The sequence below is a fragment of the Streptomyces sp. NPDC046379 genome, assembly GCF_055587785.1.
Window position 1 is genome coordinate 43,425 of sequence record NZ_JBVJFP010000009.1, and the last position, 55,674, is coordinate 99,098.

Annotated in this window: 49 protein-coding genes and 1 pseudogene (1 of these 50 cut by a window edge); 29 read left to right on the forward strand and 21 right to left on the reverse strand. The window is 73.7% G+C overall.

Annotated elements, in window-relative coordinates; translation table 11 throughout:
- The first annotated feature begins 237 nt into the window (after nucleotides 1–237).
- Nucleotides 238–1,428 carry an acyl-CoA dehydrogenase family protein gene (locus ACZ6KF_RS17245; protein ID WP_469239101.1) on the forward strand — a complete coding sequence of 397 codons (1,191 nt, stop codon included), beginning with the start codon at nucleotides 238–240 and terminating at the stop codon, nucleotides 1,426–1,428.
- An 11-nt stretch (nucleotides 1,429–1,439) separates the two neighbouring features.
- Here ACZ6KF_RS17245 and ACZ6KF_RS17250 read toward each other — a convergent pair whose 3' ends face one another.
- Nucleotides 1,440–1,877, reverse strand: a complete 438-nt coding sequence (locus tag ACZ6KF_RS17250) for a cell division protein SepF (protein ID WP_356626885.1) — start codon at nucleotides 1,875–1,877, stop codon at nucleotides 1,440–1,442.
- Between the two features lie 330 nt (nucleotides 1,878–2,207).
- On the opposite strand from ACZ6KF_RS17250, the gene ACZ6KF_RS17255 reads away from it, so the two are divergent.
- The 5 genes from ACZ6KF_RS17255 (at nucleotide 2,208) to ACZ6KF_RS17275 (ending at nucleotide 11,131) form a co-directional block, all read left to right on the forward strand.
- A complete protein-coding gene (locus ACZ6KF_RS17255; RefSeq protein ID WP_469239103.1) occupies nucleotides 2,208–3,446 on the forward strand; it encodes a DUF5685 family protein in 1,239 nt (412 codons plus the stop codon).
- 351 nt (nucleotides 3,447–3,797) lie between these two features.
- Nucleotides 3,798–4,703, forward strand: a complete 906-nt coding sequence (locus ACZ6KF_RS17260; protein ID WP_356626889.1) for a S1 family peptidase — start codon at nucleotides 3,798–3,800, stop codon at nucleotides 4,701–4,703.
- 401 nt (nucleotides 4,704–5,104) lie between these two features.
- Entirely contained in the window at nucleotides 5,105–6,187 is a 1,083-nt protein-coding gene (locus ACZ6KF_RS17265; protein WP_469239105.1) for a S1 family peptidase, read from the forward strand.
- Nucleotides 6,188–6,566: 379 nt separating this feature from the next.
- Nucleotides 6,567–10,160, forward strand: a complete 3,594-nt coding sequence (locus tag ACZ6KF_RS17270; RefSeq protein ID WP_469239107.1) for a DNA polymerase III subunit alpha — start codon at nucleotides 6,567–6,569, stop codon at nucleotides 10,158–10,160.
- The gene (locus ACZ6KF_RS17275; protein WP_356626895.1) at nucleotides 10,157–11,131 is read left to right on the forward strand and encodes a DNA polymerase Y family protein; all 975 of its coding nucleotides are present in this window, start codon (nucleotides 10,157–10,159) and stop codon (nucleotides 11,129–11,131) included. Before ACZ6KF_RS17270 ends, ACZ6KF_RS17275 begins: the two co-directional genes overlap by 4 nt.
- 51 nt (nucleotides 11,132–11,182) lie before the next feature.
- On the opposite strand, the gene ACZ6KF_RS17280 is transcribed toward ACZ6KF_RS17275, so the two are convergent.
- Entirely contained in the window at nucleotides 11,183–11,557 is a 375-nt protein-coding gene (locus tag ACZ6KF_RS17280) for a cupin domain-containing protein (RefSeq protein ID WP_356626897.1), read from the reverse strand.
- Nucleotides 11,558–11,658: 101 nt separating this feature from the next.
- Between ACZ6KF_RS17280 and ACZ6KF_RS17285 the strand changes: the two genes are divergently transcribed.
- Entirely contained in the window at nucleotides 11,659–12,105 is a 447-nt protein-coding gene (locus tag ACZ6KF_RS17285) for a MarR family winged helix-turn-helix transcriptional regulator (protein WP_356626899.1), read from the forward strand.
- A gap of 72 nt (nucleotides 12,106–12,177) precedes the next feature.
- Here ACZ6KF_RS17285 and ACZ6KF_RS17290 read toward each other — a convergent pair whose 3' ends face one another.
- From ACZ6KF_RS17290 to ACZ6KF_RS17305, 4 genes are all read right to left on the reverse strand, one after another.
- Nucleotides 12,178–13,194: a lytic polysaccharide monooxygenase auxiliary activity family 9 protein gene (locus tag ACZ6KF_RS17290; protein ID WP_469176540.1), complete on the reverse strand. Its 1,017-nt coding sequence runs from the start codon at nucleotides 13,192–13,194 to the stop codon at nucleotides 12,178–12,180.
- Nucleotides 13,195–13,361: 167 nt separating this feature from the next.
- Complete coding sequence (locus ACZ6KF_RS17295) at nucleotides 13,362–13,496, reverse strand: hypothetical protein (protein ID WP_356626903.1); 135 nt, start codon at nucleotides 13,494–13,496, stop codon at nucleotides 13,362–13,364.
- A 268-nt stretch (nucleotides 13,497–13,764) separates the two neighbouring features.
- Nucleotides 13,765–14,265, reverse strand: a complete 501-nt coding sequence (locus tag ACZ6KF_RS17300; protein ID WP_356626905.1) for a ribonuclease FAU-1 family protein — start codon at nucleotides 14,263–14,265, stop codon at nucleotides 13,765–13,767.
- Nucleotides 14,234–15,175, reverse strand: a complete 942-nt coding sequence (locus ACZ6KF_RS17305) for a GNAT family N-acetyltransferase (RefSeq protein WP_356626906.1) — start codon at nucleotides 15,173–15,175, stop codon at nucleotides 14,234–14,236. The genes ACZ6KF_RS17300 and ACZ6KF_RS17305 overlap by 32 nt, the downstream gene beginning before the upstream one ends.
- 70 nt (nucleotides 15,176–15,245) lie before the next feature.
- On the opposite strand from ACZ6KF_RS17305, the gene ACZ6KF_RS17310 reads away from it, so the two are divergent.
- On the forward strand, nucleotides 15,246–15,620 hold the full coding sequence (locus tag ACZ6KF_RS17310) for a GntR family transcriptional regulator (RefSeq protein WP_356626907.1): 375 nt from the start codon (nucleotides 15,246–15,248) through the stop codon (nucleotides 15,618–15,620).
- 245 nt (nucleotides 15,621–15,865) lie between these two features.
- Here the strand turns inward: ACZ6KF_RS17310 and ACZ6KF_RS17315 are convergent, their stop codons facing one another.
- From ACZ6KF_RS17315 to ACZ6KF_RS17325, 3 genes are all read right to left on the reverse strand, one after another.
- Nucleotides 15,866–16,639: a DUF72 domain-containing protein gene (locus ACZ6KF_RS17315; RefSeq protein WP_469239109.1), complete on the reverse strand. Its 774-nt coding sequence runs from the start codon at nucleotides 16,637–16,639 to the stop codon at nucleotides 15,866–15,868.
- Between the two features lie 104 nt (nucleotides 16,640–16,743).
- Complete coding sequence (locus ACZ6KF_RS17320; RefSeq protein ID WP_469159087.1) at nucleotides 16,744–17,838, reverse strand: DUF5925 domain-containing protein; 1,095 nt, start codon at nucleotides 17,836–17,838, stop codon at nucleotides 16,744–16,746.
- A 182-nt stretch (nucleotides 17,839–18,020) separates the two neighbouring features.
- The gene (locus ACZ6KF_RS17325) at nucleotides 18,021–19,226 is read right to left on the reverse strand and encodes a S8 family peptidase (RefSeq protein ID WP_356626910.1); all 1,206 of its coding nucleotides are present in this window, start codon (nucleotides 19,224–19,226) and stop codon (nucleotides 18,021–18,023) included.
- Between the two features lie 328 nt (nucleotides 19,227–19,554).
- On the opposite strand from ACZ6KF_RS17325, the gene ACZ6KF_RS17330 reads away from it, so the two are divergent.
- Nucleotides 19,555–20,358: an SGNH/GDSL hydrolase family protein gene (locus ACZ6KF_RS17330; RefSeq protein WP_356626911.1), complete on the forward strand. Its 804-nt coding sequence runs from the start codon at nucleotides 19,555–19,557 to the stop codon at nucleotides 20,356–20,358.
- A 28-nt stretch (nucleotides 20,359–20,386) separates the two neighbouring features.
- On the opposite strand, the gene ACZ6KF_RS17335 is transcribed toward ACZ6KF_RS17330, so the two are convergent.
- Nucleotides 20,387–22,009 carry a serine/threonine-protein kinase gene (locus tag ACZ6KF_RS17335; RefSeq protein WP_356626912.1) on the reverse strand — a complete coding sequence of 541 codons (1,623 nt, stop codon included), beginning with the start codon at nucleotides 22,007–22,009 and terminating at the stop codon, nucleotides 20,387–20,389.
- A 220-nt stretch (nucleotides 22,010–22,229) separates the two neighbouring features.
- On the opposite strand from ACZ6KF_RS17335, the pseudogene ACZ6KF_RS17340 reads away from it, so the two are divergent.
- Both ACZ6KF_RS17340 and ACZ6KF_RS17345 read left to right on the forward strand, forming a co-directional pair.
- Nucleotides 22,230–22,672, forward strand: a pseudogene (locus ACZ6KF_RS17340) (anti-sigma factor domain-containing protein); the annotation flags it as partial.
- Between the two features lie 126 nt (nucleotides 22,673–22,798).
- The gene (locus ACZ6KF_RS17345) at nucleotides 22,799–23,068 is read left to right on the forward strand and encodes a hypothetical protein (RefSeq protein ID WP_356626913.1); all 270 of its coding nucleotides are present in this window, start codon (nucleotides 22,799–22,801) and stop codon (nucleotides 23,066–23,068) included.
- 42 nt (nucleotides 23,069–23,110) lie between these two features.
- Here ACZ6KF_RS17345 and ACZ6KF_RS17350 read toward each other — a convergent pair whose 3' ends face one another.
- From ACZ6KF_RS17350 to hmgA, 4 genes are all read right to left on the reverse strand, one after another.
- The gene (locus tag ACZ6KF_RS17350) at nucleotides 23,111–24,307 is read right to left on the reverse strand and encodes a CaiB/BaiF CoA transferase family protein (RefSeq protein ID WP_469159089.1); all 1,197 of its coding nucleotides are present in this window, start codon (nucleotides 24,305–24,307) and stop codon (nucleotides 23,111–23,113) included.
- A gap of 24 nt (nucleotides 24,308–24,331) precedes the next feature.
- Entirely contained in the window at nucleotides 24,332–25,477 is a 1,146-nt protein-coding gene (locus ACZ6KF_RS17355; RefSeq protein WP_356626915.1) for a type ISP restriction/modification enzyme, read from the reverse strand.
- 138 nt (nucleotides 25,478–25,615) lie between these two features.
- Nucleotides 25,616–26,362, reverse strand: a complete 747-nt coding sequence (locus ACZ6KF_RS17360) for a GntR family transcriptional regulator (RefSeq protein ID WP_356626916.1) — start codon at nucleotides 26,360–26,362, stop codon at nucleotides 25,616–25,618.
- A 28-nt stretch (nucleotides 26,363–26,390) separates the two neighbouring features.
- Entirely contained in the window at nucleotides 26,391–27,707 is a 1,317-nt protein-coding gene (gene hmgA / locus ACZ6KF_RS17365; RefSeq protein ID WP_356626917.1) for a homogentisate 1,2-dioxygenase, read from the reverse strand.
- 282 nt (nucleotides 27,708–27,989) lie between these two features.
- On the opposite strand from hmgA, the gene ACZ6KF_RS17370 reads away from it, so the two are divergent.
- The 10 genes from ACZ6KF_RS17370 (at nucleotide 27,990) to ACZ6KF_RS17415 (ending at nucleotide 40,562) form a co-directional block, all read left to right on the forward strand.
- Nucleotides 27,990–28,508 carry a hypothetical protein gene (locus tag ACZ6KF_RS17370; protein ID WP_356626918.1) on the forward strand — a complete coding sequence of 173 codons (519 nt, stop codon included), beginning with the start codon at nucleotides 27,990–27,992 and terminating at the stop codon, nucleotides 28,506–28,508.
- 63 nt (nucleotides 28,509–28,571) lie between these two features.
- Nucleotides 28,572–29,186, forward strand: a complete 615-nt coding sequence (locus ACZ6KF_RS17375) for a TetR/AcrR family transcriptional regulator (RefSeq protein ID WP_356626919.1) — start codon at nucleotides 28,572–28,574, stop codon at nucleotides 29,184–29,186.
- Nucleotides 29,187–29,445: 259 nt separating this feature from the next.
- On the forward strand, nucleotides 29,446–31,698 hold the full coding sequence (locus ACZ6KF_RS17380; protein ID WP_469239110.1) for a molybdopterin oxidoreductase family protein: 2,253 nt from the start codon (nucleotides 29,446–29,448) through the stop codon (nucleotides 31,696–31,698).
- A gap of 134 nt (nucleotides 31,699–31,832) precedes the next feature.
- Entirely contained in the window at nucleotides 31,833–33,212 is a 1,380-nt protein-coding gene (locus ACZ6KF_RS17385; protein WP_469239111.1) for a CitMHS family transporter, read from the forward strand.
- 204 nt (nucleotides 33,213–33,416) lie between these two features.
- Nucleotides 33,417–34,709 carry an MFS transporter gene (locus ACZ6KF_RS17390; protein ID WP_469239112.1) on the forward strand — a complete coding sequence of 431 codons (1,293 nt, stop codon included), beginning with the start codon at nucleotides 33,417–33,419 and terminating at the stop codon, nucleotides 34,707–34,709.
- 107 nt (nucleotides 34,710–34,816) lie between these two features.
- The gene (locus tag ACZ6KF_RS17395; protein ID WP_356626922.1) at nucleotides 34,817–35,389 is read left to right on the forward strand and encodes a hypothetical protein; all 573 of its coding nucleotides are present in this window, start codon (nucleotides 34,817–34,819) and stop codon (nucleotides 35,387–35,389) included.
- A complete protein-coding gene (locus ACZ6KF_RS17400) occupies nucleotides 35,373–36,455 on the forward strand; it encodes a class F sortase (protein WP_469239114.1) in 1,083 nt (360 codons plus the stop codon). The genes ACZ6KF_RS17395 and ACZ6KF_RS17400 overlap by 17 nt, the downstream gene beginning before the upstream one ends.
- Nucleotides 36,456–36,628: 173 nt before the next feature.
- On the forward strand, nucleotides 36,629–37,963 hold the full coding sequence (locus ACZ6KF_RS17405; protein ID WP_469159092.1) for an ABC transporter ATP-binding protein: 1,335 nt from the start codon (nucleotides 36,629–36,631) through the stop codon (nucleotides 37,961–37,963).
- A 110-nt stretch (nucleotides 37,964–38,073) separates the two neighbouring features.
- Nucleotides 38,074–39,462 (forward strand): aldehyde dehydrogenase family protein, encoded by a 1,389-nt coding sequence (locus ACZ6KF_RS17410; RefSeq protein ID WP_469239115.1) that lies wholly within the window; start codon nucleotides 38,074–38,076, stop codon nucleotides 39,460–39,462.
- A 14-nt stretch (nucleotides 39,463–39,476) separates the two neighbouring features.
- Nucleotides 39,477–40,562: a Zn-dependent alcohol dehydrogenase gene (locus tag ACZ6KF_RS17415; RefSeq protein WP_469239117.1), complete on the forward strand. Its 1,086-nt coding sequence runs from the start codon at nucleotides 39,477–39,479 to the stop codon at nucleotides 40,560–40,562.
- Between the two features lie 24 nt (nucleotides 40,563–40,586).
- Here ACZ6KF_RS17415 and ACZ6KF_RS17420 read toward each other — a convergent pair whose 3' ends face one another.
- Nucleotides 40,587–41,234 (reverse strand): TetR/AcrR family transcriptional regulator, encoded by a 648-nt coding sequence (locus ACZ6KF_RS17420; protein WP_356626927.1) that lies wholly within the window; start codon nucleotides 41,232–41,234, stop codon nucleotides 40,587–40,589.
- Nucleotides 41,235–41,315: 81 nt separating this feature from the next.
- Between ACZ6KF_RS17420 and ACZ6KF_RS17425 the strand changes: the two genes are divergently transcribed.
- The 3 genes from ACZ6KF_RS17425 to ACZ6KF_RS17435 all read left to right on the forward strand — a co-directional run bounded on the left by ACZ6KF_RS17425 (nucleotide 41,316) and on the right by ACZ6KF_RS17435 (nucleotide 43,529).
- Nucleotides 41,316–42,467, forward strand: coding sequence for an acyl-CoA dehydrogenase family protein (locus ACZ6KF_RS17425; protein ID WP_469159094.1), 1,152 nt, complete (start codon nucleotides 41,316–41,318; stop codon nucleotides 42,465–42,467).
- Nucleotides 42,468–42,553: 86 nt separating this feature from the next.
- Nucleotides 42,554–42,781, forward strand: coding sequence for a YiaA/YiaB family inner membrane protein (locus ACZ6KF_RS17430; RefSeq protein ID WP_356626929.1), 228 nt, complete (start codon nucleotides 42,554–42,556; stop codon nucleotides 42,779–42,781).
- Between the two features lie 97 nt (nucleotides 42,782–42,878).
- A complete protein-coding gene (locus ACZ6KF_RS17435) occupies nucleotides 42,879–43,529 on the forward strand; it encodes a TetR/AcrR family transcriptional regulator (RefSeq protein ID WP_356626930.1) in 651 nt (216 codons plus the stop codon).
- 60 nt (nucleotides 43,530–43,589) lie between these two features.
- Here ACZ6KF_RS17435 and ACZ6KF_RS17440 read toward each other — a convergent pair whose 3' ends face one another.
- The gene (locus ACZ6KF_RS17440; protein WP_469159095.1) at nucleotides 43,590–44,051 is read right to left on the reverse strand and encodes a MaoC family dehydratase; all 462 of its coding nucleotides are present in this window, start codon (nucleotides 44,049–44,051) and stop codon (nucleotides 43,590–43,592) included.
- 112 nt (nucleotides 44,052–44,163) lie between these two features.
- On the opposite strand from ACZ6KF_RS17440, the gene soxR reads away from it, so the two are divergent.
- On the forward strand, nucleotides 44,164–44,655 hold the full coding sequence (soxR, locus tag ACZ6KF_RS17445) for a redox-sensitive transcriptional activator SoxR (RefSeq protein ID WP_356626932.1): 492 nt from the start codon (nucleotides 44,164–44,166) through the stop codon (nucleotides 44,653–44,655).
- 1 nt (nucleotide 44,656) lies between these two features.
- Here soxR and ACZ6KF_RS17450 read toward each other — a convergent pair whose 3' ends face one another.
- Together ACZ6KF_RS17450 and ACZ6KF_RS17455 are read right to left on the reverse strand one after the other, a co-directional pair.
- Nucleotides 44,657–45,724 carry an RNA ligase (ATP) gene (locus tag ACZ6KF_RS17450; protein WP_356626933.1) on the reverse strand — a complete coding sequence of 356 codons (1,068 nt, stop codon included), beginning with the start codon at nucleotides 45,722–45,724 and terminating at the stop codon, nucleotides 44,657–44,659.
- Nucleotides 45,725–45,920: 196 nt separating this feature from the next.
- Entirely contained in the window at nucleotides 45,921–46,529 is a 609-nt protein-coding gene (locus ACZ6KF_RS17455) for a hypothetical protein (protein WP_356626934.1), read from the reverse strand.
- Between the two features lie 218 nt (nucleotides 46,530–46,747).
- Between ACZ6KF_RS17455 and ACZ6KF_RS17460 the strand changes: the two genes are divergently transcribed.
- A complete protein-coding gene (locus ACZ6KF_RS17460; protein WP_469239123.1) occupies nucleotides 46,748–49,546 on the forward strand; it encodes a penicillin acylase family protein in 2,799 nt (932 codons plus the stop codon).
- 47 nt (nucleotides 49,547–49,593) lie between these two features.
- Here the strand turns inward: ACZ6KF_RS17460 and ACZ6KF_RS17465 are convergent, their stop codons facing one another.
- Nucleotides 49,594–50,841, reverse strand: a complete 1,248-nt coding sequence (locus tag ACZ6KF_RS17465) for an exo-beta-N-acetylmuramidase NamZ family protein (RefSeq protein WP_469239131.1) — start codon at nucleotides 50,839–50,841, stop codon at nucleotides 49,594–49,596.
- Between the two features lie 278 nt (nucleotides 50,842–51,119).
- Here ACZ6KF_RS17465 and ACZ6KF_RS17470 point away from each other — a divergent pair, with 278 nt between their 5' ends.
- Genes ACZ6KF_RS17470 through ACZ6KF_RS17480 form a run of 3 tightly spaced genes read left to right on the forward strand, consistent with a single transcriptional unit; the run spans nucleotide 51,120 to nucleotide 54,174 of the window.
- Nucleotides 51,120–51,884 (forward strand): SDR family oxidoreductase, encoded by a 765-nt coding sequence (locus ACZ6KF_RS17470; protein WP_469159179.1) that lies wholly within the window; start codon nucleotides 51,120–51,122, stop codon nucleotides 51,882–51,884.
- Nucleotides 51,881–53,554: a class I adenylate-forming enzyme family protein gene (locus ACZ6KF_RS17475; protein WP_469159098.1), complete on the forward strand. Its 1,674-nt coding sequence runs from the start codon at nucleotides 51,881–51,883 to the stop codon at nucleotides 53,552–53,554. The genes ACZ6KF_RS17470 and ACZ6KF_RS17475 overlap by 4 nt, the downstream gene beginning before the upstream one ends.
- Nucleotides 53,555–53,580: 26 nt before the next feature.
- A complete protein-coding gene (locus ACZ6KF_RS17480) occupies nucleotides 53,581–54,174 on the forward strand; it encodes a TetR/AcrR family transcriptional regulator (RefSeq protein ID WP_356626938.1) in 594 nt (197 codons plus the stop codon).
- Nucleotides 54,175–54,296: 122 nt separating this feature from the next.
- Here the strand turns inward: ACZ6KF_RS17480 and ACZ6KF_RS17485 are convergent, their stop codons facing one another.
- Together ACZ6KF_RS17485 and ACZ6KF_RS17490 are read right to left on the reverse strand one after the other, a co-directional pair.
- Nucleotides 54,297–55,511, reverse strand: a complete 1,215-nt coding sequence (locus ACZ6KF_RS17485; protein WP_356626939.1) for an acyl-CoA dehydrogenase family protein — start codon at nucleotides 55,509–55,511, stop codon at nucleotides 54,297–54,299.
- Between the two features lie 4 nt (nucleotides 55,512–55,515).
- A protein-coding gene (locus tag ACZ6KF_RS17490) for a phosphotransferase family protein (protein ID WP_469239133.1) crosses the window boundary here: on the reverse strand, nucleotides 55,516–55,674 show its end. The gene runs 864 nt beyond the window's last position; the window shows 159 of its 1,023 coding nt (coding positions 865–1,023); its start codon lies off the right edge, out of view; its stop codon occupies nucleotides 55,516–55,518.

The window sequence follows — 55,674 nt, forward strand, 5'->3', positions numbered from 1 at the left end:
CGCCGCTCCCGCCGCTCCGCCTGCGTCACCCGTCGAACACCCCGGCTGCCCGAGCCCACCCCGGCCGCACGTTCACGTCGGCCGGGTGGTGCGGACGGTGTGGCGCGGAGCCGAAGCGCGGGTGGCGCGGGGGCGGAGATCGTGCCCTGACGGGTGGCAGGTGGACGTGCGGGGCGGGGCGTCGTAACGTCGCCTCGAATCCGTGAACTAGCGTCGCTAGTTTTGAGCCGCCGGAGGGTGCTCGTGTCCGCGAAGTTGCCTGCGTTCGATCCGTCCGACCCGCTCGGCATCGACGATCTGCTCGAGCCCGAGGACCTCGCCGTCCGGGACACCGTCCACGCCTGGGCGGCGGACCGGGTACTGCCGTACGTCGCCGACTGGTACGAGAAGGGGGAGCTGCCCGGGATCCGTGAGCTGGCCAAGGAACTGGGCGGCATCGGGGCGCTCGGGATGTCGCTCGACGGCTACGGGTGCGCCGGGGCGAGCGCCGTGCAGTACGGGCTGGCCTGTCTGGAGCTGGAGGCCGCAGACTCCGGGATCCGGTCCCTGGTGTCCGTGCAGGGGTCCCTCGCGATGTACGCGATCCACCGGTTCGGCAGCGAGGAGCAGAAGCGGCGCTGGCTGCCCCCGATGGCCGCCGGCGAGGTCATCGGCTGCTTCGGGCTCACCGAGCCCGACCACGGCTCCGACCCCGCCGCGATGCGCACCCGGGCGCGGCGCGACGGCGGCGACTGGGTGCTCGACGGGCGCAAGATGTGGATCACCAACGGCTCCGTCGCCGGGGTCGCCGTCGTCTGGGCGCAGACCGAGGAGGGCATCCGCGGTTTCGTCGTGCCCACCGACGCCCCCGGCTTCTCCGCCCCCGAGATCAAGCACAAGTGGTCCCTGCGCGCCTCGGTCACCAGCGAGCTGGTGCTCGACGGGGTACGGCTGCCCGGTGACGCCGTGCTGCCCGGGGCCGTCGGCCTGCGCGGACCGCTCAGCTGTCTGTCGCACGCCCGGTACGGGATCGTCTGGGGCGCGATGGGCGCGGCGCGCAGCTCGTTCGAGGCGGCGCTCGACTACGCGCGCTCACGGGAGCAGTTCGGGCGGCCCATCGGCGGCTTCCAGCTCACCCAGGCCAAACTCGCCGACATGGCGGTCGAACTGCACAAGGGGATTCTGCTCGCCCACCATCTGGGGCGGCGGATGGACGCCGGCCGCCTGCGTCCCGAGCAGGTCAGCTTCGGCAAGCTCAACAACGTACGGGAGGCCATCGACATCTGCCGTACGGCCCGGACCATCCTCGGCGCCAACGGGATCTCGCTCGAATATCCCGTCATGCGGCACGCGACCAACCTGGAATCGGTGCTCACCTACGAGGGCACCGTCGAAATGCACCAGCTCGTGCTGGGCAAGGCGCTCACCGGACTCGACGCCTTCCGGTGAGCGGCCCTGCCTCAGCTCTGGTTGAAGAAGCCGTCCGCCCGGTGGGCGGCGGGCTCCCCGCTGATGATCTCCGTGTCGGCGGGGGTCAGCAGGAACACGCGGTTGGACACGCGGTCGATCGACCCGCGCAGTCCGAAGATCAGACCGGCCGCGAAGTCCACCACGCGCTTGGCGTCCGCGGCCTCCATCGCGGTCAGGTTCATGATGACCGGGACGCCGTCCCGGAACAGCTCGCCGATGGCACGGGCGTCCCGGAAGCTGTCCGGGGTGACCGTGCCGATCCGGCGGCCCTTCTCCTCGGCCGTGTCCGTGGCCACCTTCACCCGCGGGTCCGTGACCCAGGCGTCCCCGGACCCGGTCTCCTCGGAGTACTCGTCGTCGTAGTAACGCTCGTCATCGTTGTCGTCGACGAGGCCGAGCCACGCACTCGCCTTGCGCACCGATCCCATGGACGCCTCCTCTCACAGCGGTCTTTCTTGCTTTCCGCATCCCTATCGTCATCCATGATGCGGACGGCGCGCCAAGTGGTTAGACGCCGCGCGGGGGGTTTGTGACGGTACTGGTGCACGACGAATCCGTCGAGAGCCCGGATACCCCAAGGGTGTTGACACACACAGCTGCTGACTGTGAGTGAAATATGATTCTTCGTGCCGGACGGGTGATCGGCGGGGCGTACGGGTGAACCGGGGCGGTCGAAGTGGTGTGAAAATCTGCCTATACGATGCGGCCGTTCGGCAACGCACACGCCGCGTTGTATACGGGGGATACGGGGGATCCAGGTGTTCGGAATCGTCAGACCGTGCCGTCATCGGCTGGGGGAGAAGCTCGGCGCGCAGTGGATGGCCCACTTGTGCGGGCTGTGCCTCGCCCTGGGCGGGGACCACGGACAGTTCGCCCGGGTGGTCACCAACTACGACGGACTGCTCGTCTCCGTGCTGACGGAGGCTCAGTCCGGTCCGGGGCGGGAGGCGCGGCGTACGGCGGGGCCGTGCCCGTTGCGCGGGATGCGCACCGCGTCCGTCGCCCAGGGTGAGGGCGCCCGGCTCGCCGCCGCCGTCTCGCTGGTGCTCGCCGCCGCCAAGGTCCGCGACCACGTCGCCGACGGGGACGGGCTGCTCGCCCGCCGTCCGGTGGCGCTCGCCGCGCGCCGGGTCGCCGACAGCTGGGGGCGCGCCGACGCGCGCGGCGGATCGGCCGTCGGGTTCGACACCGCCGTCCTTCTCGACGCCGTCGACCGGCAGTCCGGCCTGGAGGCGCTCGCCGGGCCCGGCACCCCGATCCTCGCCGTCACCGAGCCCACCGAGACGGCGACCGCGGCGGCCTTCGCGCACACCGCGGTCCTGGCCGGTCGGCCGGGCAACGCCGAGCCGCTCGCCGAGGCGGGCCGGCTCTTCGGACGGCTGGCGCACCTCCTGGACGCCGTGGAGGACCGGGAGGCCGACGCCGCGTCCGGCGCCTGGAACCCGCTGACGGCCACGGGCACGTCCCTGGCCGAGGCCCGGCGGCTCGCCGACGACGCCGTGCACGGCATCCGGCTGGCGCTGCGCGAGGTGGAGTTCACGGACGGACGGCTGGCGCACCGGCTGCTGGCGCACGAGCTGGCCGCCTCGGTGGACCGGGCGTTCAAGACGACGTCCTGCCGGCACGGCCACGGCGCCGGCGCGGTCCCGGCTCCGCCCGTGCCCGGACTGTCCCATCCGTACGCTCCGCCCGGCGCGCCCGGTGGAGCGCCGGGCGGCTTTCCCGGCGGACCGGGCGGCCCCGGGGGCCCGCTGCCTCCCGAGCCGCCGCGGCGCGGCCGGCGCGGGCTGCTCGCCGGGTGCGCGGTGTGGCTGGGGCTCGCCTGCACCTGCCAGATGTGCTGCGGCGAGTACCACGATCCGTGGACCGGGGAGCCCAAGCGCGGGCTGTGCCCGCACAACTGCAGCGACGGGTGCGAGGGCTGCTGCCAGTGCTGCGACTGCTGCGGCAAGGGCTGTGACTGCTGTGACTGCTGCGACTGCGGGTGCAACTGCTGAACCGTCGGCCGGCGCCTTCCGGAGGGGCGAATTCCGGCCACGCGAGAAAAGCGGCGACGGGGTGGGCCCGTGAGGTCCACCCGGTCGTCGATCTCGCCCGGGGGCAGGGGAGTTGACCCTTCCGGTACCCGCGACGGACGCCCCCGGGAAGCCCGCTTTCCATAGCTCGTTCAAAGGCGTACGGCCGAAAGGAACCCTTGCGTCCCTCCGCCGTGCAGCCGAATACTCCCCCTCAGCGCTTGTCAGGGGCACGGCGAGTCCGAAATCCGGACGACGGCCGTGCCGCCTGACTGCGCCTCACGGGCCCCGACCCCACGCGGGCCCCCGACTTCCCATGTGGAGGAACGAGAAGTGAGGATCAAGCGCACCACCCCCCGCAGCGGCATTTCGAGACGGTCCCGGCTGATCGCCGTGTCCACCGGACTCGTGGCCGCCGCAGCGATAGCGGTCCCCAGCGCCAACGCGTCCGACCCCGCGACGTTCAGCGCCGCCGAGCTGAAGAGCGCCAGCAGCTCGGTGCTGGCCGCGGACGTCCCGGGCACCGCCTGGGCCGTCGACAGCAAGACCGACCGCGTGGTCGTGACCGTCGACAGCACGGTCTCCCAGGCCGAGATCGCGAAGATCAGGAAGCAGGCCGGCGCCAACGCCGACGCGCTCACGATCAAGCGCACGCCCGGCAAGTTCACCAAGCTGATCCAGGGCGGCGACGCCATCTACTCGGGCAGCGGTCGCTGCTCCCTCGGCTTCAACGTCCGCAACAGCGCGGGCACCGTGTACTTCCTCACGGCCGGCCACTGCACCCAGGGCGCGGGCACCTGGTACGCCAACTCGAGCCGCACCACCGTGCTGGGCCCGACCGCCGGCTCCAGCTTCCCGGGCAACGACTACGGCCTCGTCCGGTACAGCAACACGTCGATCAGCAAGCCCGGCACCGCCAACGGCGTGGACATCACCCGTGCGGCCACCCCGGCCGTGGGCACCACCGTCATCCGTGACGGTTCCACGACCGGCACCCACAGCGGCCGGGTCACCGCCCTCAACGCGACGGTCAACTACGGTGGCGGCGACGTCGTCTACGGCCTGATCCAGACCACGGTCTGCGCCGAGCCCGGCGACTCCGGCGGCCCGCTCTACGGCAGCAACGGCACCGCCTACGGTCTGACCTCCGGCGGCAGCGGCAACTGCTCCTCCGGCGGCACGACCTTCTTCCAGCCGGTCACCGAGGCCCTGAGCGCCTACGGCGTCACCGTCCTCTAGTCGCTCGCTGCCGCGGTCCTCGTCGCGGCTTCCGACGGCTTCCGCCCCCCCCGCACGCTCCCTGCGTGCGGGGGCTTCGTCGTGTCCGCGCCGGTCCACGCGGTTGAACGATTCGGCCACCCCATGGGTGATTTCAAGACAGGTCTAGACCTCACAGGGCGAGACGGGTTACTCGCCCGTAGTGTTTGCTGAGAAGTTTGCGGGTGAATTCGCACGGCGTGACCGTGGACGGTCAAGGCAGTCGCGACATAGAGGGCGTGCGGGCGTTGCCGGGGGCCCGTCCTGAAGTCGGCCTTGTGTGCTCCCCGCGGGGATCGGAATAGTGGGCGCCCAGTTCATACGCCTTCCGGCCCGTCAGGTCCCCACAACCTCCGGGCCGTCCCCCCACAGGAGGACGTGAGTTGAAGCACCGACGCATACCCCGGCGGCGGGCCGCCGTGGCGGGTGCGGGCATCGCCGCACTGGTCGCCGCGGGAGTCACCTTCCAGAGTGCGAACGCCAGTGAGACCCCGGACGCACCCGCGCTCAAGACCCTTTCGGCCGTGGAGGCCACGGATCTGGCCACGACGCTCGGCCGTGACCTCGGCGCGGACGCCGCCGGGACCTACTACGACGCGGACGCCGAGCGCCTCGTGGTGAACGTGCTCGACGGCGCCGCCGCCGAGATCGTGCGCGAGGCCGGCGCCCGGGCCAGGATCGTCGACAACTCGCTCGCCGAACTGCGGAGCGCCCGCGGCGCGCTGCGGCGGGACGCGAGCATCCCGGGCACCTCCTGGGTGACCGACCCGACGGCCAACAAGGTCGTCGTCACCGCCGACCGCACCGTCTCCGCGGCCGAGTGGAAGAAGCTGACCGAGGTCGCCGAGGGACTCGACGGCACGGTGGAGCTCCGGCGGACCGAGGGGAGGTTCACGCCCTTCGTGGCCGGCGGCGACGCGATCACGGGCGGCGGCGGCCGCTGCTCGCTCGGCTTCAACGTCGTCAAGGGCGGGGAGCCGTACTTCCTGACGGCGGGTCACTGCACCGAGGGGATCACCACCTGGTCGGACTCGTCCGGGAACGTGATCGGGGAGAACGAGGTCTCCAGCTTCCCCGGCGACGACTACGGGCTGGTGAAGTACACCGCAGGCGTCGAGCACCCGAGCGAGGTGAACCTCTACGACGGGTCCGTGCAGCGGATCACCGGCGCGGCGCAGGCCACGGTCGGCATGCCGGTCACCCGCAGCGGCTCGACCACGCAGGTGCACTCCGGGACCGTCACGGGCCTGGACGCCACCGTGAACTACGGCAACGGCGACATCGTGAACGGCCTCATCCAGACCGACGTGTGCGCGGAGCCCGGCGACAGCGGGGGCTCGCTCTTCTCGGGCAGCAGTGCGATCGGGCTGACGTCGGGCGGCAGCGGTGACTGCTCCTCCGGCGGGGAGACCTTCTTCCAGCCGGTGACCGAGGCGCTGTCGGCGACCGGGACCGGGATCGGCTGACCGGACCGCCCGCTCCGACGGAGTCCCGTCCCCTGCGTATGGGGGGCGGGACTCCTGCGTTTGCGCGGGCGGCGGCGCGTGTGCCGTCCGGCGGGGCAGCGCCGGCCGGGGAGTGCCGTCCGGGGGGTGCCGGCCGGCAGGGCGGGCACCGGCCGGGGGTGCCGTCGGGGGGTGCCGGCCGGCGGGGCGGGCACCGGCCGGGGGCGTCCCCGGGGGGCGCCGTCCGGCGGGGCGGTTTGGGGTCGATGGGTGGCTTTCCTGCCGTTCGGTGACGCGTTTGCGCAGGTGGGGCGGGGGGTGAAGGGTGTCGTACGAATGTTCGAGAATTGGTCTATGGTGGGGGTGGGGCGATTGGGAACTGATGTTCGAGGAGGTGTGTGTGCCGGGTTTCACGCATCTGCACACCCTCTCTGGGTTCTCCCTGCGGTACGGGGCCTCGCACCCGGAGCGGCTGGCCGAGCGCGCCGCCGAGCGGGGGATGGACGCCCTCGCCCTCACCGACCGGGACACGGTCGCCGGGGCCGTGCGGTTCGCCAAGGCCTGCGCCGGGGCGGGGGTGCGGCCGGTGTTCGGGGCCGAGCTGGCCGTGGAGGAGAGCGAGAGCGCCCGGGAGAGGGCACGGCGTCGGGCGCCGGTGCGGGGCGGGGTCTTCGTCGACGAGTCGACACCGAGGGCGACCTTCCTCGCGCGGGACGGCGCTCGCGGCTGGGCCGACCTGTGCCGCCTGGTGAGCGCGGCCCACGCCGGCCCCGAGGGGCCGCCCCTGGTGCCGCGGTCCGCCAACCACGGGGACGGGCTGACCGTACTGCTCGGGCCCGACTCCGACGTCGGCCGGGCGCTCGCCGCGGGACGGCCGGACCGGGCCGCGCGGCTGCTGGGGCCCTGGCGGGAGCGGTACGGCGACGCCCTGCGGCTGGAGGCCGTCTGGCACGGGCGCACCGGGACCGGACCCGGCTCCCTGCGGCTGGCCGCCCGTACCGTCGGCTTCGCGGCCGAGCAGCGGGTGCGGCCCGTGCTCGCCAACGCCGTGCGCTACGCCGACCCCGGTCAGGGGCCGGTCGCCGACGTCCTGGACGCCGCCCGCAGGCTGGTGCCGATCGACCCGTCGAAAGGACTGGACTCCGGCGAGGCCTGGCTGAAGGACCCGGTCGCCATGCTGCGCGCGGCCGAGCGGGTGGTGGAGGCCGCCGGGTTCCGGCGGGACACCGCCCACCGGCTGCTGGAACAGACCCGGGAGACGGCCGCCGAGTGCCTGGTCGACCCCGAGGACGACCTCGGCATCGGCGCCGTGCACTTCCCCGAACCGCACCTGGTCGGCGCCGGGCGGCGCACCGCGCAGCGCGTGCTCGCCTCCCGCGTGGCGGCGGGCATGGTGCTGCGCGGCTACGCCGGGCGGCGCGCGTACTGGGAGCGGATGCACCGGGAACTGGAGATCATCGAGTACCACGGCTTCGCCTCGTACTTCCTGACCGTCGCCCAGGTCGTCGACGACGTGAAGCGGATGGGCATCCGGGTCGCCGCGCGCGGTTCCGGCGCCGGCTCCCTCGTCAACCACCTGCTGGGGATCGCGCACGCCGATCCGGTCGAGCACGGGCTGCTGATGGAGCGCTTCCTGTCCAAGCGCCGCATGGTGCTGCCCGACATCGACATCGACGTGGAGTCCGCGCGCCGGCTGGAGGTCTACCGGGCGATCATCGGCCGGTTCGGCGCGGAACGGGTCGCCACCGTCGCGATGCCCGAGACGTACCGGGTGCGGCACGCGATCCGGGACGTCGGGGCCGCCCTGTCCATGGACCCGGCCGACATCGACCGCATCGCCAAGTCCTTCCCGCACATCCGCGCCCGGGACGCCCGCGCCGCCCTGGAGGAGCTGCCCGAGCTGCGGCGGCTCGCGGGGGAGAAGGAGAGGTACGGCAGGCTGTGGGAGCTGGTCGAGGCGCTCGACGCCCTGCCGCGCGGGGTCGCCATGCACCCGTGCGGCGTACTGCTGTCCGACGCTTCCCTGCTGTCCCGTACGCCGGTCGTGCCGACCAGCGGCGAGGGGCTGCCGATGGCGCAGTTCGACAAGGACGACGTCGAGGACCTCGGGCTGCTCAAGCTCGACGTGCTCGGCGTGCGGATGCAGTCGGCGATGGCGCACGCGGTCGCCGAGGTGGAGCGGGCCGCGGGGGAGAGGGTCGACCTGGACGCGGTGCCGGAGGGCGACCCGGCGACGTACGGGCTGATCCGCTCCGCCGAGACGCTGGGCTGCTTCCAGATCGAGTCGCCGGGCCAGCGCGACCTGGTCGGGCGGCTCCAGCCGAGCACCTTCCACGACCTGGTGGTCGACATCTCGCTGTTCCGGCCGGGGCCGGTCGCCGCCGACATGGTGCGGCCGTTCATCGAGGCCCGGCACGGGCGGGCGCCGGTGCGGTACCCGCACCCGGATCTGGAGGAGGCGCTGAAGGAGACGTACGGGGTCGTCGTCTTCCACGAGCAGATCATCCGGATCGTCGACATCCTGACCGGCTGCGGACGCGACGAGGCGGACCGGGTGCGGCGCGGGCTGTCCGACCCGGAGTCGCAGGGGCGGATCAAGGTCTGGTTCGCCCAGCACGCGGCGGCGCGCGGATACGATGCAGAAACGATTCGTCGCACCTGGGAGATCGTCGAGGCCTTCGGTTCGTACGGCTTCTGCAAGGCGCACGCCGTCGCGTTCGCTGTGCCGACCTACCAGTCGGCGTGGCTGAAGGCCCATCACCCGGCCGCCTTCTACGCGGGGCTGCTCACCCACGACCCCGGCATGTACCCCAAGCGGCTGCTGCTGGCGGACGCGCGCCGGCGCGGGGTGCCGGTCCTGCCGCTGGACGTGAACAAGTCGGGGGTCGCTCATCGGATCGAACTGGTGTCTGATTCAAGGGATTCCGATTCGCGGGATTCCGGCTCGCAGGGTTCTGGTTCGCAGGGTTCTGGTTCGCAGGGTTCCGGCTCACGGGGTTCCGGGGCCGTCTGGGGGGTGCGGCTCGCGCTCTCGGACGTGCACAACATCAGCGAGGCCGAGGCGGCGCGGATCGCCGCCGGACAGCCGTACGCCTCGCTGCTCGACTTCTGGGAACGGGCCCGGCCCAGCCGCCCGCTGGCGCAGCGGCTCGCCCAGGTCGGCGCGCTGGACGCGTTCGGCGCCAACCGGCGCGACCTGCAACTGCACCTGACCGAGCTGCACCGGGGCGCCCGGGGCGCGGGCGGCGGCCAACTGCCCCTCGCCGGCGGACGCAGGACCGCCGCGGCGGGGCTGCCCGACCTGACCCCGGCGGAACGGCTCAGCGCCGAGCTGGGCGTGCTCTCCATGGACGCCTCGCGCCATCTGATGGACGACCACCGCGCCTTCCTCGACGAGCTGGGCGTGCTGTCGGCGCGTCGGCTGCGCGACGCCCGGCACGGGGAGACGGTGCTGGTCGCGGGCGCGAAGGCGGCCACCCAGACGCCGCCGATCCGGTCCGGCAAACGGGTCGTCTTCTCCACCCTGGACGACGGCACCGGCCTGGTCGACCTCGCCTTCTTCGACGACTCCCACGAGGCCTGCGCCCACACCGTCTTCCACTCCTGGCTGCTGCTGGTGCGCGGAGTGGTGCAGCGGCGTGGCCCGCGCAGCCTCAGCGTCGTGGGCGCCGCCGCCTGGAACCTCGCCGAACTGCTCGACGTACGCCGGGAGGAGGGCCTGGAAGGGGTCGCGGCCCGGCTGGCCGGCACGCCCGGACCCGGCCCCGTGCCCGACGACGGCGGGGGACCCACGCGCGGGCGGCTCGCCGGCTCCGAAGGGCTGCCCGCGCCGGCCGGTTCCGCCGCGCGGGACCCGATGGAGGTCCGGCGGTCCCGGGCGATCCGCATGCCCACGGGGTACGAGCTGCACCCCTGGGCCGATCTGCGTCCCGCGGGCGAAGGACCGGCGGGCGGAAGGAAGTTGTGGCACCAGAGCCCGGGGAGTGCGGGATGACCATTCTCTGCGTACGTTTCCAGCTGCCGCCCATGTACGAGGCGGCCCTGCCGGGACTGCTCGGCCTGCTGGAGGAGTTCACGCCGGTCGTCGAGGCCCTGCCGCCGGACGGGGCGCTCGCCGATCTGGGCGGCGCCGAGCGCTACTTCGGCCGCGACGCCGTGGAACTGGCGTCGGTGATCCGGGTCCGTGCGCTCGCCCACCACGGGGTCGACTGCGTGATCGGCGCCGGCCCCGGCCCGATGCTGGCCCGCGTCGCCCTGCGGGACGCCGTGCCCGGGGTGACCCGCGCGGTGCCCGACGACCCGGACGCCATCGCGGAGTTCCTCGCGGGCAAGCCCGTCGCCGTGCTGCCCGGCGTCGGCGCCGCCACCGCCCGCACCTTGGGCGACTACGGCCTCGACACCCTCGGCCGGGTCGCCGCCGCCCCGCTGTCCACGCTCCAGCGGCTGGTCGGCGCGAGGGCCGGCCGCGAACTGCGCGAGAAGGCGAACGGCGTCGATCGCGGCCGGGTCGTGCCCAACGCCGTCTCACGCTCCCTGGCCGCCGAACGCCCCTTCGACCGCGACGAACTGGACCCCGGCCGGCACCGGCGCGCCCTGCTGTCCGCCGCCGGGGAACTGGGCGCCCGGCTGCGCGCCATGGACCAGGTCTGCCGCACGCTGACCCTCACCGTCCGTTACGCCGACCGGTCCTCCACCACCCGCACCCGCACCCTCGCCGAGCCCACCGCCCACTCGCCGGCGCTGACGGGGACGGCGTACGGCATGTACGAGGCGCTCGGCCTCCAGCGGGCCCGGGTCCGCGCGTTCGTCCTGCGCGCGGAGGGCCTCGGCGCCGCCGAGCACGCCTCCCACCAGCTCACCTTCGACCCGGTGGACGAGAAGGTGCGGCGCGTGGAGGAGGTCGCGGACCGGGTGCGGGCGAAGTTCGGGCCGCGTGCGGTGATGCCGGGGTCGCTGGCGGCGTGAGGGTCCACGGGGCCCGGAGGAACGGCGCGGTCACCCGGTCCGGGTGCGCGGTCACCGGGCCCAGGGCGGCGCGATCCGGGTGCCGTCGGCGAGTTCGGCCTCCAGGCCGAGGGTGGTGGTGACCCAGGTGGTCGCGGTGCGGTCGGTCGGGTTCTCGACGCCGAAGGCCGTGCCCGGGGTGACGATCAGGGTGTCGCCGGCGGCGACGCGCTCGGTGCGGCCGTCGAGGGTGACCAGGAGTTCGCCGTCGAGGACGTGCAGGATCTCCTCGCGCGTGACGGTGTGCACGGGGGCCCTGGTCCCGGCGGGGATCTCGCCGCGCCAGGCGCACAGTTCCCTGCTGCCGGTGCGGGGGGTGGCGTACGAGACGAAGCGGGCGCCGTGCATCTCGTGGACGACGGCCTGGGAGGGGCGGACGACGGGCATGGGGCTCCTTTTTTGCAGATGGTCAAGTAGATTGACTATATGGTCAAGGTTCTTGACCAATTCGTCAAGGATCCTCCAGACACGGGTGCTTGAATGCGTCCGTGCGCAACTCCGAAGCCATGGCCCTGTCCGCCACCCTGCTCGCCGTCGCCGCCGAGCTGACCCGGCGCATCCACGACGGGGTGACCGCCCGCGGCTTCGAAGGGCTGCGGCCCGCGCACGGGTTCGCCTTCGCCCGCATCGCCGCCGGCGGAGCGACGGTCACCGACGTCGCCGCCCACCTCGGGGTCACCAAGCAGGCCGCCAGTCAGCTCGTGGACGAGCTGGTGCGCAAGGGGTACGTCGAACGCCGGGCGCACCCCGAAGACGCGCGGGCCCGGATGCTCGTGCTGACCGAGCGAGGGCTGGCCTGTACGCGGGCCGCGGAGGAGGCGGCGGCGGAGGCCGTGGGCGCGTGGGCCGGGGTGCTGGGGGAGGGGGAGCTGAGGGCGCTGGGGGAGCGGCTGGCGCGGATGGCGCCCGGGGGGCCGGTCCGGCCCGTCTGGTGACGGGCCCGCCGTCCCCGTCGGCCGCCGGGGCCCGGCCGGCCTGAGCCGCCCGCCGGGCCCCGGAGTCCTGGGTCAGCGGCCGTGCCGCCCGCGCCGCCGCACCGACGCGAACAGCGCCGCCGCGCCGAGCGCCAGCGCCGCGGCGCCGCCCACCGCCAGGTACCCGGTGCCGGCGTCGCCGCCGGTCTCGGCCAGACGCGTCGGGGAACCGGCCGCCACGGGCCGGTTGGCGTCCGGGGCCGCGGTGGTGCGGTGGTCGTCGTCGCCGTGGCCGTGGTTCTCCACGGTCGACTTGCCGGCGCCGGCCCGGATCTGCTGGTCGGTGGGGGCGGAGGCGGCGGGGGCGGGGGCGTCCTGGGCGGGGGTGGAAGGGCTCTCCGTCTCCGACTCCGTGCCGGTGCCGCTCCCGGTCCCGCCCTCGTCGGTGTCGGCGCCGCCGGCTTCCGTGTTCGATCCGCCGAACGTGACATCCGAGCAGGAGTAGAACGCCTCGGGGCTGTCCGAACGCTGCCAGACCGCGTACAGCAGGTGCTGCCCCGTACGCTCGGGAAGCGTGCCGGAGAACGTGTAGAAGCCGCCCGACGCGGCAGGGTCGGTGACCGTCGCCACCGGGGCGGCCAGATCCAGGTCGTCCCAGGCGAGGGGCTGCGACGGGTCGTAGCCGGGCTTGGTGACGTAGACCTTGAAGGTGCCGCGGTGCGGGGCCGTCACCCGGTACTTGAAGGTGTACGGGCCGCTGCTCACGGACGTCGCGGGCCAGTCGGCGCGGGGCAGGTCGAGGCCCTTGAACGCCTCGTCGTCCGCGCTGCACAGCCTGCCGTCCGGGATGAGCTCCCGGTGCCGGCCGGCCGCGTCGCCGATGCGGACGCCGTTCCAGTCGTAGAGAGCCTGGGTGCCGCCCGCCGCCACCGCCGCCCGGCACGCCGCGGAGTCGGGGCTCTCGGGGCCCTCGGCGAAGCACTGCGACACGCGGCTGACCGGGTCGCCCATGGAGCCGTGCGCCGACGCGGGGGCGGCGGACAGGGCGGTGAGGGCGAGCGGGGCGATGCCGAGGGCGGCGACGGCGGCGGCCTTGCGGCGTGCGGGCATGAGGGAACTCCTCGTGACGGTTCTTCGGTCGGATCCCGTGGGGGCGATCCGAAACTAGCCCGGAGAAACCGTGGAACCGCCTGCTGGAGGCGGGTGAGGGAGATCCTTATGGCGCCGTTAAGGGAGGGCTGAGCCTGCGCTCAGAAAGCCGCCGCCGGGGCGGGTTCTCAGCCGTCGGGCCACCAGGTCCGCGCGATGTCCTCGCGGATCTCGCGGCGCTCGGCGGGACGCTCGTCGGCCTCCTCGCGGAGTCGGCGGGCGTCCGTCTTCCGCTGGGGCTTGGGCACTGTGACTCGGCGCATGGCTGCCTCCTTCAGTGCCTACCGTGTTCCGTGTTCTCACGGAGGTAGACCCTTTCGCCGAGACTTCCTCATCACTGCCGAGGTGTCAGTGGCGGTTGTCACGATTCGGATGTCAGTGTCGGGTGTCACTCCGTGGGGCATGACGTGCGGTGACGACGTGGGCCGGCCCGCCGGGCGTGACGCCGTGTCGCCGGCCGGTGACGTGCGGCTGGGGGAGGGCGGTGGGCGACGAGCGGTACGCGGGCGTGGTGCGGGTGAGGGGACGGGCTCAGGCGAGGAGTGCCGTGAAGTCCCCGCCGCGGGCCAGGGCTTCCAGTTCGTCCAGGGCGCGCACCGCGGCCTCGGCCGCCTCCGGGTCCGTCTCCGTGAGGCCGCTCGCCGCGAACTCGTCCTCGTCAAGGCGGCGCACGTCCGTGCCGTCGGGCGAGCGCCACAGGTCCAGGTCGAGGTCCTCCACGACCAGCTCCGTGCCCGCGAGGACCGCGGGGCGGGCGATGTCGCAGTACCAGCCCTTCAGGCGGCCCCCGGGATCGCGGACCTCCATGACCGCGTACCAGCGGTCCCGCCAGTAGTACTCCGTGAAGACGTCGCCCGGCTCGAAGCGCACGAAGCCGAAGTCGCGCACGCCCGTGCCCGCGAAGGGCGCGCGGACGACCACGCGGTTGCCGTCGTCCTGGAGCAGCTCGGCAGGGTAACGGATCTTCGTCCGGCCCGCCTTGAGCAGGACGACCTCCACCTCACGGGCCGATTCGGCCGAGTTCACGGGCATACCGCACCTCCGTCGCACAGATGGTGTAACCGAACCAGTCGTTGATCGCGAGCATCGGCCCGTTGCCCGTGTCGTTCCCCGTGAACGCCTCCGTGCAGCCGGCGGCGCGCGCCCGGTGCAGCGAGTCGTTCTTGGCCAGCTTGGCCAGGCCCCGGCCGCGGAAGGCGCGGGCCGTGCCGGTCATGGCGCTGCCGTAGCGGCCGTGGCCGTCGGTGTGGGCGACGCTGAAGGCGACGGGGCGGCCGTCGGCGACGGCGACCGAGGTGAGTTCCAGGTCGAGCAGCGGATGGCGCCAGGTCTCCGCGAGCCACGCCTCGTAGTCCGTGAACTCCGCGCCGACGTCGCTCGGTTCGTCCGCCGTGGCCTCCGCGTCCAGCTCGAACAGGGGCCGCGGGTCGTCCGCGTAGTCGGCGGCCGTGCGCAGCTCCACGCCCGGCGGCGGATCCTGGAGCGGAGGCAGGGCCCCGTGCGCCAGGTCCAGCCGCAGGAAGTGCGCCGAGCGCCCGGGACGGTAGCCGTGCCGCTCGGCGAACGCCCGGTTGCCCGGCTCGTCCGGCACCCACGCGAACAGCCTGGTCGCCCCGGCGCCGGCGAGGTGCTCCTCGGCGGCGCGCACCAGCAGCGAACCGGCGCCGCGCCCCGGCCTCCCCGGGTGGACGTACACATTGAGGTACCCCTGGCCGGGCAGCGGGCTGTCGTGGGCCAGGCCGACCTGGGCGGTGCCGACGATCTCCCCGTCCTCCTCGGCGACGAGCTGCCGGAACCGGGCGTCCGGATGGGCGTGCGCGAGCTGGTGCAGCACGGAGTCCGGGGTCGACAGCATGAAGGGCAGGGCCAGCCGGCGGATCGCGCTGAAGGCCGCCGCCTCGGCCGGCGCCTCGGGACGGATGTCGCGGACGATCATGCTCATGAGGGCGCACGCTACGCCGGGGAGGGGCCGGACGCCTCTCATTTTCCGTCGGGTACGGGACAATCGGCCGGTGACCTTGAAGATCCACATCGATGAGGGCGCCGCGGCGGCGCCGTACGAACAGGTGCGCGCGCAGATCTCCGCGCAGGCGCGGTCGGGCGAGCTGCCGGTCGGCCACCGGCTGCCGACGGTGCGCGGGCTCGCCGAGTCGCTGGGGCTCGCGGTGAACACCGTCGCCAAGGCGTACCGGGCGCTGGAGACGGACGGCGTGATCGAGACGCGTGGACGCAACGGCACCTTCGTCGCCGCCGCGGGCTCGGCGGCCGAGCGGGAGGCGGCGACGGCGGCGCAGGCCTACGCGGAGCGGGCGCACCGGCTCGGATTGTCGCGGGACGCGGCGCTGGTCGCGGTGCGGGACGCACTGCGTGCCGCCTACGGCGAGTAGCGCGTGTCGGCGGGGCACGGGCGAGCGGGGGTGCGCCGGCCCGGGTGGTCACGTGACACGGCGCCGGCCGTCGCACGGGACGCCGTGCGTTTTACGACGAGTGGTGTGCGCCTTACGGCGACTGGTGCGCGTCGGCTGCGCGGAGTGGGCGGGGGCGCCGACGCGGGACGAGGCGCCGGCCGCCGTACGGAAGGGGCCGCGCGCCGCCCACGGCGAGGGGCACCGGTCGCCGACGAGGGCGGCTGCTACCGCTGCCCCACCAGTTCCCGCGGGGTCCGGGTCACCGTCAGGCCCGCCCTCCTCGCCAAGGACGCGAACGTCGACGCGTCGCCCACCGCCGCGCCGCCCGGGTCGTTGTTGAAGTACGCGTAGACGTCCCGCCCCCGGGGGAACGCCTCGGCGACCCGCCGGACCCAGGTGCGCAGCGAGCGCTCGCCGTAGTGCGGCCACGGCCGGGCGCGGCCCTGGTGGAAGCGGACGTAGCCCCAGTCGGCCGTGCGCCACAGCGGAGTCGCCGGACGGGCCAGCACGTCCGCCCAGCACAGCGCCGCGCCCCGGGAGCACAGCACCTCCTCGGTCTCCGGCGTCCACCACGACGCGTGGCGAGGCTCCACCGCGACCCGCGCTCCGGCCGGGAAGCAGGCGAGGCACGCGTCCAGCAGCGCGGGGTCGGCGCGCAGCGTGGGCGGCAGCTGGAGCAGGACGGGGCCGAGGCGGTCGGCGAGCCCGGCGGCGTGGCTCATCAGCCGCTCCACCGGCTCCTCGGGCTCCCGCAGCCGCTTGATGTGCGTGAGGTAGCGGCTGGCCTTGACCGCGACCACGAAGTCCGGCGGCACCCGCTCCCGCCACGCCTCGAAGGTCTCCCGCGACGGCAGCCGGTAGAAGGCGTTGTTGATCTCCACCGTCGCGAACCGCCCCGCGTACTCCTCCAGCCACAGCCGCGTGGGCCGGTCGTCCGGGTAGAGGACGCCCCGCCAGTCCTTGTACTGCCAGCCCGAGGTGCCGACGAACAGGGTCATACGTCCATGAAAGCACCCTGGACGCGCCGGGCCCTGCCGGCGGACCGGCCTTCAGCGGCGACCCGGCCCCGGCGGATGACCCGGTCATCGCGGCGGCCCCGGCCCTACAGGTACAGCCCCGCCTCCGCCCCGCCCCGCGGCTCCGGCAGCGACGTCGGGGACGTGCCGCGGCGCAGCGCGAACAGCTCCGCCAGGGTCGCCCCGTCCCGCCCGACGCCCTCCTCGGTGCCGAGCCAGTCGACGGCCTCCCGCCGGGTCAGCGGGCCGACCTCGATGCGGGCCAGGCAGCGGCCGGGCCGCACCACGGCCGGGTGCAGGCGTTCGAGGTCCTCGTTGGTGGTGACGCCGACCAGGACGTTGCGACCCTGGCCGAGCAGGCCGTCGGTCAGGTTGAGCAGCCGGGACAGCGCCTGGCCGGCCGTGTGCTTGGCCTCGCCGCGGATCAGCTCGTCGCAGTCCTCCAGGAGCAGCAGCCGCCAGCGGCCCTTGCCCGTGGAGTCGTCCTCGCCGATCGCGATGTCCATCAGATAGCCGACGTCGGAGAAGAGGCGCTCCGGGTCGAGCACGCAGTCCACCTGGCACCAGTCCCGCCAGGACCGGGCCAGCGTGCGCAGCGCGGAGGTCTTGCCGGTGCCGGGCGGACCGTGCAGGAGCAGCAGCCTGCCCGCGATGTCCTCCGGCGTCGTCTTCATCAGCCGGTCCATCGCGTCGGCCACCGGCGCGGTGTAGTTGGGCCGCACCTCGTCCCAGGTGCCGGCGGAGATCTGCCGGGTGGTGCGGTGCGGGCCGCGCCGCGGGGAGACGTACCAGAACCCCATGGTGACGTTCTCCGGCTGCGGTTCGGGTTCGTCGGCCGCGCCGTCGGTGGCCCGGTCGAGGACGCTCTTGGCGAGTTCGGCGCTGGTCGCGGTCACGGTGACGTCCGCGCCGCGGTTCCAGCGGGACACCAGCAGCGTCCAGCCGTCGCCCTCGGCGAGGGTCGCGCTGCGGTCGTCGTCGCGCGCGACGCGCAGCACCCGGGCGTCCGGCGGCAGGAGCGTCGCCCCGGACCGTACGCGGTCGATGTTCGCCGCGTGCGAGTACGGCTGCTCGCCCGTCGCGAAACGGCCGAGGAACAGCGCGTCGACGACATCGGACGGCGAGTCGCTGTCGTCGACGTTGAGCCGGATCGGCAGTGCGTCGTGTGGGTTCGGGGACATGCCGCCATGATCGGGCACCCGGCCGCCGCGTGCACCCCGTTTCCGAGGTGCGCCGCGGGTCGGTACGGAGATCGGCGAGCGGCTGCCCGGACGCGGGAGGTTCCCGGAGCCGGAAAGGTTCCCCGGAGGCGGCCGTGGCCTCCGGGGAACCCTCCGTCACATCGGCGTCCGCGGCGCGAGTCCTACGGGACGAGCTTCAGCAGGCGGTTCGGGGAACCGGTGCCGGGGCTGGTCACCTTGCCGGTGGTGGCGCCGGCGATCAGGGCCGAGGCGACCTGGGCCGGGGTGGCCGAGGTGTGGCCGGCCAGGTAGACGGCGGCGGCGCCGGCGACGTGCGGCGTCGCCATCGACGTGCCGGAGATGGTGTTCGTGGCGGTGTCGCCGGTGTGCCAGCCGGCCGTGATGGAGGAGCCGGGCGCGAAGATGTCCAGGGCGGAGCCGTAGTTGGAGTAGCTCGCCCGGGCGTCGGTGCTGGTGGTGGCGCCGACCGTGATCGCCTCGGCGACGCGGGCCGGGGAGGACGACGAGGCGCTGGTGTTGCTGTTGCCCGCGGCGACGGCGTAGGTGACGCCGCTCGCTATCGAGCGCCGCACGGCCGCGTCCAGGGTGGTGGACACGCCGCCGCCGAGCGACATGTTGGCGACCGAGGGCCCGGAGTGGTTGGCCGTGACCCAGTCGATGCCCGCGATCACGCCGGCGGTGGTGCCCGAGCCGCTGTTGTTCAGCACGCGGACCGCCACGATCTTCGCCTTCTTGGCGACGCCGTAGGTGGAGCCCGCGACGGTGGTGGCCACATGGGTGCCGTGACCGTTGCCGTCCTGCGCGACGCTGTCCCCGTCGACGGCGTCGTAGCCGTTGACGGCGCGGCCGGTGAGCTGCGAGTGGCTGATGCGCACGCCCGTGTCGATGACGAACACGGTCACGCCGCTGCCCGCGGTGTCCGGGTAGGTGTAGGTGCCGGACAGCGGCAGCGAGGTCTGGTCGATGCGGTCCAGGCCCCAGGGGGCGTTGGACTGGGTGGCGACGGCCTGGACGCGCTGGTTCTGCTCGACGGAGGCGACGGCCGGGTCGGCGGCGAGTCTCTTCGCCTCGGCCGCGGAGAGGGTGGCGGTGTAGCCGTTCAGCGCCGCGCCGAACGTCTTCTTCACCGCGCCGCCGTACTCCTTGATGAGGCTCTTGCCCTCGCTGGAGGACGCCTTGAAGCCGGCGTCCTTCTTCAGCGTGACGATGTAGCTGTCCTTGACGGCGGTGGGGGAGCCGGCCGCGAGGACGGTGCCCTGGGCCGGGGCGGCCTGGGCGGGCAGGGCGGTGAGCCCGCCCAGCAGGGCGGCGGTGGCCACACCGGTCAGGGTGGCGAACCGGAGCTTGTTGCTACGCAGTTGTGCCATTACGAGGGAGTCCTCCTGTTGGCGGCGCGTGCCCGGGTGAGGGCGCGCGTCTGTGGGGGGTGAGCGCGTATTCGAGCCCACGGCCGGGGGCGTCGCGTGCCGCCCCGGGCTGCGGTACAGCGTGGGCGATCTCCGCCGTGGGGACAAGGGAATTGAACGCCTGTCAACAAATCTGTCATGAACACGAAATCGAACGCAAGGCGAACGTGCAGGCGAATGCCCGGCTACCTACGGAGGTATGGCCGGAAACTTTTGGCATGGACACTTCCATTCAACACGCGTAGTTGATACCAACGTTCCGATGGAGTTGCTGTTATAGGGAGGTTCCATGAGACGTTCCCGCATTGCCGTATACGTCAGCTCGTTGCTGCTGGCCGCAGGCGCCGCTCTCGGCGGCGCGGCGACCGCGCAGGCGGCCGAGACCGCCGCCACCGGCTATGTGGCGCTGGGCGACTCCTACTCCTCGGGAGTCGGCGCCGGCAGCTACATCAGCTCCAGCGGTGACTGCAAGCGCAGCACGAAGGCGTACCCCTACCTGTGGGCCGCCGCCAACTCACCCTCGTCGTTCACCTTCGCCGCCTGCTCGGGCGCTCGTACGGATGAAGTTCTCGCCGGACAGCTGTCGTCGCTCGGCGCCGGCACCGGTCTGGTCTCCCTCAGCGTCGGAGGCAACGACGCCGGTTTCGCCGACGTCATGACCACCTGCGTCCTGCAGTCCGACAGCGCCTGCATCTCCCGCATCAACACCGCCCGCGCGTACGTCGACACGACCCTGCCCGGCAAGCTCGACTCCGTGTACACGGCGATCCGCAACCGGGCGCCGTCCGCCCGCGTCGTCGTGCTCGGCTACCCCACCTTCTACAAGCTCGGCACCAGCTGCCTGGGCCTGTCGGAGACCAAGCGCGCGGCCATCAACCAGGCCTCCGACCACCTGAACAGCGCCATCGCCAGGCGTGCCGCCGCCCACGGCTTCACCTTCGGCGACGTCCGCACCACCTTCACCGGCCACGAGATCTGCTCCGGCAGCTCCTGGCTGCACAGCGTCAACTGGCTCAACATCGGCGACTCGTACCACCCCACCGCGAACGGGCAGTCCGGCGGCTACCTGCCGGTGTTCCGCAACGCGGCCTGAGCGCCCGTCACCAGTCGTACGAACCCGTTCAGTCGCTGACGGAAGGCGACGGCGACGCCGAGGTCCCGCCCGTCGGGGTCCCGGCCGCCGTCGCGCAGCTCACCGAGAACGGCACGGTCCGCGACCTCGTCTCCACGGGTGACCGCACCTGCACGCCGATCTCGTTCTCGTACGTCCCACCGCCCGCGTACGCCGTCACGGTCACCCGGTCCTGGCGCGTACGCGGGCCGTCCTTCGAGAAGGACAGCGTCTTCCAGCCACCGCCGGCCACCTCGCCGTCGCGCGTCACCCAGCGGTAGTCGACCTCCGCCGGCAGCCGGCCCACGGTGAACGTGGCCGTGAACGCCGGCGCCTCGGCGCCCGGCGGCGGACAGGGGCCGGAGTAGGCGGTGCGCTCCCCGGAGACGGTCACCGTCACCGACTGGGGCGGCGCGGTGGCGCTCGGCGCGCTGCGACTCGGGCGCGGGCTCGGGGCCGACGTCTCGTCGGGGGCGCTCTCCCGCCCGGTCGCGCTCGCCGGGGCGCTTACCCGCGCCGACGGCGTGGCGGTGCCGCCGCCCGCGGTCCCGTCGCCGTCCCCGTCGTTCAGCAGCGTGTACGTCAGCCCGGCCAGCGCCAGCGCCACGGCGGCGACGCCCGCGACCAGCACGGGGACGGCGCGGCGGTCGCGCGGTGGTGGAACGGCCGTGCTCCCGGTCGCCGGGGCGGGGGCCGGAACAGGTCGCGTGGGCGCCGTCGACGGCGGTTCCGCGGCCGGGGTCGCAGCGGCCGGGGCGTACGGCGTCGTCGGCGGGGCGTCCGCGCGCGGGGTGCCGCCCGCGCCGACCAGCCGCAGGTCCTCCTCGGCCCGCTCCGCCGGGATGCGCTCGGCCGGGTCCTTGCGCAGCAGCCCCGCGATCACGGTGGCCAGCGGCCCCGCCCGGCGCGGCGGCGGCAGCTCCTCGTCCACGATCGCCCGCAGCGTGCTCAGCGGGGTGTCCTGCCGGAACGGCGTGCCGCCCTCCACCGCCGCGTACAGCAGCACCCCGAGCGACCACAGGTCCGACTCCGGCCCCGGCCTGCGGCCCAGCGCCCGCTCCGGCGCGAGGAACTCGGGGGAGCCGATCAGTTCGCCGGTCATGGTCAGCGCCGAGCTGCCCTCGACCATGGCGATGCCGAAGTCGGTGAGCACCACCCGGCCGTCGTTGGACAGCAGCACGTTGGCCGGCTTGACGTCCCGGTGCAGTACCCCGGCTCCGTGCGCGGCGCGCAGCGCGGCGAGCACCTCGGCGCCGATGTGCGCGGCCCGCCGGGGCGTCAGCGGCCCCTCGGCCTCCAGCAGCTCGGCCAGGGAGATCCCGCGGACCAGCTCCATCACGATCCACGGCCGGCCCTCCTCCGCGGCCACGTCGTACACCGTCACCACGTTGCGGCTGGTGATCCGCGCCGCCGCCCAGGCCTCGCGCTCCAGCCGTGCGTACATCCGCTCCACGTCGGCGGCGGGCAGCCCGGCCGGGGCCCGCACCTCCTTGACGGCCACCTCGCGGTGCAGCACCTCGTCGCGGGCGCGCCACACGGTCCCCATGCCGCCCTCGCCGAGCGGGGCGAGGAGACGGTAGCGGCCGGCGATCACACGTTCACTGCCCGGTTGCACGGACACGGGCGCCCCCATTCGCGTCCTTCCTCCCCAACGTAGCTCAGCCGAAGGCGGATGCCGCCCCCCTGAACACCGGTCCGGCGCCGACGGCCACCACGACGCACGCCGCGCCACCGGGCCGCGCGACGGACCGGCCCCGCCGCCGGGGCCGCCGACCGGCGGGGCCGGCGCGCTGGGGCGGACGCCACCGCTCGGAGAGGCGTCCGGCCCGCTGCCGCCGCCGCGTCGCCGAGGTCGCGCCCTGTCCGAGGACGCCCTGCGGCCGGCCCGGTCCACGGCCGCCCCGGCGCGGCCCGCCCTGCGCGATCGGGTCATGGCCGCCGCGCGCGCCACCCCGCAGAAACCGCGCCGACGGCCCGCAGGCGCACGCTCGCGCTGCCCGTCGCCCCTCCGGGGGACACGGCCGCTCCCGCGCACTCGTACGCCCCGGACGCGTCCCGTGACCCTGCGCGGACACGGCGAACCGCGCGGCGGGCGCGTCCACCGGCTCCCGCTCGGCGTCCGCGGGAGCGACCGCGCTCCCGCGGGCTCCTCGACGGCGACACGCCCCTGGTCGCCGCCGGCCTCGGCCCCGCCGCCACGTCACTCGCCGTGACCGTCGAGCCCGGCGGGTCCGAGCGGCCCACCAGCGGACCCCATGTCCAACTCGCCCTGGATTCTGCCGGATTCGGAGAGTAGTCGAAGAGGCGTCGTCAACACCCTTACGGGGAACGTGTTTCCTGTGAGGCCGATACACGAGTGCCCCGGCGGGGCGATAGGGTTACCCTGCCCGGGCCGGGTGGACTCGTACGGGTGGGGAGTGACATGGAACAGATAACAGTGCGCAGCAGGGCGAGGGTCCCTGCCATCACCTGCGGGAGCAGCGCGACCAGTTCGCGCCTCGACCGCCATCTCTCGGTGCTCGCGGGGCCGGCGGTCCCGCAGCGGGAGGCGGCCGAGGCGACCTCGCTGATGCGTGAACTGACCGCGCGAGAGCCCGCGCACACTCCCAGCGCCAGGGGTGCGCGAGTGAGCCGTGTGTCGCTCTTCGCTCCGCTGCGCCGGCTGCGCCGCACCCTCTTCGGCGGCCACTGACCGGCGTCCGGCCCTCCCCGAGGGCCGCTTCGGGAACCGTGCTCAGGCGGCCACACCGTCCCGGCGCAACGCTGCGATCTCCTCGTCCGTCATCCCCACGGCACGCAGCACCGCATCGGTGTGCTGCCCGAGCGCGGGTACGTCCCCCATCCCCGCCTCGTCCCCACCCGGCAGCGTGATGGGCGGCAGCAGCGTCTTCAGCGGCCCGGCCGGCGAACCCACCTCCCGCCACCGTCCCCGGGCCGCCAGCTGCGGATGCCCGGCCAGCTCCCGCACGTCCCGCAGCCGGGCGCACGCGATGCCCGCGCCCTCCAGCCGGGCCAGCGCCTCGTCGGTGTCCAGCGCGCTCAGCGCCCGCGCGACCCGTGCGTCCGTGCGCTCCCGGTTCGCCACCCGCGCCGCGTTGGTCGCGAACGCCGGATCCGCCCCCAACCCCGGTTCTTCCAGCACCCGTTCGGCGAGCCGTCGCCACTCGCGGTCGTTCTGCACCGACAGCAGCACCCGTCCCCCGTCCGCCGTCGGATAGGCGTCGTACGGGGCGATGACGGCGTGCGCGAGACCGGTGCGCGCCGGGGGCGTGCCTCCGTGCAGGGCGTGGTGCAGCGGATGCCCCATCCACTCCGCGAGCGCCTCCAGCATCGACACCTCCACCGGACCGCCCCGGCCCGTGACGCCGCGCCGCACCAGCGCCGCCAGCACGCCCGAGAAGGCGTACATGGCCGCCGCGATGTCAGCCGCCGGGATACCCGCCTTGACCGGCCGGTCCGGCGTGCCGGTCACCGACACCAGCCCCGCCTCGCACTGCACGAGCATGTCGTACGCCCGCTTGTCCGCGTACGGACCCGACGACCCGTAGCCCGAGATGTCCACGGCGATCAGGCGGGGGTGCGCGGCGCACAGCGTGGCGGCGTCCAGGCCGAGCCGGGCGGCGGCGCCCTGGGCGAGGTTCTGCACGAACACGTCCGCACCGGCGACCAGCCGCCGCACGGCCTCCAGGCCACGCGGGTCCTTCAGGTCCAGCGCGACCGATTCCTTGCCGCGGTTGCACCACACGAAGTGCGAGGCCAGTCCCCGCGCGGCGGTGTCGTAGCCGCGGGCGAAATCGCCGCCGTCCACCCGCTCCACCTTGACCACCCGGGCGCCGAGGTCGGCGAGCTGACGGGTCGCGAAGGGGGCGGCGACGGCCTGTTCGACGGCGACGACGGTGATGCCCGCGAGGGGCGGCGGCTGGCGTTCCATGGCACCGGATGATGGCAGCGCCGCTCACAGCAGCGCGAACTGGCCCTCCGGGCCCTCCTCGCGGTGGTCCAGCACCGACGCCGGCCGGCGCGCGGAGGGCGGCGCCGGCAGGACGCCCGCCGCACGCAGGTCCGCCGCGGTGACCGCCGACCCGGGCTCCGGCGGCCGTACTTCGGACAGCAGGGCCAGGACCGTGATCAGCTCCAGCAGTTCCGACGTCCACGACTGCGGCCAGGTCGCCGGGCGGACGGCCCGCAGCGTGCCGGGCCCGGCCTCGGCGGTGCGCGCCGCGAACCACTGCTCCAGCACCCTCGCCCCGCCCGCTTCGAAGTCCCACGCCTCGGGCGGCACCGGGGATATGCGGCCCTCGTCGACGTACAGGGCCTCCTCCTCGCGGTCGTAGCGCAGGGCGAGCGGGCGGGGCGGGAGCGGGGCGCGGACGTAGGGGCGGCGCCCGCCGGGCAGCTTGGGGCGCTCGCCGTCGCGGCGCATCAGCCACAGCATCCGGCGGCCCGTGCGCACGCCCTCCGCCCAGAGGTCCGGGTCGTCGGTGAGGGGCACGGAGAGGTCCGGGCGCACGACGGCGAGGGTCCAGGCGAGCACGTCCACCGGGTCGGGGGCGTGACCGAGGCGGGCGGCGAGGTGGTCCAGGAGGCCGGGGGCGAGGTTGGGCTCGGCGGCGCCGGGGCGACGGTAGAGCGGGCGGACGCGGCCGGGGCGCAGCAGCGGGACGCGGGAGGTGGCCAGCAGACGGGGACCGCCGGGGCCGGGCGCCTCGACGGCGAAGATCTGGTGCTCGTCGGCCGCCCGCCACAGCTCGGGGCGGGCCGCGTCGATCAGACGGTGGTCGGGAATCAGCCACTGCTCGTCGAAGGGCGCGTACAGCACCCGGACCGGCTCCGCGCAGGGGCCCGAGGCCCGCGCCAGCTTCTCCGTGCCGCCGCCCCCGCCCGGCAGCCGGCCGACCGCCGTGTGCAGGGTGCGCGCCCGCGACGGTTCGAACAGCGCCTCCCGGTCCGGCCCCTCGGCCTTGATCAGCGCCTCCCACCGCGCCTTCAGCGAGCCCGGGTCGGGCGCCGCCGGCCACCCCCGGCCGAGCCGCGGCGGTGCGACGGACCACGGCATGAGGTCCGCGAGCAGCGGAGCATCGTCGTGCGTCACGCCCGGCATCGTACGACGGGCGGCCTGCCGGCGGGCGGGGCGGCGGGCGGCGCGGGCGGTGCGCCCCGCGATCCGCCGGTCCCGCGATCCGCCGGTCCCGCGATCCGCCGGTCCCGCGATCCGCCGGTCCCGCCGGCCGCCGCAGACCTACGCGTCGAGGGTGACCGTGAAGGAGAAGCGGTCGCCGCGGTAGTGGATGACGGCCACGTCCAGGGCGCGGCCCGTGCTGTCGTGGGTGACGCCCGTGTAGTGCAGGATCGGGCTCAGCAGCGGGACCTGGAGGAGGCGGGCCGTCTCCGGGTCCGCGAGGCGGGCCTCCACCGTGTCCGTGATGCGGCTGATGTCCGCGCCCACCACGTCCCGCAGCACCTTGGTCATCGGCCAGCGCGCCAGGTCGTCCAGGTCGATGCGGGCCGCCAGTTCCGGGCGGACGTAGTTGACGGCGTGGTTGGTCGGCTCGCCGGTCTTCTCGTCGCTGCGCAGCCGGTGGTACCTGGCCACCTCGGCCAGATCGGGGAAGGTGTCGGCCAGTTCGGCCGGCACCGGCGTCCGGCCGTGGCCCAGCAGCTTCGTCGTCATGCCGGACTGCTGGGCGACGATCGCGTCCACCGAGCCGAGCAGCCGTACCGGCGCGCCCCGCAGGGCGTCCGGCTCGATGAACGTGCCGCGCCGCCGGTGCCGGGTGATGAGCCCCTCGTCCTCCAGCTCCTTCAGCGCCTGCCGCATCGTCAGCACGGACACGCCGTAGTGGCCGGCGAGCTGTTCCTCGGTGGGCAGGCGCAGCGGGTCCCTGGGCGAGCGTCCGAGTATCGAGGCGCGCAGCGACTGCGACACCTGGTACCAGAGCGGCAGCTTGCGGTTCAGGACGATCGAGTCCGGGGCGAAGGAGGTCACGGGGCCATCCGTACCGGCAGGGGATGTTTCAGTGCAAGGGGCGGAAGTGCCGCTCCAGGCCGAGCCACACGTCGTCGTAGCGCGACTGCAGGTGCTCCGCACCGGCCGCCTGCGGCGTCAGGGTCACCGGCCGGCGGGTCTCGAACATGAACGCCAGCCCGTCGTCCACCTTCTGCGGACGCAGCTCCGCGGCGCTCGCCCGGTCGAACGTCTCCCGGTCGGGTCCGTGCGCCGACATCATGTTGTGCAGCGAGCCGCCGCCCGGCACGAAGCCCTCCGCCTTCGCGTCGTAGGCGCCCTCGATCAGGCCCATGTACTCGCTCATCACGTTGCGGTGGAAGTACGGCGGCCGGAAGGTGTCCTCGCCCACCAGCCAGCGCGGCGCGAAGACCACGAAGTCGGCGTTGGCCAGACCGGGCGCGTCCGACGGGGACGTCAGCACCGTGAAGATCGACGGATCCGGGTGGTCGTACGAAATGGTGCCCAGCACATTGAAACTGCGCAGGTCGTAGACGTAGGGCACATGGTTTCCGTGCCAGGCGACGACGTCGAGGGGCGAGTGGTCGTAGGTGGCCGACCAGAGGTTGCCGCAGAACTTGTTGATCACCTCGACCGGTCCCTCGACGTCCTCGTACGCGGCCACCGGCGCGCGGAAGTCCCGCGGGTTGGCGAGGCCGTTCGCGCCGATCGGGCCGAGGTCGGGGAGGCGGAAGAAGGCGCCGTAGTTCTCGCAGACGTAGCCGCGGGCCGTCGCGTCGAGCAGTTCGACGCGGAAGCGGACCCCGCGCGGGATCAGCGCCACCTCGCCCGGACCGGCGTGCAGCAGCCCGAACTCGGTGCGCAGCAGCAGCCCTCCGCGCTCCGGCACGATCAGCAGCTCGCCGTCCGCGTTCCCGAACACCCGCTCCATCGAGGCGTTCGCGTGGTACAGGTGCACGGCCATGCCGGTGCGCTCCGCCACGTCGCCGTTGCCGCCGAGGGTCCACAGGCCGGCCAGGAAGTCCGTGCCAGGCTCCGGGGCGGGCAGCGGGTTCCAGCGCAGCCGGTTCGGGTCGGGCGCCGTCTGGTGGAACGGGGCCGTGCGCAGCGCGCCGTTCCGCGTCCGGGTGAACGCCGGGTGCGCGGCCGAGGGGCGGATGCGGTACAGCCACGAGCGCCGGTTGTGCGCCCGGGGCTCGGTGAAGGCCGTGCCGCTGAGCTGCTCCGCGTACAGCCCGAGCGGCGCGCGCTGGGGTGAGTTGCGGCCCTGTGGCAGCGCCCCCGGGACGGCCTCGGAGCTGTGCTCGTTGCCGAATCCCGTCAGGTACGCCAGCCCTTCGGCGGTCTTCCGCGCGTCCGCGCCCATGATCGCTGCTCCCTTGCCAAGCCGATTCCTATGCATCACCGTAGGATTGTGATCGCGGGCGACGCAAGGGGTCGGCGCGAAGCCGGGCCGGCGCGCCGGGCGCAGGCCGCCCCGCAGGCCGCCCCGCAGGTCGTCCCGGTCTGCCCGTGGGTCGCCCCCGCAGGGCGCCCCGTGTGCCGCTCAGGTACCACGCGCCTCCTCTCACCGGACGACAACGAGGCCGACCGGAACCAGACTTCAGGGGGATTCGAGGTGTCGGACCCGTGTTCTAGGCTCCCGGACATGTCGTGGACGCGCCGATGCGGCGCCGCGCTCGCCGTCTGTGTCCTGCTGCTGACCGGATCCGCGGGCTGCGGCGCCGGTGATACCCAGGAGCCCCAGTCGCCCCCGCCGTCCTCGGGGCCGTACCGCGAGATGGCGGAGGACGCCGACCCCGAGGTCGGCATCGAGGTGCAGCCCGACGGCGCCGACTGGGCCGTGCGGCTCACCCTGCGCGACTTCCGCCTCTCCCCGTCCGGCACGCCGTCGCGGGCCGCCCCCGGCCGCGGCGTCGCCCGCCTCTACCTCGACGGCCGCGAGATCGCCGTCCTGCGCACCCCCGAGTACCGCCTGCCCGCCTCCCTCGTCCCGCGCGGCACCCACGAGGTCACCGCGCGCCTGTACGCCGACGACGGCAGGGCGTGGGCCGTGGACGGGGAGCCGGTGCAGGCCACGGCGGACATCACGGCCTCGGGGAGCCCCGGAGGGCAGGCCGGCACCGAGGGCGCGGGGGAGCGGCCGCAGGGAGCGGACCAGCCCTGAGCGTGCGCCTCTCGCGGCGCGTACTCCGGGGTGTGGTTCACCCGATCGCCGCGGAGAGGCATCATGAAGCCCGTGCCCCATCCCACGCTTCGCCGTGCGCCGGTCCAGCGCCGCAGCGCCGAACGGCTGACCAGGATCCTCGACGCCTGCGCCGACCTCTTGGACGAGGTGGGCTACGACGACCTCAGCACCCGTGCGGTCGCCGAGCGCGCCGGCGTCCCGATCGGCTCGGTCTACCGTTTCTTCGGCAACAAACGCCAGATGGCCGGCGCCCTCGCCCAGCGCAACCTGGACCGCTACGCCGAGCGCGTCACGGAACGGCTGCGCGACGCCGAGCCGGGCGACTGGCGGGCCGCGATGGACGCCGTACTGGACGAGTACCTGGCCATGAAGCGCACCGCCCCCGGCTTCTCATTGGTCGACTTCGGCAACCAGATTCCGGTCGGCGCCCACGGGACCGAGCCCAACCACCGGGTCGCCGACCGGCTCACCGAACTGCTCGCCGGACCCATCGGCCGCGAGCCCGACGACGCCCTGCGCCGCACCTTCCTGATCGCCGTCGAGACGGCCGACGCCCTGGTGCAGCTGGCGTTCCGGATCGATCCCGAGGGCGACGCGCAGATCATCGGCGAGACGCGGGAGATGCTGCGGGCGTATCTCGCGCGCGTTCTGGACTGACCCCCGGCGCGGCGGGGCGGCGCCCGTCGTCACTTCGGCGCGGCGGCCGGCGGGTGGCCCTCACCCCGCCTCGGGTCCTGTGTCCCGCCCCCTCCTCGGATCCCGTGCCCAGGCCCCGAGGCCGTACGCCCGCCGTCCCCGAGTCCGTACGCCCCCCACCACCCCACCCCTTCGCCCCCCTCCCCGCCATGCCTACCGGTCGGTATGCTCGGCCCCGACCCGTGCGTCACCGTCGCCGCCGACCCTCCGGGAGGACCCCGTGCCCCGCACCGCTCTGCGCATCTGCCCCCTGTGCGAGGCCACCTGCGGCCTGACGCTCACCATCGAGGGGACCCGCGTCACCCACGCCCGCGGAGACCGCGACGACGTCTTCAGCCGGGGGTTCGTCTGCCCCAAGGGTGCCTCCTTCGGCGCCGTCGATGCCGACCCCGACCGGCTGCGCACCCCGCTCGTGCGCCGGGACGGCGAGCTGCGCGAGGCCACCTGGGAGGAGGCCTTCGACGCGGTCGCCGCCGGTCTGCGCCCGGTCGTGGAGCGGTACGGCCCGCACGCGGTCGGCGTGGTCCTCGGCAACCCCAACGTGCACACCATGGCCGGCGGCCTCTACCCGCCGCTCCTGATCGGCGGGCTCGGGACCCGCAGCGTCTTCAGCGCCTCCACGGTCGACCAGATGCCCAAGCACGTCTCCTGCGGCCTGCTCTACGGCGACGCCAACCTGATCCCCGTCCCCGACCTCGACCGCACCGACCATCTGCTCCTGATCGGCGCCAACCCCCTGGAGTCGAACGGCAGTCTGTGCACCGCCCCCGACTTCCCCGGCCGGCTCAAGGCGCTCAAGGCCCGCGGCGGCGCCCTCACGGTCGTCGACCCGCGCCGCACCCGCACCGCCGCCCTCGCCGACCGCCACATCGCCGTACGGCCCGGCACGGACGCCCTGCTGCTCGCCGCGATGGCCGCGACCCTCTTCGAGGAGGACCTCGTCGCCCTCGGCCACCTCGCCCCGCACGTCCAGGACCTGACCGAACTGCGCGCCGCCCTCGCCGAGTTCACCCCGGAGGTCGTCGCGGACGCCTGCGACGTGGACGCCGCCCTCATCCGCACCCTCGCCCGCGAACTCGCCGCCGCCCCCACCGCCGCCGTCTACGCACGCATCGGCAGCTGCACCGTCCCGCACGGCACCCTCGCCAGCTGGCTCGTGGACGTCCTCAACATCCTCACCGGCAACCTCGACCGCCCCGGCGGCGCCCTCTTCCCGCAGTCCGCCACCGACCGCACCCCCCGCCCCGCCGGACCCGGCCGCGGCTTCGCCCTCGGGCGCTGGCACTCCCGCGTGCGCCGACACCCCGAGGCCAAGTCCGAGCTGCCGATCGCCGCGCTCGCCGAGGAGATCGACACCGTCACCGGTGACGGCGAGCCGATCCGCGCCCTCGTCGCGATCGGCGCCAACCCGGTGCTGTCCGTCCCCGACGGCGACCGCCTCGACAAGGCCCTGGACTCGCTGGAGTTCATGGTGAGCGTCGACCCGTACCTGAACGAGACCGCGCGCCACGCCCACGTCGTCCTGCCGCCGCCCCCGCCCGCCCAGAGCGCGCACTACGACTTCGCCTTCAACACCCTCGCCGTCCGCAACCAGGCCCGCTACACCCGCCCCGCCGTCCCCCTGGAGCCCGGCCGGATGCCGGAGACGGAGATCCTCGCCCGGCTGATCCTCGCCGCCACCGGCATGCACGGCGCCGACCCCGCCGCCGTCGACGCCATGGTGGTCGACCAGACCCTGGCCAAGGCCGTCCGCGAACCCCACTCCCCGGTGCACGGCCGCGACCCGAAGGAACTCGCCGCACAGCTCACCGGCGACGACGGCCCCGAGCGGCGGCTCGACCTGATGCTGCGCCTCGGCCCCTACGGCGACGGCTTCGGCGCCCGTCCGGACGGGCTGACCCTGGCCAGGCTGCTCGCCCACCCGCACGGCATCGACCTCGGCCCCCTGACGCCCCGTCTGCCGCAGCCGCTGAAGACCCGCAGCGGCACGGTGGAGCTGCTGCCCGGCCCGATCGCCGACGACCTGCCCCGCCTGCGCGGGGCCCTGCGCGAACGCCCCGCCGGACTCGTCCTGGTCGGCCGCCGCCATCTGCGCTCCAACAACAGCTGGCTGCACAACGTGCCCGCCCTCACCGGCGGCACCAACCGCTGCAGCCTGCACATCCACCCCGACGACGCGGCACGGCTCGGGGTCCGCGACGGGGCCGCCGTCACCGTCAAGGGCGCCGGGGGAGCGGTGACCGCCCCCGCCGAGGTCACCGACACGGTGCGCAGGGGCGTGGTGAGCCTCCCGCACGGCTGGGGCCACGACCGCCCCGGCACCCGGATGCGGCACGCCGCCGCCGACCCCGGCGTCAACGTCAACCAGCTCCTCGACGGCAGTCTGCTCGACCCGCTGTCCGGCAACGCCGTCCTCAACGCGGTGCCCGTCGAGGTCGTCCCGGCCGCCGAGCAGCACACCGCGCTGACCTGAGCAGAGCGGTGACCTGGAGTTTTGCGCTTATTGCTCGCAGGCGGACGTCTTGTTGACGCGGCTTGGCGGGACCTAACGTCCAACGCACCGCCGGCTCAGGTGGGAGTTCAAGGGCGAACGTTAGGTAACCACTCATGCTGACCCTCCTCGGCTTCGCCATGATCGCGACCTTCCTGGTCCTGATCATGATGAAGAAGATGTCGCCGATCGCGGCGCTCGTGCTCATCCCCGCGCTCTTCTGCGTCTTCGTCGGCAAGGGCGCGCAGCTGGGCGACTACGTCATCGACGGCGTCACCAGCCTCGCCCCCACCGCGGCGATGCTCATGTTCGCGATCGTCTACTTCGGCGTGATGATCGACGTGGGGCTGTTCGACCCGATCGTGCGGGCCATTCTCCGGTTCTGCCGGGCCGACCCGATGCGGATCGTGGTCGGCACGGCCCTGCTGGCCGCGATCGTCTCCCTGGACGGCGACGGCTCCACCACCTTCATGATCACCGTGTCGGCGATGTACCCGCTGTACAAGCGCCTGAGGATGAGCCTGGTCGTGCTGACCGGCGTCGCCGCGATGGCCAACGGCGTGATGAACACGCTGCCGTGGGGCGGCCCGACCGCTCGTGCCGCCACCGCCCTCAAGGTCGACGCCGGTGACATCTTCGTGCCGATGATCCCGGCCCTCGCCGCCGGCCTGCTGTTCGTGATCGCCCTGTCGTACGTCCTCGGCCTGCGCGAGCGCCGTCGGCTCGGCCTGCTGACGCTGGACGAGTCGCTGGTCGAGGAGCAGGAGACGGTGCTGGTCGGCGCCGGCGGCTCGACTGCCGGCCCCGCGCCCGAGTCCCCCGCGCCGAGCGGCGGTCGTGGCGAGGACGACGACTTCCGGGGCCTGGACCAGAATCGCGACACCCTGCGCCCGAAGCTGTACTGGTTCAACGCGCTGCTCACGGTGACCCTGCTCACCGCCATGATCATGGAGTGGCTGCCGATCCCGGTGCTGTTCCTGCTGGGCGCCGCCCTCGCGCTCACCGTCAACTTCCCGCGCATCCCCGACCAGAGGGCCCGCCTCGCCGCCCACGCCGACAACGTCCTCAACGTCTCCGGCATGGTGTTCGCCGCCGCCGTCTTCACCGGAGTGCTGCAGGGCACCGGCATGGTCGACGGCATGGCCACCTGGCTGGTCGACATCATCCCGGCCGGCATGGGCCCGCACATGGCCCTCGTCACCGGCCTGCTGAGCCTCCCGCTCACCTACTTCATGTCCAACGACGGCTTCTACTTCGGCGTTCTGCCGGTGCTCGCCGAGGCGGGCGCCGCGCACGGGGTCTCGCCGCTGGAGATCGCCCGCGCCTCGATCGTCGGCCAGCCGCTGCACATGTCCAGCCCGCTCGTCCCGGCCGTCTACGTCCTGGTCGGCATGGCGAAGGTGGAGTTCGGCGACCACACCCGGTTCGTCGTGAAGTGGGCGGCCCTGACCTGCCTGGTGGTCCTCGGGGCGGCCCTGCTGTTCGGCATCGTCTGAGGCATCCGGCGACAAGTCGAGAAACCGGCACAGACAGGGCGTCGAAAGCAGGGCGCGAAAGACAGTCGTCGACAAAGGGACGTCGACAAAGGGACGTCGACGAACGGACGTCGACGAAGGGGTCACGTCGAAGGGGCCCGTCGAAAGGCTCGTCAAAGGGGCGTCGTCCGACGATTTCGGCCGGCACGCAGGGAGGACACGACCATGGGGCCCGGTGGGAACCGCGGCTGGCTGCTCCGCCTCGTCATCGCCTTCGGCTTCGCGCAGGGGGCGGTGTCGATGGCCCGGCCCGCCGTCTCCTACCGGGCCCTCGCGCTGGGCGCCGACGAGCGGGCGATCGGCGTCATCGCGGGCGTCTACGCGCTGCTGCCGCTGTTCGCCGCGGTGCCGCTGGGCCGCCGTACCGATCACGGCCGCTGCGCGCCACTGCTGCCGGCCGGCGTGGTCCTCATCGCCGCCGGCTGCGCGCTCAGCGGCGTGGCCGGCTCGCTGTGGGCCATGGCCGTGTGGAGCGGGGTGATGGGCCTCGGGCACCTCGCCTTCGTCATCGGCGCCCAGTCGCTGGTGGCCCGCCAGTCCGCGCCGCACGAACAGGACCGCAACTTCGGTCACTTCACCATCGGCGCCTCGCTCGGCCAACTGGTCGGCCCCGTCGCCGCGGGCGTGTTGACCGGCGGCCACGACATGGCCCGCAGCAGCGCCCTCGCGCTGGCCGTGGCGGGGGCGACAGCCGCGGTCGCCTGCTCGTCGCTGTGGCGCGTCGAGGACCGTACGGCGGCCAAGTCCCCCACCCTCCAAGGGGAACGGGTCCCCGTACGGCGCATCCTGCGGGCGCGGGGCGTGCCCGGCGGCATCCTCGTCAGCCTCTCCGTGCTCTCGGCGACCGACGTCCTCACCGCCTATCTGCCGGTCGTCGGCGAGCGCCGCGGCATCGAACCGGCGGTCGTCGGAGCGCTGCTGAGCCTGCGGGCGGCGGCCACCATCGCCTGCCGGCTGGCCCTCACGCCGCTGCTGCGACTCCTCGGCCGCACCGCCCTGCTGACGGCGAGCTGTCTGCTGGGCGCGCTGCTGTGCGCCGGACTCGCGCTGCCGGTGCCGGTGTGGGCGCTCGCGGTGCTGCTGGCGGTCCTCGGGTTCTGCCTCGGCGTGGGCCAGCCGCTGTCCATGACGACCGTCGTCCGGGCGGCCCCGGAGGACGCCCGCTCCACCGCCCTCGCGCTGCGGATCACCGGCAACCGGCTCGGCCAGGTCGCCGCGCCTGCGGCGGCCGGTCTGGTGGCCGGCGCGGCGGGCGTCGCGGCGCCGTTCGTGCTGCTCGGCGCCCTGTTGCTGCTCTCCTCGGGGGCCGCCCTGCGGTCGCCCGCGCGGCCCGCCGGGCCACCGGAGGAGACCGCGGAGGAGAGCGCGGAGAAGACCGTGGGGGAGGGCTCCGGGGGAGTGCGGACGGGAGGGCTCCGGGGGAGTACGGGCGGGGCGGCCGGTGGGCCGAAGGGGTGATGTCCGACGGGGCTTCCGGCGCGGTTGTCGCGCAACGCGGGTCGAGGTGACTCACAGTCAGGTGCAGAGTGATTTGTATGAAAATCGCCTGAACTGAAGGGATGTCCATGTCCACCTCGGTCCGTACGCGCCGCGCCGCCACGCTCGCGGCCCTCGCCGTGGCGGGGTCCGCGTTCGTCGCGGTCCCCACGGCCGTCGCCGCCCCCGGCGACAACGGAGACATCAAGATCCACTCGGTCGGCACGCCCGCCGACGACCCGCGCAACGAGCCGAAGGTGTGCAAGTTCTACCTCGCCGCCTTCAACTTCGACACCATCCAGCAGGTCGCCTGGACCATCCAGACCCAGCCGCTCGACCCGAACGGGGCGACCCGCACCGGCGCCCTGACCCTGGTGACGGGCACGGGCCGGTCGCCGGACCTCTCGCTGCCCGACGGCACGTACAAGCTCACCTGGACCTTCGCGGGCCAGCAGGGGGCGGCCAAGCAGAAGGTGTTCAAGGTCGACTGCCCGACCGACCCCTCCGCCCCGCCGAACGGCGGCCCGCCCGCGGGCGGCGGCGGCCTCGCCCGCGGCGACGCCTTCACACCGGTCGCCGGCGCCGCCGGCGTCGGGCTGGCGGCGGTCGGCGGAGCGGTCTGGCTGCGCTCCCGTCGCCGTTCCCATGGCGCGGCCTCCTGAGTACCGCGGCCGGCCCCGCGGCCGGACGCGCGCCTACCGCCTGACGCGGACGGCCCTGCTGGCCCTCTGTCTGGTGGTCGGCGGCGTCTGGTGGGCGCAGGACGAGGAGCCCGGAGCGGCCACCGCCGCTCCGGGCCCGGCGGCGGCCCGCGCGGGCGCCTCGGCGCCGGACCGGACGGCGCGCCCGGACTCGCCGCCGGGCGTGGCGTCCGGGCAGGGCGGTTCCGGGCCCGCGTCGTCCGCGTCGCCGGCCGCCCGGATGGGGGCCGCGGAGCGGGGTCCGGGCGCCCGGCCCGACGGTCCCGACTCCCGTGCCGGGGCCGGACGGCCGCGCTCGAGTCCCGGGTCCGGCGGTTCCGGGGCGCCTCCCGAGGCCGGCGGTCCGGGGGCTCGTCCCGGTTCCGGACGGCCGGGCGCACACGCACAGTCCGGCGGTCCGGGCGCCCGCCCGGGGGCCGAGGGGCCGGGTTCCCACGCGGGCGCCGGGAGCCGGGGTCCCCGGGCAGGCTCCCCGGGCCCGGGCGCCCGTACCGGAGCGGCCGTTCCGCGCGCCCCGGCCCGCCCCGCCGCCCCCCGCCCGCTGCCGCCCTCCCGCGCCGCCCGGCTCACCGTCCCCTACCTCGACATCGACGCCCCCGTCGTCGGCATCGGCCTCGACGACCGCCGCCGGATGACGGCCCCGCCCGACGACGACCCCAACCTCGTCGGCTGGTACACCGGCGGTCCCACGCCCGGCGAGAACGGCACCGCCGTCGCCGTCGGCCATCTCGACACCATGAAGGGCCCCGCCGTCTTCGCCGGACTCGCCGAGCTGAGGCCCGGCCGCAGCATCGAGGCCCGGCGTTCCGACGGACGGACCGCCGTCTACACCGTCGACGCCGTGAAGTCGTACACGAAGGAGGACTTCCCCTCCCAGTTGGTGTACGGCCACCGGGGCCGCCCCGAGCTGCGCCTGATCACCTGCGACGGCGATTACGACCGTCGTTCCGGCTACTCCGGAAACCTGGTCGTCTTCGCCCATCTCACCCAGATCCGGGAGCCCGGACGAGCACCCGCGCGTGGCTGAACTCCACCGTCCGCTTCATCGCCGACTGATCCGGAGCGCCCGATCCCGCCCGATGTCTTCCCCCAGGTGGGCACATTCCGTTAACTTCCGTGACCCACAGGCCCCGCACGAACCGTGCGGGGCCAACCGACCGCGGAGCACCAGCGCTCAGTGAGCCCACGGGGGCACCTCTCATGACACGCGCCATCTCCCTGCACGACGTGAGCAAGTCCTACACGCGCGGCGTTCGCGTGGTGGACCGGATATCGCTCGACATCTCACCCGGCGAGTTCCTCGTCCTGCTCGGCCCGTCCGGCTGCGGCAAGTCCACCGTGCTGCGCATGATCGCCGGGCTGGAGGAGATCGACGAGGGCGAGCTGCTGCTGGACGGCGAGTTCGCCAACGGACAGGCGCCGTCCGAACGGGACATGGCGATGGTGTTCCAGAACTTCGCCCTCTATCCGAGCATGTCCAGCCGCGACAACATCGGCTTCCCGCTGCGCATCGAGGACCCGGGCGCCGACCCGCGGCCCCGGGTGGACGCCACCGCCCGGATGCTCGGCATCGAGGACCTCCTCGACCGCTACCCGGGCCAGCTCTCCGGCGGCGAGCGCCAGCGCGTCGCCATGGGCCGGGCCATCGCCCGGCACCCGTCGGCCTTCCTGATGGACGAGCCACTGTCCAACCTCGACGCCAAGCTGCGCAACCACCTGCGCGCCGAGATCTCCGCGCTCACCCGCGAACTGGGCGTCACGACGGTGTACGTCACGCACGACCAGTCCGAGGCCATGTCGCTCGGCGACCGGGTCGCCGTCATGCGCGGCGGGGTGCTCCAGCAGGTCGACACCCCGCGCATGGTCTACGCGCTGCCCCGCAACGTCTTCGTCGCCGCCTTCATCGGCACCCCGCGCATCAACCTGCTGCGCGGCATGGTGCGCGCGCCGCTCGGCGGGGCGATGACCATCTCCCTCGGCAAGCAGTACCTGCGGCTGCCCGAACCGCTGTCGCGGGACCACCAGTTGCTGCGGGTCCAGCAGGGCCGCGAGATCATCGTGGGGCTGCGCTCGGAGGCCATCCGGATCGGCAAGGCGGAATCCGCCCGCCCCGGCGAGGTGCCGATCAACGGCCTCGTCGAGCACGTCGAGTACCAGGGCCACGAGAACCTCGTCCACTTCAACACCGGCTCCGTCCCGGCCGTCGTGCCGGAGCTGGAGGCCCCGCGCCCGTCCCGTCCCACGCGGCGGCGACGCCGTGACGGCACGGTGCTGGATCGGCTGCGGGAGAAGGCGGGCGCCCTGCGCTCCGGGTCCGTCGCGGTGCTGGACCGCCCGTCCGAGGAGCGCCCCCAGACCTCCGCCTCCGTCCCGCGGCTGCCCGGCGACCTCATCGTCCGCACCACCCCGGACATGGCCCTGCGGCACGGCATGCACGTCCCCCTCCTGGTCGACCTCGCCCACATGTTCGTCTTCGACCAGGACGGGGAACGCATCTGCCCGGCCCCGTCGCGGCTGCCCGACCTGGAGGCGTGAGCGGTATTCCGCGGGCGGCGTGAGGCGTGCCATGGAGGCGGCCCCTGGTGCCGAAAAACTAACGGCGCTAGTTTGGGGTCGGACGACGAGGCCCGCCCGGAGGGAACGCGATGAAGGCACATGACGGCATGTACATCGACGGCGCCTGGCGCCCGGCCGCCGGCCGGGACGTGATCGAGGTGGTGAACCCGGCCGACGAGCGGATCGTCGGGCGGGTCCCGGCCGGCGCCGCCGAGGACGTCGACGCCGCCGTACGGGCCGCCCGCGCGGCCCTGCCCGCCTGGTCCGCCACGCCGCCCGCCGAGCGGGCCGCCCGGATCGCCGCCCTGCGGGACGTCATGGTGGCCCGCGCGGACGAGATCGCCGAGACGGTGACGGCGGAACTGGGCTCGCCGCCGAAGTTCTCCCGGGCCGTGCACGTCGGCACCCCGATCGCGGTGGCCGGGTCCTACGCCGAGCTGGCGGCCGCGTACCCGTTCGAGGAGAAGGCCGGCAACTCCACCGTCTACCAGGAGCCGGTCGGTGTGGTCGCCGCGATCACCCCGTGGAACTACCCCCTGCACCAGATCGTCGCCAAGGTCGCCCCGGCGCTGGCCGCGGGCTGCACGATCGTCGTGAAGCCCGCCGAGGACACCCCGCTCACCGCCCAGCTCTTCGCGGAGGCGATGCACGAGGCGGGGGTGCCGGCGGGCGTGTTCAACCTGGTGACCGGGCGGGGCTCGGTGGCCGGCCAGGCGCTCGCCGAGCACGCGGACGTCGACATGGTCTCCTTCACCGGCTCCACGGCCGTCGGCCGCCGCATCGGCGCGCTCGCCGGAGCCGCCGTGAAGAAGGTCGCCCTCGAACTGGGCGGCAAGTCCGCCAACGTCATCCTGCCCGGCGCCGACCTCGCGCGCGCGGTCAACGTCGGCGTCGCCAACGTGATGTCCAATTCCGGGCAGTCGTGCAACGCCTGGACGCGGATGCTGGTCCACCGCGACCAGTACGACGAGGCCGTGGAGCTGGCCGCGACGGCTGCCGCCAAGTACGGCGAGCGCATCGGCCCCCTGGTCAACGCCAAGCAGCAGGAGACGGTGCGCGGTTACATCGACAAGGGCGTCGAGGAGGGCGCCCGGCTGGTCGCGGGCGGCCCCGAAGCGCCCCGCGAGAAGGGCTACTACGTCAGCCCGACCGTCTTCGCGGACGTCACCCCCGAGATGACGATCGCCCAGGAGGAGATCTTCGGCCCGGTCCTCGCGATGCTGAGGTACGAGGACGAGGAGGACGCCCTGCGGATCGCCAACGGCACGGTCTACGGGCTCGCGGGCGCCGTCTGGGCCGGGGACGAGGCACAGGCGGTGGCCTTCGCCCGCCGTATGGACGCCGGCCAGGTCGACATCAACGGCGGGCGCTTCAACCCGCTCGCCCCGTTCGGCGGCTACAAGCAGTCCGGCGTCGGCCGTGAGTTCGGCGTCCACGGACTGACCGAGTACCTCCAGACCAAGTCCCTCCAGTTCTAAGGGAGTCACCCGACATGGCCGTCCGTGCCGCCGTACTGCCCGCCATCGGCGCGCCGTTGGAGATCACCGACATCGACCTGCCGGAGCCGGGGCCCGGCAAGCTGCGCGTCCGGCTCGCCGCCGCCGGCGTGTGCCACTCCGACCTGTCGCTGACCAACGGCACCCTCCGACTCCCGGTCCCCGCCGTCCTCGGCCACGAGGGCGCCGGCACCGTCGTCTCCGTCGGCGAGGGCGTCACCGGCTTCGCCCCCGGCGACGGCGTCGTCCTCAACTGGGCGCCCTCCTGCGGCGACTGCCCGGCCTGCGCGCTCGGCGAGGTGTGGCTGTGCGCCAACGCCCTGAACGGGGCCGCCGAGGTGCACGCCCGCCGCAGCTTTGACGGCGCCGAACTGCACCCCGGGCTGAACGTGGCCGCGTTCGCCGAGGAGACCGTCGTCCCCGTCTCCTGCGCCCTGCCCGCCCCGGCCGGCGTCCCGCTCACCGACGCCGCGCTCCTCGGCTGCGCGGTGCTCACCGGCTACGGCGCCGTCCACCACTCGGCCAAGGTGCGCCCCGGCGAGACCGTCGCCGTCTTCGGGGTGGGCGGCGTGGGCCTGGCCGCCCTCCAGTCGGCCCGCATCGCCGGCGCGTCGCGGATCGTCGCGGTGGACGTCTCCCCCGCGAAGGAGGAGCTGGCCCGCGCCGCCGGCGCCACCGACTACGTCGTCGCCTCCGACACCACCGCCCGCGAGATCCGCGCCCTCACCGGCAAGCAGGGGGTTGACGTCGCCGTGGAGTGCGTGGGCCGCGCGGTGACCATCCGCACGGCCTGGGAGTCCACGCGGCGCGGCGGCCGGACCACGGTCGTCGGCATCGGCGGCAAGGACCAGCAGGTCACCTTCAACGCCCTGGAGATCTTCCACTGGGGCCGCACCCTCTCCGGCTGCGTGTACGGCAACTGCGACCCGGCCGAGGACCTCCCGGTGATCGCCGGGCACGTCCGCTCCGGCCGCCTCGACCTCACGGCCCTGGTGACGGAGCGGATCGCCCTGGAGGGCGTCCCGGCGGCCTTCGAGAACATGCTCGCGGGCAAGGGGGGCCGGGCGCTGGTGGTGTTCTGACCGGCCGGCGGGGCGAGCGGACCGTCAGTCCTCCTCGCCCCGCCCCGCCCGCTCGTACTGCTGGGCCAACCCGTCCAGCAGCGCCCGCAGACCCGTCTCGAAGGCGCGCTCGTCGATCTTCTCCTGGTGACCGGCGAGCAGATGGGCCTGCCCGAGGTGGGGGTAGTCGGCCGGATCGTAGGCGCTCTCGTCGTTCACGAAGCCGCCGGCGAACGAGCCCAGGGCCGAGCCCATGATGAAGTACCGCATCAGCGCGCCGATGGACGTGGCCTGCGCCGGCGGCCAGCCCGCGTCGACCATCGCGCCGTAGACGGCGTCGGCCAGGCGCAGCGCGGCCGGGCGGCGGCCGGGGCCGCGGGCCAGGACCGGGACGATGTTGGGATGGTCGCGCAGGGCCGCCCGGTAGGAGACCGCCCAGTCGTGCAGCGCGGTCCGCCAGTCCCGGCCGTCGTCGAACATCGACAGGTCGACCTGCGCGCTCACCGAGTCCGCGACCGCCTCCAGGATCTCGTCCTTGGTGCGGAAGTGGTTGTACAGCGACGGCCCGCTCACGCCCAGCTCGGCGGCCAGCCGTCGGGTGGAGACGGCGGCCAGGCCCTCCGCGTCCACCAGCGCCCGCGCCGTCTCGACGATCCGGTCGGTGCTCAGCAGGGGCTTGCGCGGTCGGGCCATGGCGCACATAGTAGGGACCACCTTGAAACTAGCAGTGCTAATTTAAGTCGGTATGAAGGTCGGCAGTAGGGGTGACGCGTCATGAACCTGGAGCTCAGCGAGGAACAGAGCGCCGTACGGCAGCTCGCCCGGGACTTCGTGCAGCGTGAGATCGCCCCGCACGTCGTCGCCTGGGACCGCGCCGAGGAGGTCGACCGGGGCATCGTCGAGAAGCTCGGCGAGGTCGGCTTCCTGGGCCTGACGGTCGACGAGGAGTACGGCGGCTCGGGCGGCGACCACCTCGCCTACTGCCTGGTCACCGAGGAACTGGGGCGCGGCGACTCCTCGGTGCGCGGCATCGTCTCCGTCTCCCTCGGGCTGGTCGCCAAGACCGTCGCCGCCTGGGGCGACGAGGAGCAGAAGCGGCGCTGGCTGCCAGGGCTGACCTCCGGCGCCTACGTCGGCTGCTTCGGTCTGACCGAGCCGGGCACCGGCTCCGACGCCGGGAACCTCACCACCCGCGCGGTGCGCGACGGCGGCGACTACGTGATCAACGGCAGCAAGATGTTCATCACCAACGGCACCTGGGCCGACGTCGTCCTGCTCTTCGCCCGCTCCACGGACGCTCCCGGCCACAAGGGCGTCTCCGCCTTCCTGGTCCCGGCCGACACCCCGGGCCTGACCCGCCGCACGGTCCACGGCAAGCTGGGCCTGCGCGGCCAGGCCACCGCCGAGCTGGTGCTGGAGGACGTCCGCGTCCCCGCCTCCGCGCTGCTCGGCCCCGAGGGCAAGGGCTTCTCGGTCGCCATGTCCGCCCTCGCCAAGGGCCGGATGTCGGTCGCGGCGGGCTGCGTCGGCATCGCCCAGGCCGCCCTCGACGCCGCGGTGCGGTACGCGGGGGAGCGCGAGCAGTTCGGCCGGACCATCGCCCACCACCAGCTCGTCCAGGAGCTGATCAGCGACATCGCCGTGGACGTCGACGCGGCGCGGCTGCTGACCTGGCGGGTCGCCGACCTGATCGACCGCGGGCAGCCGTTCGCCACCGAGGCGTCCAAGGCCAAGCTGTTCGCCTCCGAGGCCGCCGTCCGCGCCGCCAACAACGCCGTCCAGGTCTTCGGCGGCTACGGCTACATCGACGAGTACCCGGCGGGCAAGCTGCTGCGCGACGCCCGCGTGATGACCCTCTACGAGGGCACCAGCCAGATCCAGAAGCTGCTCATCGGGCGGGCCCTGACCGGGGTGTCGGCGTTCTGAGCGGCGCCTGCGGGGCCTGTCATCTGAGTAGCGGCTGAGTATGCGGGCGGATGTGGCGCGGGCCATGTCCGCCGATCCTGGTCGGCATGAGTGACTCATCGGTCAAACAGCAGAACACGGCCGCCTTCTACGGCCAGGCCGTCGCCTCGTTCGCCGTCGCCATGGCGGCCACCGCGATCGGCGTCTACCGCCTGGACGCCAACGCCTGGGTCCGCGGCTTCCTCGCCATCGCCGTCCTCTACCTGGTCACCTCGTCCTTCACCCTCGCCAAGGTCATCCGGGACCGGCAGGAGGGTCCGCGCCGCTCCCTCTAGATCCGCCGGGGCCGTCCCTAAGCGCCCGCTCACCCGTGGCGGTATGGTGGTGCCCTGGTCGGCAGAGGTGTGGCAGAGGATCGGGGCGAGGGCAGCGATGAGTACGGCGCAGGAGACGGCGGGCGGCGAGGCGCAGCCCTGGGCCGAGGTCACGCCCGACGCGGCCCGGCGGCTGCTGATCGCCGCCGTGGAGGCCTTCGCCGAGCGCGGCTACCACGCCACCACCACCCGGGACATCGCGGGCCGGGCCGGGATGAGCCCCGCCGCGCTCTACATCCACTACAAGACCAAGGAAGAGCTGCTCCACCGGATCAGCCGGATCGGCCACGAGAAGGCCCTGGACATCCTGCGCACCGCCGCGCGCGGCGAGGGCGGGGCCACCGAGCGGCTCGCCGACGCCGTCGGCTCCTTCGTGCGCTGGCACGCGGGAGGCCGTACCACCGCGCGCGTGGTCCAGTACGAACTGGACTCGCTCAGCCCCGAGGCCCGCGCGGAGATCGTCGCGCTGCGCAGGCAGTGCGACGCCGAGGTGCGCGGGATCATCGAGGACGGCGCGGCGACGGGCGAGTTCGACGTGCTGGACGTACGGGGCACCACCCTCGCCGTGCTGTCGCTCTGCATCGACGTGGCCCGCTGGTTCAGCGTGGACGGCCCATGGACGCCGGAGGAGGTCGGCGCGATGTACGCCGACCTCGTCCTGCGGATGGTGGGGGCCAAGCGGAGCCCCGAGGGCCCGGCGCGGCCGTAGCCGTACGGCGCCCAGGGCCGACGGCGCCACAGGCGTACGGCGCTCGGAGCCGTACGGCGCTCAGAGGTAGTACCGCGACACCGACTCCGCCACGCACACCGGCTTGTCCCCGCCCTCGCGCTCCACGGTGAACGCGACGCTCAGCTGGACGCCGCCGGGCACGTCCTCGACGCCGGTGATCGCCGCGGTGGCGCGCAGCCGGGAGCCGACCGGGACCGGGGCGGGGAAACGGACCTTGTTGGTGCCGTAGTTGACGCCCATCCGCACGCCCTCGACCGCGATCAGCTGCGGCCCGAACAGCGGCAGCAGCGACAGCGTCAGATAGCCGTGCGCGATGGTCGTGCCGAAGGGGCCGGCGGCGGCCTTCTCCGGGTCGACGTGGATCCACTGGTGGTCCCCGGTGGCCTCGGCGAACAGGTCGATCCGCTTCTGGTCGACCTCCACCCAGTCCGTGTGCCCCAGCGGCTCGCCCACCGCCGCCTTCAGCTCGTCGACGGACGTGAAGATCCTCGGCTCTGCCATGTCCCGGCCTCTCGCGTAGCAAGTCGCAGTGTCTAAGCAACTGCTTAGCATGGTGGGGCGAGGGGCCCCTGTCAACGGACCGGCGCCGCGCGGGGGTGGGTAGTGTTCGGGGGTGCCCCAGATTCGCGAGACGATCCACGAACTCACGGTCGGCCAGCTCTCCGCGCGCAGCGGCGCCGCCGTCTCCGCCCTGCACTTCTACGAGTCCAAGGGACTGATCAGCAGCCGCCGGACCGCGGGCAACCAGCGCCGCTACAGCCGCGACACCCTGCGCCGCGTCGCCTTCATCCGCGCCGCCCAGCGGGTCGGGATCCCGCTGGCGACGATCCGGGAGGCGCTCGCCGAGCTGCCCGAGGAGCGCACGCCCACCCGCGAGGACTGGGCGCGGCTCTCCGAGAACTGGCGCTCCGTGCTCGACGAGCGCATCCGGCAGCTCAACCGGCTCCGCGACCACCTCACCGACTGCATCGGCTGCGGCTGCCTGTCGCTGGACGCCTGTGTGCTGTCCAACCCCAACGACGTCGTCGGCGAACGCCTCGCCGGCTCCCGCCTGCTGGCCGAACCCCGCGGAGGGGCGCCGGCGAAGGAGCGCCGGACGTGCTGACTCACTCGAACTCGGTGCCGCCCTTGCGGGTCAGGTACGCCGGGCTGACCGCCTTGGCGATCGCCCTGCCCCCGGTCACCGGGCTGTACCGCTCGACGGCCGGGCGGATCACCACGCCCTCCCGCAGGTGCAGCGCGCGCCCCGACACCGTCTCGCGGCCACTGGCGACCTCCAGCACCCGTCCGACGTCGTACGGCCCCTCGTACAGCCGCGGCGTCAACGGCAGCTCGCCGTCGAGCAGTTCGGCGGCGTCCAGCCAGCGGACCCGGCCGTCGATCTCCGCCGCGACGTCGAACACGGCGTACCCGAGGGTGGCGTCCCGCCCGTCCGCGCCGTACGTCAGGTCCTGCACGCCCGCCCCGTAGACCTCCGCGAAGACGCCGACCCGGCGCGCCCCGAGCTTCGCGGCGAGGCGCGCCGCGACCTCCGGGACGCCGTGGCCGCGCACCGCGCGCCAGTAGAGGTTGCGCGGATCCTCCTTCAGGGCCAGGGACTTGGCGCCGAAGCCCTTGGAGGAGACCAGCACCCGGTCCTCGTCCGCGAGATACGTCACCAGGCAGGCCGTGCCGTGCAGCTTCTCGGTCAGCACCACGGGCTCGCCGGGCGTGAAGACGTCCGGGTAGCGCTGGATGTTCTCGACGTCCACCCAGGGCAGCAGTTCGGGCGCGGACTCCACGTCGCCGTTCATCGTCGGCGGGACCGGCGGCACCCACTTGGTGATGCCGAGCCGCTCGGCGAAGTCCGTGCCGTCGGCCGCCGCCCGGGCCAGGTCCACGTCCGCCAGCGCCTTCGGCCGGCACACGATGCCCTGCGACAGCTCGCCGCGCAGCCGTACCGCCTTGACCCGGTCCGCCCCGCTCCCGGCCAGCCGCCCGGTCAGCCCCAGCTCCTCGATCAGCGCCGCCGGGAGCACCGACTGCTCGGGGATGTAGAGGGCGACGTCGCCGGTGCGGTAGGCGCCCTTGGCGACGACGGCCCGGTACAGGCCCACCTGGGCCAGTTCGAGGGCGTCGGCATGGGGGTGTTCGTGGACGGTCAGCACCTCGGCGGTGACGCGCAGCGTCGACATCGGGGATCTCTCCTGCTTCTCGGAGCGGTTCGGTCGGTGGTGAACACCGCCAACTGTCCGGACAGGAAAGGGGTGGAGCGAGCGGATTCCCGGCTGGTACGGTCCCGTGCCGTGCGGGGCAGGGCGTGCCGTGTCCGCCGCGCGGCAGCAGTGGGGGTGCGGCATCCCCTGCGCACCCCCGTGGGACGCCCCTCGGTCAGGCCGACGCCGACACCAGCAGGCGTTCGCGCCGGGACCAGGCGAGGGCCTCCGGTGTGAGCACGGGACGCGGGACGAGGATTCCGCAGTCCGCGCAGACCGGACCGGACGAGGGCTCGTGGTCCAGGCCGTACTTCCACACCAGGTGCTCCCCGTCGCACACCGGGCAACGGGAACCGGGCTCGCGCTCCAGGGCGGCGATCAGCCGGCGCAGCACCTCCGCCAGCGGTTCGCGCGGATGCAGCCGGGGGTCGTCGCACCAGGCGACCCCGAAACCGCCCCAGGTCAGCCGGTGCCAGTCGTCCACACTGCCCGGCCTGCGCAGCCCGTCGTGCTTCTCCTTCTTGCGGCGCTCGGCGAAGTCGACCTCATACGCCAGCCACACCGCCCGCGCCTCCTCCAGCTCGTCCAGCGCGGCCACGAGCCGCGCCGGGTCGGGAGAGCGGTCCTCCGGGCCGAAGCCGGCCCGGGAGCACAGATGGTCCCAGGTCGCTCTGTGCCCGTAGGGGGCGAACCGCTCAAGGCACTTGCGCAGCGAATAGCGCCGCAGTGCCAGATCGCACCGCGGGTCTCGTACTTGTCTCGCCAGACTCCGGAAACCGGCCATCGCCCTGCACCTCCGTCACACTGCCTGTACTTCGGTCACCTCGGCGTCGTCGCACGGACGTCGTCGAATGGACGTATCGACATCCGATTCGGCTCCCTCCGTCTTCCTGCCGACATCCGCCCGTTCCTCCAAGTCCCCCGAAACTGACGCATGTTCATCTTCGAACTCGGGGATAACCGCCGGTAACGTCCGGCCGTCCCCCGTAGGGAGGAGCTGCCATGCCATGGCGCGCCCCACGTAATGCGCTCGACAGACTGAGAACTCCCCACACGGCTTTCGGGTTCCTGAAGACCGCTTCCGTATGCGTCCTCATTGCCGGCCTTTTGTCCCCGCTGTCCCCCGCGCTCGCGGCCCCGGCCCCGGCCGCGTCCGCGGCGGCGGCCGTCGCGGACCACTGCGGCAACCGGTGCTCCGACATCCTGCCGCCCGGCCAGAACGGCAACGCCACGCTCGCGCAGATCCTGCTCCACCAGGCCTTCGGCAGCCGCCCCGCGCACTCCGCCGACCAGCTCGGGCCCTACGCCAACCTGGCCACCGGCTACCCCTCGCTCACCGACGCCACGCTCGGCAGCTTCTTCAACGACGCCTCCTTCGGCGTCCCCGCCGACCAGGTCGCCTCCACCCTGCGCCCGGCCGGCCGCACAGACGTCACCATCGTCCGGGACAAGAAGACCGGCGTGCCGCACATCACCGGCACCACCCGCTACGGCACGGAGTTCGGCGCCGGCTACGCGGCGGCCCAGGACCGGCTCTGGCTGATGGACGTCTTCCGGCACGTCGGACGCGGCCGGCTCACCCCCTTCGCCGGCGGCGCGCCCTCCAACCAGGGCCTTGAACAGGAGTTCTGGCGCAACGCCCCCTACACCGAGGCCGACCTGCAGGCGCAGATCGACAGCGCCGTCGCCAGGGGCGGCGAGCGCGGCCGACAGGCCCTCGCCGACGTCAACGCCTACGTCGACGGCATCAACGCCTACATCGCCGCCTCCGACAGCGGCCGTTACTTCCCCGGCGAGTACGTGCTGACCGGCCACAAGGACTCGATCACCAACGCCGGCGCCATCGAGCGCTTCAAGCCCACCGACCTGATCGCCCTGGCCTCCGTGGTCGGCTCGCTGTTCGGCGCGGGCGGCGGCGGAGAGGTGAACAACGCGCTGTCGCTGCTGGCCGCCCAGCAGAAGTACGGCGTCGTGGAGGGCACCAGGGTCTGGGAGTCGTTCCGGATGCGCAACGACCCGGAGGCCGTCCTCACCGTCCACGACGGCAGCTTCCCGTACGGCGGCAGGCCCGCGGACCCGCAGGGCGGCGCGCTGCCCGACGCGGGTTCGGTGACCCGCGAACCGCTGGTGCACGACCGCACCGGCAGCGCGGCCTCGGCATCGGCCGCCCGCGCCTCGGCCTCCGCCGCCGCGGGCGCCGTCGCCTCGGCGCGGCGGGGCATGTCCAACGCCCTGGTGGTCAGCGGCGAGCACACCGCGAGCGGGCACCCGATCGCCGTGTTCGGGCCGCAGACCGGCTACTTCGCGCCGCAGCTGCTGATGCTCCAGGAGATCCAGGGCCCCGGCATCAGCGCCCGCGGCGCCTCCTTCGCGGGCCTGAGCTTCTACGTCCAGCTCGGCCGCGGCCAGGACTACGCCTGGAGCGCGACCACCTCCGGCCAGGACATCATCGACGCCTACGCCGTCGAACTGTGCCAGGACGACCACCACTACCTCTTCCGCGGGACGTGCACGCCCATGGAGAAGGTGGAGCAGAGGAACGCCTGGAAGCCGACCGTCGCCGACGGCACCGCCGCCGGTTCCTACACCATGCGGGTCTGGCGCACCGCGTACGGCCCCGTCACCCACCGCGCCACCGTCGGCGGCAAGAAGGTCGCCCACACCACCCTGCGCTCGTCGTACCTGCACGAGGCCGACTCGATCATCGGCTTCCAGATGCTGAACGACCCCGGCCACGTCACGGGACCGGAGAGCTTCCAAACGGCCGTGCAGCACATCAACTTCACCTTCAACTGGTTCTACGCCGACTCCGAGGAGACCGCCTACTACAACAGCGGCGACAACCCGGTGCGGGCGAGCGGCGTCGACGCCGAGTTCCCGGTGTGGGCGCGCCCGGCGTACGAGTGGCGGAACTGGGACCCGGACGCCAACACCGCCGCCTACACGCCGCCCGCGCAGCATCCGCAGTCCGTCGGCCAGGACTACTACGTCTCCTGGAACAACAAGCTCGCCCGCGACTACACCGCCGCGTCCTGGGGCAACGGCTCGGTGCACCGGGGCGACCTGCTGGACGACCGGGTGCGCGCCCTGGTGCGGGCCGGCGGGGTGACGCGGGCCGGGCTGGTCCGGGCGATGGCCGAGGCCGGGCTCACCGACCTGCGCGCCGAACAGGTGCTGCCGGGCCTGCTGAAGGTCGTGAACAGCGCGCCGGCGACCGACCCGGCGGTGGCCGACGCGGCCGGCGAACTCGCCGCCTGGGTGTCGGCGGGGGCACGGCGCCAGGAGACCTCGCCGGGGTCGAGGACGTACGCCCACGCGGACGCGATCCGCATCCTGGACGCCTGGTGGCCGCTGCTGGGGAGAGCCGCGTTCGAACCGGGGCTCGGCAGCGGGCTGTACGGCGCCTTCACCGCCAACCTGCCCGTGGACGAGTCCCCGTCCGCCGCGCACGGGCCGACCGGCTCCCACGCCGGAAGCGCCTACCAGTACGGCTGGTGGAGCTACGTCGACAAGGACATCCGCAGGGTGCTCGGCGAACGGGTCGAGGGACCGCTCGCCCGCGCGTACTGCGGCGGCGGTGACCTCGCCGGCTGCCGGGACGTCCTGACCGCCACGCTGAAGGAGGCGGCGGCGAGGACGCCGGCCCAGGTGTATCCCGGCGACGAGCACTGCGCGGCGGGCGACGAGTGGTGCGCCGACGCGATCGTGCACCGGGCCCTCGGCGGCATCACCCACGGCCCCGTCAGCTGGCAGAACCGGCCGACGTACCAGCAGGTCGTGGAGTTCGCCTCGCACCGCTGACGGCGGCCGACGGCCGGTGGGGGCGGCGGACCGCCGCCCCCACCGGCTCACCGGTAGAGCAGGTACTGCGCCCGCGTGCGCCGGAACGCGGCCAGCTCCTCCCGCCAGCCGGCCACCACCTCGTCCGGCTCCGCGCCCGCGTCGATCATCGTGCGGACCAGCGTGGAGCCGGTGAGCTTGTCGATCCAGTGGTCGGAGCGCCAGGCGAACCCGCTCCACGCCCGCTTCGCCGTCACCAGCAGCGCGACCCCCGTGCGCACCGGGTCGAACGCGGCCCGGTCGTGCACATGGAGCTGCACCCCGCCGACCGTCTTCCCCTGGAACTTCGAGAACGTGGGTGCGAAGTACGCCTCCCGGAACCGCACCCCGGGCAGTTCGAGGGCGTTCGCGGCGGCGGCCCACCGCCCGTCCACGCCCTCCGCGCCCAGCAGTTCGAACGGCCGGGTGGTGCCCCGCCCCTCGGAGAGGTTGGTCCCCTCGAACAGACAGGTCCCCGAGTACACCAGCGCGGTCTCCGGTGTGGGCATGTTGGGGCTCGGCGGCACCCACGGCAGCCCGGAGGCGTCGTGGAAGTCGGAGCGCCGCCAGCCGGTCATCGCCACCGTCTCCAGCTCCACCGGCGCGCTCAGGAACTCCCCGTTGAACAGCCGCGCCAGCTCCGCGACCGTCATGCCGTGCGCCTGCGCGATCGGCTGCCGCCCGACGAACGTGGCGAACTGCGGGTGCAGCACCGGCCCTTCGGCCGACCGCCCGGACACCGGGTTCGGCCGGTCCAGCACCACGAACCGCTTGCCCGCGAGCCGCGCCGCCTCCATGCAGTCGTACAGCGTCCAGATGTACGTGTAGAAGCGCGCGCCGACGTCCTGGATGTCGAAGACGACGGTGTCCACGCCGGACGCGGTGAAGACGTCGGCGAGGGGCCGGCCGCTCTTGAGGTACGTGTCGTAGACCGGCAGGCCGGTGGCGGGGTCGTCGTAGCGGCCCTCGGAGCCGCCCGCCTGCGCGGTGCCGCGGAAGCCGTGCTCGGGGCCGAAGACGGCGGTCAGGTTCACCCGGTCGTCGGCGTGCATCACGTCCACGATGTGGCGGACGTCGCGGGTGACGCCGGTGGGGTTGGTGACGACGCCGACCCGTTCGCCGTCGAGCGGGGCGTACCCGGCGGCGGCGAGGCGCTCGAAGCCCGTGCGCAGGGGCCGGCGGCCCGCGGCGGGGGAAGGGGGTGCGGCGGCGGTTGCCGCCGGGAGGGACACGGCGGCTGTGGCCGTGGCGAGCAGACCGCGTCGGGACAGGTGCATGGGTGACCTCCGTGACCGTGGGGCGGCTGGCATGGGCACGCTAGGCGCAGCGGAGGGGGAGGGGAAGACGCCGTCCGGGCGAGGCTTCTTCTGCCTGGCCGCGACCCTTCCCTCCGCACATACCGACTGGTTAGTCTGTCGCCGTCCGGCCGCATGCCCGGTCGCATGCCCGGCCGCACGTCCCGCCGTATGCCGGGACGGACGGCGGTCGTGGTCGGGTGGTGGTCCCGTGGCAGTCCAGTCGTAGTCGTGTGGTGTCGTCGCGTCGAAGGAGACCGATCGTGGAAGCCGTGCAGGATGCGGGAGTGGTCGTCACCGGTGCGGGAGGCGGCATCGGCGCCGCCCTGGCCCGCCGCTTCGCCGCCGAGGGGGCCAGGGTCGTCGTCAACGACCTCGACGCCGGCCGGGCGAAGGCGGTCGCCGAGGAGATCGGAGGCATCGCCGTGCCCGGCGACGCCTCCGCGATCGTCGCCGACGCCCGCGACGCCCTCGGCGGAACGGTCGACGTGTACTGCGCCAACGCCGGGGTCGCCTCGGGCGGCACGGAGGCGGCCGGCGAGGACGTCTGGGCGCGCGCCTGGGACGTCAACGTCATGGCCCACGTCCGCGCGGCCCACGCGCTGCTGCCCCAGTGGCTGGAGCGCGGCGGCGGCCGGTTCGTGTCGACGGTCTCGGCGGCCGGGCTGCTCACCATGATCGGCGCGGCCCCCTACAGCGTCACCAAGCACGGAGCCTACGCCTTCGCCGAGTGGCTCTCCCTGACCTACCGTCACCGCGGTCTGAAGGTGCACGCCATCTGCCCGCAGGGCGTGCGCACCGACATGCTGACCGACGCGGGCAGCGCCGGCGAGCTGGTGCTCGTGCCGACCGCGATCGAGCCGGAGGACGTGGCCGAGGCGCTGTTCCGGGGCATGGCGGAGGACCGCTTCCTGATCCTGCCGCACCCCGAGGTCGCCGAGTACTACCAGGCCCGGGCCGCCGTCCCCGAGCGCTGGCTGGCGGGCATGAACAAGGTCCAGCAGAAGTGGGAGGCGTCCCGGTGACCGCGGCGGGCTCCCGCTACGCGGCCAAGCCCTGGCTGGACCTGCTCAACGACGTCCAGCGCGCCCCGGTCGACCCCGCCGACTCCCTGGTCCACGCCCTGCGCCGGGCCGCCGCCACGACGCCGGAGCGGGTCTTCCTCGCCTACTTCGACGGACGCCTCACCTACCGCGAGGCGGACGAGCTGAGCGACTCCGTCGCCGGGCACCTCGCCGCCCGCGGGCTGGAGCGCGGTGACCGGGTCGCCGTGCTGCTGCAGAACTCGCCGCACTTCGTGCTCGCCGTGCTGGGCGCGTGGAAGGCCGGCGCGGTCGTCGTCCCGGTGAACCCCATGTACAAGTCGGGCGAGGTCGGGCACGTCCTCGCCGACGGCGACGTGGCCGCGCTGATCTGCTCGGACCGGGCCTGGGAGTCGTATCTGCGCGGCACGGCGGCCGGCTCACCGGTGCGCATCGTGCTCACCGCCTGCGAACTGGACTTCCAGGAGCGCGGCGACACGCGCGTGCTGACCTTCGAGCGGCTGCCGCAGGCACCCGACGCCGACGACCTCACCGCGGTCGCCCGGCACGGCCACCCGGCCCCGGCCGGACGCGAGCCGGGCCCCGGCGACACCGCCCTGATCAGCTACACCTCCGGCACCAGCGGCGCCCCCAAGGGCGCCACTAACACGCACGGCAACATCATGTACAACGCCGAGCGGCAGCGCACCGGCCTCGGTCTGCCCGAGGCGCCGGTCTACTACGCGCTGGCGCCGCTGTTCCACATCACCGGCATGGTCTGCCAGTTCGGCGCCTGCCTGAACAGTTCGGGCACCCTTGTGCTCGGTTACCGGTTCGAGCCGGGGGCCGTGCTGGAGGCGTTCGCCGAGCACCGCCCGCACTACACGGTCGGCCCGGCCACCGCCTTCATGGCGCTGGCCGCCCACCCCGCCGCCACCCGCGACCACTTCTCCTCCTTCCGGATCATCTCCTCCGGCGGCGCCCCGCTGCCGCCCGCCCTGGTGGAGAAGTTCCGGGCCGGATTCGGCCCCTACCTGCGCAACGGCTACGGGCTGACCGAGTGCACCGCGCCCTGCGCCGCCGTCCCGCCGCACCGCGAGGCGCCCGTCGACCCCGGGTCCGGGACGCTCGCCGTCGGCGTGCCCGGACCCGACACGGTCGTCCGGATCGTCGACGAGAACGGCGACGAGGTCCCGTTCGGCGAACAGGGCGAGATCGTCGTCGGCGGACCCCAGGTCGTGCCCGGCTACTGGCGGCGACCCGACGCCACCGCCGAGACCTTCCCCGGCGGCGAGCTGCGCACCGGGGACATCGGGTTCATGGACGCCGAGGGCTGGCTGTACGTGGTGGACCGCAAGAAGGACATGATCAACGCGTCCGGCTTCAAGGTGTGGCCGCGCGAGGTCGAGGACGTGCTGTACACCCACCCGGCGGTGCGCGAGGCGGCCGTCGTCGGCGTACCGGACGGGTACCGCGGCGAGACCGTCAAGGCCTACATCAGCCTGCGGCCGGGGGCGGATGCGGACCCGGATGCGCTCGCCGCGTACTGCAGGGAGAGACTGGCCGCCTACAAGTACCCGCGGCAGGTGGAGATCCTGCCCGACTTGCCGAAGACGGCGAGTGGGAAGATCCTCCGTCGGGAGTTGCGTTCCCGTTCCCGCGCAAGTCGCTAGGACATCACGAAAGGCAGGTGGCGGCAGTGCCCAGGACGACGGACGGAGACGGCACTCCGGTGCCGCAGCGGCTCCTGGCCGCCGCCACCCGGCTCTTCGCCGAGCAGGGATACGACCGCACCTCGGTGCAGGAGATCGTCGAGGCGGCCGGCGTCACCAAGGGGGCGCTGTACCACTACTTCGGCTCCAAGGACGACCTGCTGCACGAGGTGTACGCGCGCGTGCTGCGCGTCCAGCAGGAGCGGCTCGACGCGTTGGCGGACGCCGACGAGCCGATCGAGAAGCGGGTGCGGGCGGCGGCGGCCGACGTCGTCGTCACCACGATCGAGAACCTCGACGACGCGTCCATCTTCTTCCGCTCCATGCACCAGCTGAGCCCGGAGAAGAACAAGCAGGTGCGTGCCGAGCGGCGGCGCTACCACGAGCGCTTCCGGGCCCTCATCGAGGAGGGCCAGCAGGCGGGCGTCTTCTCCCGGGCGACGCCGGCCGACCTGGTGGTGGACTACCACTTCGGCTCCGTGCACCACCTGTCCACCTGGTACCGGCCCGACGGCCCGCTCAGCCCCCAGGAGGTCGCCGACCACCTGGCCGACCTGCTGCTGCGGGCGCTGCGGCCGTAGGGGCCTGCTCGCGCGGCATGAGCAAGGGGCCAGCACGCGGCGCGAGCACGCGGCCCGAGCACGCGGCCCGAGTAAGGGGCGTCGGCCACGGCCGGCGCCCCTTACCGCTGCTCACCGCCGGGTCACACGTACTTCTTGAGCTCCCGCCGCGCCAGCGACCGCTGGTGCACCTCGTCCGGGCCGTCGGCGATCATCAGCGTGCGCGCCCCCGCGTACAGCTCGGCCAGCGGGAAGTCCTGGCTCACCCCGCCCGCGCCGTGCAGCTGGATCGCCCGGTCGATGATGTCGACCACCGCGCGCGGCGTGGCGATCTTGATGGCCTGGATCTCCGTGTGGGCGCCCCGGTTGCCGACCGTGTCCATCAGCCACGCCGTCTTCAGCACCAGCAGCCTCAGCTGCTCGACCGTCACGCGCGCGTCCGCGATCCAGTTGTGCACCACGCCCTGCTGCGCCAGCGCCTTGCCGAAGGCCTCGCGGGACACCGCCCGCCGGCACATCAGCTCGATCGCCCGCTCGGCCATGCCGATCAGCCGCATGCAGTGGTGGATGCGGCCCGGACCGAGCCGCGCCTGGGCGATGGCGAAGCCGCCGCCCTCCTCGCCGATCAGGTGGGACACGGGCACGCGCGCGTGGTCGAAGATCACCTCGGCGTGGCCGCCGTGCCAGTGGTCCTCGTACCCGAACACCTGCATCGCCCGCTTCACGGTGACGCCCGGCGTGTCGCGCGGGACCAGCACCATGGACTGCTGGCGGCGGATGTCCGGCCCGTCCGGGTCGGTCTTGCCCATGACGATGAAGATCCTGCAGTCCGGGTTCATCGCCCCGGAGATGTACCACTTGCGGCCCGTGATGACGTACTCGTCGCCGTCCCGCTCGATGAGCGTGGTGATGTTCGTGGCGTCCGAGGAGGCCACCTCCGGCTCGGTCATCGCGAACGCGGAGCGGATCTCGCCGGCCAGCAGCGGCTCCAGCCACTGCTTCTTCTGCGCCTCGTCGCCGAACTGGGCCAGCACCTCCATGTTCCCGGTGTCCGGGGCGGCGCAGTTGGTCGCGGTGGGCGCGAGCTGGGGGCTGCGGCCGGTGATCTCGGCGAGCGGCGCGTACTGGAGGTTGGTCAGGCCCGCGCCGTGCTCCGCGTCGGGCAGGAAGAGGTTCCACAGGCCCCGGCGGCGCGCCTCGGCCTTCAGCTCGTCGACGACCGGCGGGGTGTCCCAGGGTGAGGCCAGCGCGGACCGCTGCTCCTCCATGACGGCCTCGGCCGGGTACACGTACTCGTCCATGAAGGCGAGCAGCTTGGCACGCAGCTCCTCGGTGCGTGCGTCGAACGCGAAGTCCATGGCGTCAGCCTTCCTGGAGAGTGTGCAGTCCGTGCTCGATGAAGACGGGCACCAGCTCGCCGATGCGGTCGAAGCCGCGGCCGACGGTCTGGCCCAGCGTGTAGCGGTAGTGGATGCCCTCCAGGATCACGGCGAGCTTGAACCAGGCGAACGCCGTGTACCA

What these genes read in the sequence shown, in the direction of transcription:
- ACZ6KF_RS17410 (WP_469239115.1), top strand. Translation starts at nt 38,074, where the DNA reads ATGAAGGCACATGACGGCATGTACATCGACGGCGCCTGGCGCCCGGCC.
- ACZ6KF_RS17275 (WP_356626895.1), top strand. Translation starts at nt 10,157, where the DNA reads ATGACCATTCTCTGCGTACGTTTCCAGCTGCCGCCCATGTACGAGGCG.
- ACZ6KF_RS17345 (WP_356626913.1), top strand. Translation starts at nt 22,799, where the DNA reads ATGGAACAGATAACAGTGCGCAGCAGGGCGAGGGTCCCTGCCATCACC.
- ACZ6KF_RS17370 (WP_356626918.1), top strand. Translation starts at nt 27,990, where the DNA reads ATGTCGTGGACGCGCCGATGCGGCGCCGCGCTCGCCGTCTGTGTCCTG.
- ACZ6KF_RS17415 (WP_469239117.1), top strand. Translation starts at nt 39,477, where the DNA reads ATGGCCGTCCGTGCCGCCGTACTGCCCGCCATCGGCGCGCCGTTGGAG.
- ACZ6KF_RS17280 (WP_356626897.1), bottom strand. Translation starts at nt 11,557, where the DNA reads ATGCCCGTCGTCCGCCCCTCCCAGGCCGTCGTCCACGAGATGCACGGC.
- ACZ6KF_RS17435 (WP_356626930.1), top strand. Translation starts at nt 42,879, where the DNA reads ATGAGTACGGCGCAGGAGACGGCGGGCGGCGAGGCGCAGCCCTGGGCC.
- ACZ6KF_RS17290 (WP_469176540.1), bottom strand. Translation starts at nt 13,194, where the DNA reads ATGCCCGCACGCCGCAAGGCCGCCGCCGTCGCCGCCCTCGGCATCGCC.
- ACZ6KF_RS17325 (WP_356626910.1), bottom strand. Translation starts at nt 19,226, where the DNA reads ATGGCACAACTGCGTAGCAACAAGCTCCGGTTCGCCACCCTGACCGGT.
- ACZ6KF_RS17400 (WP_469239114.1), top strand. Translation starts at nt 35,373, where the DNA reads ATGGCGCGGCCTCCTGAGTACCGCGGCCGGCCCCGCGGCCGGACGCGC.
- ACZ6KF_RS17395 (WP_356626922.1), top strand. Translation starts at nt 34,817, where the DNA reads ATGTCCACCTCGGTCCGTACGCGCCGCGCCGCCACGCTCGCGGCCCTC.
- ACZ6KF_RS17390 (WP_469239112.1), top strand. Translation starts at nt 33,417, where the DNA reads ATGGGGCCCGGTGGGAACCGCGGCTGGCTGCTCCGCCTCGTCATCGCC.
- ACZ6KF_RS17460 (WP_469239123.1), top strand. Translation starts at nt 46,748, where the DNA reads ATGCCATGGCGCGCCCCACGTAATGCGCTCGACAGACTGAGAACTCCC.
- ACZ6KF_RS17430 (WP_356626929.1), top strand. Translation starts at nt 42,554, where the DNA reads ATGAGTGACTCATCGGTCAAACAGCAGAACACGGCCGCCTTCTACGGC.
- ACZ6KF_RS17320 (WP_469159087.1), bottom strand. Translation starts at nt 17,838, where the DNA reads ATGTCCCCGAACCCACACGACGCACTGCCGATCCGGCTCAACGTCGAC.
- ACZ6KF_RS17455 (WP_356626934.1), bottom strand. Translation starts at nt 46,529, where the DNA reads ATGGCCGGTTTCCGGAGTCTGGCGAGACAAGTACGAGACCCGCGGTGC.
- ACZ6KF_RS17385 (WP_469239111.1), top strand. Translation starts at nt 31,833, where the DNA reads ATGCTGACCCTCCTCGGCTTCGCCATGATCGCGACCTTCCTGGTCCTG.
- ACZ6KF_RS17305 (WP_356626906.1), bottom strand. Translation starts at nt 15,175, where the DNA reads ATGAGCATGATCGTCCGCGACATCCGTCCCGAGGCGCCGGCCGAGGCG.
- ACZ6KF_RS17440 (WP_469159095.1), bottom strand. Translation starts at nt 44,051, where the DNA reads ATGGCAGAGCCGAGGATCTTCACGTCCGTCGACGAGCTGAAGGCGGCG.
- ACZ6KF_RS17330 (WP_356626911.1), top strand. Translation starts at nt 19,555, where the DNA reads ATGAGACGTTCCCGCATTGCCGTATACGTCAGCTCGTTGCTGCTGGCC.
- ACZ6KF_RS17295 (WP_356626903.1), bottom strand. Translation starts at nt 13,496, where the DNA reads ATGCGCCGAGTCACAGTGCCCAAGCCCCAGCGGAAGACGGACGCCCGC.
- ACZ6KF_RS17405 (WP_469159092.1), top strand. Translation starts at nt 36,629, where the DNA reads ATGACACGCGCCATCTCCCTGCACGACGTGAGCAAGTCCTACACGCGC.
- ACZ6KF_RS17250 (WP_356626885.1), bottom strand. Translation starts at nt 1,877, where the DNA reads ATGGGATCGGTGCGCAAGGCGAGTGCGTGGCTCGGCCTCGTCGACGAC.
- ACZ6KF_RS17350 (WP_469159089.1), bottom strand. Translation starts at nt 24,307, where the DNA reads ATGGAACGCCAGCCGCCGCCCCTCGCGGGCATCACCGTCGTCGCCGTC.
- ACZ6KF_RS17485 (WP_356626939.1), bottom strand. Translation starts at nt 55,511, where the DNA reads ATGGACTTCGCGTTCGACGCACGCACCGAGGAGCTGCGTGCCAAGCTG.
- ACZ6KF_RS17420 (WP_356626927.1), bottom strand. Translation starts at nt 41,234, where the DNA reads ATGGCCCGACCGCGCAAGCCCCTGCTGAGCACCGACCGGATCGTCGAG.
- ACZ6KF_RS17315 (WP_469239109.1), bottom strand. Translation starts at nt 16,639, where the DNA reads ATGACCCTGTTCGTCGGCACCTCGGGCTGGCAGTACAAGGACTGGCGG.
- ACZ6KF_RS17425 (WP_469159094.1), top strand. Translation starts at nt 41,316, where the DNA reads ATGAACCTGGAGCTCAGCGAGGAACAGAGCGCCGTACGGCAGCTCGCC.
- ACZ6KF_RS17335 (WP_356626912.1), bottom strand. Translation starts at nt 22,009, where the DNA reads ATGGGGGCGCCCGTGTCCGTGCAACCGGGCAGTGAACGTGTGATCGCC.
- ACZ6KF_RS17465 (WP_469239131.1), bottom strand. Translation starts at nt 50,841, where the DNA reads ATGCACCTGTCCCGACGCGGTCTGCTCGCCACGGCCACAGCCGCCGTG.
- hmgA (WP_356626917.1), bottom strand. Translation starts at nt 27,707, where the DNA reads ATGGGCGCGGACGCGCGGAAGACCGCCGAAGGGCTGGCGTACCTGACG.
- ACZ6KF_RS17300 (WP_356626905.1), bottom strand. Translation starts at nt 14,265, where the DNA reads ATGCCCGTGAACTCGGCCGAATCGGCCCGTGAGGTGGAGGTCGTCCTG.
- ACZ6KF_RS17375 (WP_356626919.1), top strand. Translation starts at nt 28,572, where the DNA reads ATGAAGCCCGTGCCCCATCCCACGCTTCGCCGTGCGCCGGTCCAGCGC.
- ACZ6KF_RS17450 (WP_356626933.1), bottom strand. Translation starts at nt 45,724, where the DNA reads ATGTCGACGCTGCGCGTCACCGCCGAGGTGCTGACCGTCCACGAACAC.
- ACZ6KF_RS17355 (WP_356626915.1), bottom strand. Translation starts at nt 25,477, where the DNA reads ATGCCGGGCGTGACGCACGACGATGCTCCGCTGCTCGCGGACCTCATG.